The 57,671-nt window shown below is 72.9% G+C and carries 39 protein-coding genes (2 of these 39 only partly in view); 17 read left to right on the top strand and 22 right to left on the bottom strand.

Annotated features, from left to right (window positions below; translation table 11 throughout):
• Both WME96_RS14845 and WME96_RS14840 read right to left on the bottom strand, forming a co-directional pair.
• Positions 1–835: the 5' end (the start) of a hypothetical protein gene (locus tag WME96_RS14845; RefSeq protein ID WP_437290764.1), read on the bottom strand. Its footprint begins 3,269 nt before the window's first position; only the first 835 of its 4,104 coding nucleotides appear in the window; it begins with the start codon at positions 833–835; its stop codon lies beyond the left edge, outside the window.
• A 209-nt stretch (positions 836–1,044) separates the two neighbouring features.
• Complete coding sequence (locus WME96_RS14840; RefSeq protein WP_437290763.1) at positions 1,045–1,812, bottom strand: sensor histidine kinase; 768 nt, start codon at positions 1,810–1,812, stop codon at positions 1,045–1,047.
• A gap of 319 nt (positions 1,813–2,131) precedes the next feature.
• Between WME96_RS14840 and WME96_RS14835 the strand changes: the two genes are divergently transcribed.
• The 3 genes from WME96_RS14835 (at position 2,132) to WME96_RS14825 (ending at position 4,563) form a co-directional block, all read left to right on the top strand.
• A complete protein-coding gene (locus WME96_RS14835) occupies positions 2,132–2,605 on the top strand; it encodes a response regulator (protein WP_437290762.1) in 474 nt (157 codons plus the stop codon).
• Between the two features lie 211 nt (positions 2,606–2,816).
• Positions 2,817–3,260, top strand: coding sequence for a response regulator (locus tag WME96_RS14830; RefSeq protein ID WP_433936104.1), 444 nt, complete (start codon positions 2,817–2,819; stop codon positions 3,258–3,260).
• A gap of 301 nt (positions 3,261–3,561) precedes the next feature.
• A complete protein-coding gene (locus tag WME96_RS14825; RefSeq protein ID WP_437290761.1) occupies positions 3,562–4,563 on the top strand; it encodes an ATP-binding protein in 1,002 nt (333 codons plus the stop codon).
• 51 nt (positions 4,564–4,614) lie between these two features.
• Here WME96_RS14825 and dapE read toward each other — a convergent pair whose 3' ends face one another.
• Genes dapE through ndk form a run of 4 tightly spaced genes read right to left on the bottom strand, consistent with a single transcriptional unit; the run spans position 4,615 to position 7,944 of the window.
• Entirely contained in the window at positions 4,615–5,718 is a 1,104-nt protein-coding gene (gene dapE, locus WME96_RS14820) for a succinyl-diaminopimelate desuccinylase (RefSeq protein WP_437290760.1), read from the bottom strand.
• A complete protein-coding gene (locus WME96_RS14815; protein WP_437290759.1) occupies positions 5,715–6,590 on the bottom strand; it encodes a 2,3,4,5-tetrahydropyridine-2,6-dicarboxylate N-succinyltransferase in 876 nt (291 codons plus the stop codon). The genes dapE and WME96_RS14815 overlap by 4 nt, the downstream gene beginning before the upstream one ends.
• Before the next feature lie 41 nt (positions 6,591–6,631).
• Positions 6,632–7,510, bottom strand: coding sequence for a hypothetical protein (locus WME96_RS14810; RefSeq protein WP_437290758.1), 879 nt, complete (start codon positions 7,508–7,510; stop codon positions 6,632–6,634).
• Positions 7,510–7,944: a nucleoside-diphosphate kinase gene (gene ndk, locus WME96_RS14805; RefSeq protein ID WP_061611865.1), complete on the bottom strand. Its 435-nt coding sequence runs from the start codon at positions 7,942–7,944 to the stop codon at positions 7,510–7,512. Before ndk ends, WME96_RS14810 begins: the two co-directional genes overlap by 1 nt.
• A 304-nt stretch (positions 7,945–8,248) precedes the next feature.
• Between ndk and WME96_RS14800 the strand changes: the two genes are divergently transcribed.
• The 7 genes from WME96_RS14800 (at position 8,249) to phoU (ending at position 15,250) form a co-directional block, all read left to right on the top strand.
• A complete protein-coding gene (locus tag WME96_RS14800) occupies positions 8,249–8,944 on the top strand; it encodes a response regulator (RefSeq protein ID WP_020735531.1) in 696 nt (231 codons plus the stop codon).
• A gap of 8 nt (positions 8,945–8,952) precedes the next feature.
• Positions 8,953–10,458 carry a HAMP domain-containing sensor histidine kinase gene (locus WME96_RS14795; protein ID WP_437290757.1) on the top strand — a complete coding sequence of 502 codons (1,506 nt, stop codon included), beginning with the start codon at positions 8,953–8,955 and terminating at the stop codon, positions 10,456–10,458.
• A gap of 94 nt (positions 10,459–10,552) precedes the next feature.
• Positions 10,553–11,662: a phosphate ABC transporter substrate-binding protein PstS gene (gene pstS, locus WME96_RS14790; RefSeq protein WP_437290756.1), complete on the top strand. Its 1,110-nt coding sequence runs from the start codon at positions 10,553–10,555 to the stop codon at positions 11,660–11,662.
• 100 nt (positions 11,663–11,762) lie between these two features.
• A complete protein-coding gene (gene pstC, locus WME96_RS14785) occupies positions 11,763–12,725 on the top strand; it encodes a phosphate ABC transporter permease subunit PstC (protein ID WP_437290755.1) in 963 nt (320 codons plus the stop codon).
• On the top strand, positions 12,722–13,633 hold the full coding sequence (gene pstA / locus WME96_RS14780) for a phosphate ABC transporter permease PstA (RefSeq protein WP_437290754.1): 912 nt from the start codon (positions 12,722–12,724) through the stop codon (positions 13,631–13,633). The genes pstC and pstA overlap by 4 nt, the downstream gene beginning before the upstream one ends.
• 10 nt (positions 13,634–13,643) lie before the next feature.
• The gene (gene pstB / locus WME96_RS14775; protein ID WP_437290753.1) at positions 13,644–14,504 is read left to right on the top strand and encodes a phosphate ABC transporter ATP-binding protein PstB; all 861 of its coding nucleotides are present in this window, start codon (positions 13,644–13,646) and stop codon (positions 14,502–14,504) included.
• Positions 14,505–14,521: 17 nt separating this feature from the next.
• Positions 14,522–15,250: a phosphate signaling complex protein PhoU gene (gene phoU, locus WME96_RS14770; RefSeq protein ID WP_061614694.1), complete on the top strand. Its 729-nt coding sequence runs from the start codon at positions 14,522–14,524 to the stop codon at positions 15,248–15,250.
• Here phoU and WME96_RS14765 read toward each other — a convergent pair.
• The 4 genes from WME96_RS14765 to WME96_RS14750 form a co-directional block, all read right to left on the bottom strand.
• Positions 15,247–15,744, bottom strand: coding sequence for a molybdenum cofactor biosynthesis protein MoaE (locus tag WME96_RS14765; RefSeq protein WP_437290752.1), 498 nt, complete (start codon positions 15,742–15,744; stop codon positions 15,247–15,249). The genes phoU and WME96_RS14765 overlap by 4 nt on opposite strands.
• Positions 15,741–16,256 carry a cyclic pyranopterin monophosphate synthase MoaC gene (moaC, locus tag WME96_RS14760; RefSeq protein ID WP_061614696.1) on the bottom strand — a complete coding sequence of 172 codons (516 nt, stop codon included), beginning with the start codon at positions 16,254–16,256 and terminating at the stop codon, positions 15,741–15,743. The genes WME96_RS14765 and moaC overlap by 4 nt, the downstream gene beginning before the upstream one ends.
• A gap of 102 nt (positions 16,257–16,358) precedes the next feature.
• Positions 16,359–17,477, bottom strand: coding sequence for a GTP 3',8-cyclase MoaA (gene moaA / locus WME96_RS14755; protein WP_437290751.1), 1,119 nt, complete (start codon positions 17,475–17,477; stop codon positions 16,359–16,361).
• 20 nt (positions 17,478–17,497) lie between these two features.
• Positions 17,498–17,749 carry a MoaD/ThiS family protein gene (locus WME96_RS14750; protein WP_061614698.1) on the bottom strand — a complete coding sequence of 84 codons (252 nt, stop codon included), beginning with the start codon at positions 17,747–17,749 and terminating at the stop codon, positions 17,498–17,500.
• Positions 17,750–17,875: 126 nt separating this feature from the next.
• On the opposite strand from WME96_RS14750, the gene WME96_RS14745 reads away from it, so the two are divergent.
• Positions 17,876–21,418 carry a protein kinase domain-containing protein gene (locus tag WME96_RS14745; RefSeq protein WP_437290750.1) on the top strand — a complete coding sequence of 1,181 codons (3,543 nt, stop codon included), beginning with the start codon at positions 17,876–17,878 and terminating at the stop codon, positions 21,416–21,418.
• A 59-nt stretch (positions 21,419–21,477) separates the two neighbouring features.
• Here the strand turns inward: WME96_RS14745 and WME96_RS14740 are convergent, their stop codons facing one another.
• Positions 21,478–22,170, bottom strand: a complete 693-nt coding sequence (locus WME96_RS14740; protein ID WP_061614700.1) for a hypothetical protein — start codon at positions 22,168–22,170, stop codon at positions 21,478–21,480.
• A 379-nt stretch (positions 22,171–22,549) separates the two neighbouring features.
• On the opposite strand from WME96_RS14740, the gene WME96_RS14735 reads away from it, so the two are divergent.
• Positions 22,550–24,553, top strand: coding sequence for a PAS domain S-box protein (locus WME96_RS14735; protein WP_437290749.1), 2,004 nt, complete (start codon positions 22,550–22,552; stop codon positions 24,551–24,553).
• Between the two features lie 53 nt (positions 24,554–24,606).
• Here the strand turns inward: WME96_RS14735 and WME96_RS14730 are convergent, their stop codons facing one another.
• The 3 genes from WME96_RS14730 to WME96_RS14720 form a co-directional block, all read right to left on the bottom strand.
• Positions 24,607–28,212, bottom strand: coding sequence for a protein kinase domain-containing protein (locus WME96_RS14730; protein ID WP_437290748.1), 3,606 nt, complete (start codon positions 28,210–28,212; stop codon positions 24,607–24,609).
• Positions 28,213–28,568: 356 nt separating this feature from the next.
• The gene (locus tag WME96_RS14725; RefSeq protein ID WP_437290747.1) at positions 28,569–29,441 is read right to left on the bottom strand and encodes a fibro-slime domain-containing protein; all 873 of its coding nucleotides are present in this window, start codon (positions 29,439–29,441) and stop codon (positions 28,569–28,571) included.
• Between the two features lie 232 nt (positions 29,442–29,673).
• Positions 29,674–30,471, bottom strand: coding sequence for a hypothetical protein (locus WME96_RS14720; protein WP_437290746.1), 798 nt, complete (start codon positions 30,469–30,471; stop codon positions 29,674–29,676).
• An 86-nt stretch (positions 30,472–30,557) separates the two neighbouring features.
• Between WME96_RS14720 and WME96_RS14715 the strand changes: the two genes are divergently transcribed.
• Positions 30,558–31,328, top strand: a complete 771-nt coding sequence (locus tag WME96_RS14715; RefSeq protein WP_437290745.1) for a hypothetical protein — start codon at positions 30,558–30,560, stop codon at positions 31,326–31,328.
• Between the two features lie 151 nt (positions 31,329–31,479).
• Here the strand turns inward: WME96_RS14715 and WME96_RS14710 are convergent, their stop codons facing one another.
• The 3 genes from WME96_RS14710 to WME96_RS14700 form a co-directional block, all read right to left on the bottom strand.
• Positions 31,480–33,399 (bottom strand): L,D-transpeptidase, encoded by a 1,920-nt coding sequence (locus tag WME96_RS14710; RefSeq protein ID WP_437290744.1) that lies wholly within the window; start codon positions 33,397–33,399, stop codon positions 31,480–31,482.
• Positions 33,400–33,476: 77 nt separating this feature from the next.
• Entirely contained in the window at positions 33,477–34,841 is a 1,365-nt protein-coding gene (locus tag WME96_RS14705; RefSeq protein ID WP_437290743.1) for a DUF1552 domain-containing protein, read from the bottom strand.
• A complete protein-coding gene (locus WME96_RS14700) occupies positions 34,838–36,535 on the bottom strand; it encodes a DUF1592 domain-containing protein (protein ID WP_437290742.1) in 1,698 nt (565 codons plus the stop codon). Before WME96_RS14700 ends, WME96_RS14705 begins: the two co-directional genes overlap by 4 nt.
• A gap of 315 nt (positions 36,536–36,850) precedes the next feature.
• Between WME96_RS14700 and WME96_RS14695 the strand changes: the two genes are divergently transcribed.
• The 3 genes from WME96_RS14695 (at position 36,851) to WME96_RS14685 (ending at position 41,406) form a co-directional block, all read left to right on the top strand.
• Positions 36,851–38,221 (top strand): hypothetical protein, encoded by a 1,371-nt coding sequence (locus WME96_RS14695; RefSeq protein ID WP_437290741.1) that lies wholly within the window; start codon positions 36,851–36,853, stop codon positions 38,219–38,221.
• A gap of 18 nt (positions 38,222–38,239) precedes the next feature.
• Positions 38,240–38,854, top strand: a complete 615-nt coding sequence (locus tag WME96_RS14690; protein ID WP_437290740.1) for a hypothetical protein — start codon at positions 38,240–38,242, stop codon at positions 38,852–38,854.
• A gap of 107 nt (positions 38,855–38,961) precedes the next feature.
• Positions 38,962–41,406, top strand: coding sequence for a hypothetical protein (locus WME96_RS14685; protein WP_437290739.1), 2,445 nt, complete (start codon positions 38,962–38,964; stop codon positions 41,404–41,406).
• 389 nt (positions 41,407–41,795) lie between these two features.
• Here the strand turns inward: WME96_RS14685 and WME96_RS14680 are convergent, their stop codons facing one another.
• From WME96_RS14680 to WME96_RS14670, 3 genes are all read right to left on the bottom strand, one after another.
• On the bottom strand, positions 41,796–43,370 hold the full coding sequence (locus tag WME96_RS14680; protein ID WP_437290738.1) for a hypothetical protein: 1,575 nt from the start codon (positions 43,368–43,370) through the stop codon (positions 41,796–41,798).
• 222 nt (positions 43,371–43,592) lie between these two features.
• The gene (locus WME96_RS14675) at positions 43,593–44,501 is read right to left on the bottom strand and encodes a hypothetical protein (RefSeq protein WP_437290737.1); all 909 of its coding nucleotides are present in this window, start codon (positions 44,499–44,501) and stop codon (positions 43,593–43,595) included.
• Entirely contained in the window at positions 44,498–46,024 is a 1,527-nt protein-coding gene (locus WME96_RS14670; protein ID WP_437290736.1) for a hypothetical protein, read from the bottom strand. Before WME96_RS14670 ends, WME96_RS14675 begins: the two co-directional genes overlap by 4 nt.
• A 327-nt stretch (positions 46,025–46,351) precedes the next feature.
• On the opposite strand from WME96_RS14670, the gene WME96_RS14665 reads away from it, so the two are divergent.
• Positions 46,352–50,242: a serine/threonine-protein kinase gene (locus WME96_RS14665; protein ID WP_437290735.1), complete on the top strand. Its 3,891-nt coding sequence runs from the start codon at positions 46,352–46,354 to the stop codon at positions 50,240–50,242.
• A 130-nt stretch (positions 50,243–50,372) separates the two neighbouring features.
• Here WME96_RS14665 and WME96_RS14660 read toward each other — a convergent pair whose 3' ends face one another.
• Positions 50,373–52,028, bottom strand: a complete 1,656-nt coding sequence (locus tag WME96_RS14660) for a serine/threonine protein kinase (RefSeq protein ID WP_437290734.1) — start codon at positions 52,026–52,028, stop codon at positions 50,373–50,375.
• Between the two features lie 191 nt (positions 52,029–52,219).
• Positions 52,220–57,671, bottom strand: partial view of a tetratricopeptide repeat protein gene (locus WME96_RS14655; protein ID WP_437290733.1) — the 3' end only. 6,086 nt of this gene lie beyond the right edge of the window; only the last 5,452 of its 11,538 coding nucleotides appear in the window; its start codon lies off the right edge, out of view; its stop codon occupies positions 52,220–52,222.

The raw sequence follows: 57,671 nt of genomic DNA, 5'->3' as shown, positions 1-57,671 counted from the left end.
CCGCCTCCGCGCGGTCATCGACCGCGGCGGGCGCGGCCGCATCGATCAGCGCGCGCGAGGCTGCGCCGACTCCGGAAGGCAGCGTCGCGTCGTCGTCTGCGGCCGGCGCTGCATCGGCTCCGGAAGGCGGCGCCGCGGCGACGTCTGCGGCCGGCGCTGCATCGACTCCGGCAGGCGGCGTCGCGTCGATGTCTGCGGACGGCGCTGCCTCCTGCGCACCAGCAGGCGCCGCCGCCTCGCCTCCGGCGGGCGACGCCGCATCGACGATGGCGGCGCTCCCGGCGGGTGAGGGTGGCGGCGGAGGCGCTCTGGGCGGGAGCGCTGCGGCCGCCGCAGCGCTGCTCTCGACCGCCTCCGTGAGGCTCGGCTCGGCGCGCGCGTCGAGCTGCTTCACGAGCCGCGACATGCGCCGATCGAGGGCGATCCCATGGTGCTCGGCGAGCGCCTGGCGGATGCGCACGAGCGGCGCCGCGAGCTGACGCAGGCTGACCCCCAGCGCGACGCTCAGCTTCTCCGCCACCGCCGGCGCCAGAGGCTCGGCCGTGGCGATGACCAGCGTCGCCTCGGGCTGCGGTGCCCCGATCGCCGCGGCCTCGAGATCCGTGCGCACGTCGAGCGGGAACACGCGGTGCTCGACCGCGAGATCGACCGGCACGACCCGGAGCACCTCGGGCGACGCGGGGCGCAGGCGGCCCACGGCGGGCGGCAGCCCGAGGCTCTCCGCGAGCAGCGCCGTGAGATCGCGCTCGCGCACCGCGCCCAGCTCCAGCACGTTCGTGGCGAGGTCACCGCCGTGGAGCACCTGGCGAGCGATCGCCTCCTCGACGACTCGCATCGAGGTAACCCCATGCTGCACGAGGAGAGAGCTCAGCGTCGGCATCGAGGCGCATTCATCCGTGTGCGGTGGAAGATGGAGCACGCCCGCGACGTGCGACCCAGTTCATCCTAGACGAAGTCTTCATCGGACACGATCCGCGCGTTGGGGCCCCGAAAGACCTCGGCCTGCCATCATCGCCGCCGACCGCGTGGCAACGGCCCCACGCCTCACACAGACTCCGGGGGAGCGTTCCCTTCAACGCCGCCGAGGGTACACGTGAAGCGCAGCCCGGTCGCAGCATGGTCCGCGCCCGTCGCCGATGCGCCGCCATCCCGGCGCTCGGACGAGGGCTCCACGGTCAGCCCGCCCCCATGCGCGTCGAGGATGCCTCGCGCGATCGCGAGCCCGAGGCCGAGCCGCTCGCGGCGGCGCGGCGCCACCGGGTCGGCGGGGATCGCCGCCCGCTCGCCGAACGGATCGAGCAACCGAGCGAGCGGCTCCGGAGGGACGGGGCCCGCCTCGTCGACGACGGTCACCACCGGCCCGACGCCGGCGCTCGCGACGCGGACCCGGATCGGCCGATCGCGCGACCGCAGGATGGCGAAGCCGAGCACGTACTCGAGCGCCACCCTGAGCAGCTCTGGATCCCCCTCCAGCGCGGCGTCGCCCTCGAGCTCAGCTTCGAAGGAGATGCGCACGCCGCGAGCGGCAGCCGCCCCCTCGAGGTGCGCGGCCGCGCGGCGGACGAGCTCGACGGCGTCACACCGGGCGATCGCCATCGGACGGCTCGCGTCCGCGCGGAGCCAGATGGAGTTGTCGAACTCGTCGAGCAGCCGCTTCAGCCGCTCGCCTGCGCCTCGCACGCGCTCCAGCATGTCGCGCGGCCCTGCGCCGAGGTCCTTCTGGTAACGCAAAAGATAATGGACCCCCGCGAGCATGGTCGCCAGCTCGCCCCGCAGGTCGTGGCCCACGCGCGCGAAGAACTCGTCATTCATCCACATAAACGCCTGCTCCGAATATGCAGCAGCGCGGAGCTTGAGCATCAGACGAGCAAGCCAACTGTCGTCGGGCTCACCCCGAAACGGCGGTCGCCGGCCGGCGAGGACGAACGGCGCAGAGCCCCCACCTGCGCTGGACAGTTGATGGTTGCGGATAAGCGACCTGGGCACAAGGTGTACCCTGGGTTCAAGTTCCGCCTCCACCATCGTGGGGGGACCTTTCCAGAAACGCCGGCGGAAGTCGTCGCCCTCCCTGCCGCGCATCCAAGCCCGAGCACCTGGGGAGCGCTGTCAGCCGAGCCGCGAGCGGGGGAGCATGTCCGAGGCAGAGCGCACAGAGTTCACCGAGCGGGGCGAAGAGCAGGGTGACGAGGATACCCAGGTGCTCGAGCGGCGGCGCCGGGTCCTCATCGTGGACGATGATCCCGACTTCCTCTTCATGGCGGAGGCGGCGCTCGCCGCGCACGGCTTCCTGGTGGAGCGGGCGGCGGGTGGCCTGCGCGGCGTGTTCCTCGCGACCCAGGACGTGCCGGATGTGATCCTGTGCGACCTGCGGATGCCCGGCATCGACGGCTTCGTCGTCGCCGAGGCGCTCCGCGCCGACCCGGCGACCCAGCACGTCGCCATCTTCGCGTGCACCGGCCGGCGCGATCTCGAGGCCCGCGCCGCCCTCAACGCCTCGGCCTTCGACGGCGTGCTCGTGAAGCCGGTCGACTGGGATAGCGCCGCTCGTTTGCTCCACGAGATCATCGGACTTCGCCGACCCTACGGGCCTACCCAGGGCGAGTAGGGATTACCCTTAGACCCCCTCAGGGCAAGTGCAGGGCTGTCCCTGCGCGGGAGGGGAAATGCCCGGCATCAGGCCGGCAATAAGGTATACAAACCTCACGTGACCCGAGCGGATCGCTCCCCTAGGTGGAGTGCGTCAGGCTGGCCGAACGACGCCGGCGCCGCTCGCGATCGATCGGCCGGCGCGCTGACGAATGGAAAGGTTCACTGGGATGGAAGTGAAGTGTGACGACAACGCGTTCTCGCCGCTGGTCCTGGTCGTGGACGACTTCCAGGACAACCGGGAGATGTTCGCGGAGTACCTGTCCTTCTCCGGCTTCCGCGTCGCCGAGGCGGCGACCGGACGGGAAGCGCTCGATCGCGCCTTCGAGCTGATCCCGGACCTCATCCTGATGGATCTGTCGCTCCCGGAGATCGACGGATGGGAGGCCACGCGCCACCTCAAGAACGACCCGCGCACGAAGCGGATCCCGATCGTCGCCCTCACTGGTCATACGCTCGCGGGGCACTCGCGCGAGGCCAAGGACGCGGGCTGCGACGCCTTCCTGACGAAGCCGTGTCTGCCGGACACGCTCGTGCTCGAGATTCGCCGCCTCCTGTCCCGAACCGAAGGCGAGGCGCGCGGAGCGCCGTCGCAGCCCGAGAGGGCGACCTGACGGGTCGATGATCGCTGGTCGAAGCACCGACGAAGTCTGCGCGGCGCACACGAACCTCCGACGCCGACGAAGCTGACGTGACGTGAAGACGGAGCCGACCAGGCAGACGACGCCGACGAGGGAGGCCACACAGACAGGACAGGCAAGAACTGGCGAGATCCACGCGACCGCGTGACCAGCGAGACCGCGAAACACCCACGTGTGCTCCCGCGTTGCCAGGACTTGACTGAGGCACCACCTGACTATTCCGAGCACAGTCTTTCTGGCTAACTGATCGCTTGAGAGACAAGAGGGAACAAGGATGGCGGGGGTGACCAGAAAAAAAACCGGGAAGAACGCGACGGACGGCGCGGATTCAGCGCACGGGCGCACGCTCCGCGGCCGCGCCTCGGCGGTGCCCCTGCGCGCGCCGAAGAGGGGCTCGACGTCCGCCGCGGCGAGCGGGCCTCGATCGGCAGGACCGGCTACCCTGCGCGCCAGGGTGCCCAGGCGATCGAAGGTGGACTCGGAGCGACACGCTTCACGGGGCGACGCGGCAGAGCGCGAGCGGATCGAGGAGCAGTGCCAGCGGCTGGAGCGCCGCGCGGAGGCGGCGGAGCGCATGCTCCGCGAGACCGTGTCCACCATCTCTCATGACCTCAGGAACTCGCTGAGCGTCATCGTCGTGAGCGCTCGCATGCTGCTGCGGTCGATCCCTCAGGACGGCCCGGGGCGTAGGCAGCTCGAGGCGATCACCCGCGCGGCGGACGAGATCAACCAGCTCGCGCAGGACCTCGTGGACGCGATGAGCATCGAGAGCGGTTCGCTGAAGATCGGCAAGGGCGCGCACGAGGTCGAGCCCATCCTCGACCGGGCGATCGAGCTCGTCGCGCCGACGGTCGCGCTGAAGCCGCTCGAGATCGCGAAGGAGCTGCCGCACGACGTGCCTCCCATCGCGTGCGACCGCGACCGCATCGTCCAGGTGCTCGCCAACCTGCTCGGCAACGCCCTGCGCTTCACGCCGAAGGGCGGGCGCATCACGGTGCGCGCAGAGATATCAGGCACCGACGCGCGGTTCTCGATCTCCGACACCGGCCCCGGGATCCCGTCGGAGCTGCAGCCGCTGCTCTTCGCGCGCCACGCGCCGGCCCGGAGGCCCATGGGTCAGGGGATGGGCCTCGCGGCGTTCGTCACGAAGGGCATCGTGGAGGCCCACGGCGGCACGATCTGGGTCGAGAGCTCGCCCGGCCACGGCAGCACGTTCTTCTTCACCATCCCGGCCGCCGGGCTCTCGGTGCGCTCCGCCGAGGCAGAGCGCGCGTAGCCGCGCGGCGGGCGCTGGAGAGCCGCCCGCGCCGGCGAGGGGCGCGCGCCGTCAGGCCGGCTTGAAGGCCGAGAGCCAGCGGCGAAGGATCGCGCGGCCCTCATACAGCTTTCGCAGCGACGCCCACTCGTTGCGCTGGTGCGCCTGGGCGTTCTCGCCGGGGCCGAAGTTCACCGCGGGCACGCCGAGCTCCGCGAAGCGCGCCACGTCGGTCCACGCCTGCTTCGGCTCGACCGCGGCGACGCCGGCCTCGCGCAGCGCCACGACGAGCGGGTGCGACGCGTGCGGCAGCGCCGAGGGGCTGAGATCGCGCCAGGCGATCTCGGCGCGGCCGGCCACGAGCGCCTCGATCGTTCGCTGCGCCTCCTGGATCGACGTCCCTGGGGGGAAGCGGTGGTTCAGGTTCATCGTGAACTCGTCGGGCACGACGTTCCGCCCGCGCCCGCCCTGCGCCATCGTCGCCGTCGTCACCGCCCGGTAGACGAAGCCGTCGATCTCGACCTCGCGCGGCGCGAGGGCGGCGAGCTCGACCAGGAACGGGCCCGCCTTGTAGATGGCGTTCTCCCCCTGCCACGGCCGCGCGCTGTGCGCCGTACGCCCCCGGAACGTCAGCCCCGCGTGGAGCGAGCCGCTCGCGCCGAGGCTCAGCTTGTTGTCGCTCGGCTCGAGGCACACCGCGAGGTCGAGCGCGCGGAGACCCGGCTCGCGCTCGATCACCAGCGCGAGCTCGTTCTCGAGATACGGGCCCTCCTCCCGGGCGTAGAAAACGAGCGTCAGATCGACCCCGGCGATGTCCTGCCGCTCGCCCTCGGCGAGGTCGAGCATCAGCGCGAGGCCCGACTTCATGTCGCTCGCGCCGGGGCCGTAGAGGCGATCCCCCTCGATGCGCGGCGGCCCGTCGTGGGAGGTGCGCACCACGTCGAGGTGCCCGGCCAGCGCGATCTTCGGGCCGCCGGTGCCCTGCGTCACCTGCACCACCAGCGAGTCGCCGTGGCGGCGCACCGGCGCGGCGAGCCGAGCCCGCCCGAGCCGCTCCGCCACCTCCGAGCACAGCGCCTGCTCCTCGCCGATGGGCGACGGGACGGAGCACAGCCAGAGCAGCGTGTCCGCGAGGGCCGCCTCGGCCGCCGCGTCCTGGTCGGGCAGCGTGTTCACACCGGCACCGCGAAGTCGCGCAGCGCCGCGTTCAGCGACACCTTGCGGTCCGTCGCCTCGCTCCGCTTGCCGATGATGAGCGCGCACGGGATCGAGAACTCCCCCGCAGGGAAGCGCTTCGGCCGCATCCCCGGGATCACCACGCTGCGCGCCGGCACCCGGCCGCGGTGCTCGACGACCTCGGGCCCCGTGACGTCGAGGATCGCCGTCGACGCGGTGAGCACCACGCCGGCGCCGAGCACCGCCTCCTCCTCGACCACGACGCCCTCGACGACGATGACCCGGGAGCCCACGAAGACGCCGTCCTCGATGATCACCGGCCGAGCGCCGGGCGGCTCGAGCACGCCGCCGATGCCGACGCCCCCGGCGAGGTGGACCCCTCGCCCGATCTGCGCGCAGCTCCCGACCGTCGCCCACGTGTCGACCATCGACCCCGAGCCGACCCACGCGCCGATGTTCACGTAGCCGGGCATCACGATCGCGCCCTGCTCGAGGAACGCGCCGTAGCGCACCGCCCCCGGCGGCACCACGCGCACGCCCGCCTTGTCGAGCCCCCGCTTGAGCGGGATCTTGTCGTAGAACTCGAGGGGGCCGGCCTCCATCACGCTCATGCCGCGGAGCGCGAAGTAGAGAAGGATCGCCTCCTTGATCCACGCGTGCGTCACCCACCGGTGCGGCGCGTCCTCGCCCGCGGGCGCCGCGCCCTCGCCGCCCGCCTGCGGGCTGGCGTCGCGCTCGGCGACGCGGAGCAGGCCTTGATCGAGGCACTCGATCGTGCGGAGGACCGCGGCCTCGTGCGCGGGCGAGCGCAGGAGCTCGCGGTCGCGGAACGCCGCCTCAACGAGGGACTTCAAGGATTCGTCGGTGACCATGGCGCCGCCTTTAGCACGGCCGCGCCACCACCGGCACCGCGTCAGAACGTCATCGTGACGACGCGGCCGCCGGCAGCCTCGGCGAGCTCGATGCGCGCGCGCCGCGCGACGACGCGAGCCACGGCGACGGCGCGCTCGCCGCCGTCGCGCACCACCACGTCGAGCGCGACCGACGTCGCCGCCTCGCGCGGGCTCCGCTCCGCGATGCGCACCGTCGAGCGCCCGTCCGGGAGGCGAGACACGGCGAGGTGAGGGCTCGCGACGCCGGCGGCGCCGACCATGCCGACGGCGAGCTCCATGAGCCCGCTCACCGCGCGCACGTCGCCCTCCACCTCGTTGGCGCGGCCGTCCGACGAGGCGACCGAGATGGCGATGACGGGCCGCCCCTCGGCCGGCGTCGCGCTCCAGTTTCGGAGCACGTCGATGAGGTCGAGCGGCGTCGGTCGCAGCTCGAGGGTCGCCATCACGAGCTCCGACAGGCGCAGCGAGCCGCTCAGCTCGCGGGCCGCCCTTCGGACCGACGACTCGAGCGCGAGCCGCTGCCGCGCGTCGATGCCGCGCTCGGAGCCGCCGCGCTCCCCGCGGCCGCGCGCCTGGGCCCGCCCCGGCGCGGCGCCCGCCGAGGCGCGCGACAGCTCGTCGGTGAGGCGCGCGACCTCGACGCTGGCGTGGCCGAGCGCCGCGCACGCGGCGTCGGCCGCCGCGGCGTCGCCCGCCTCGACGAAGCCGTCGCGGACCGCGGCGGAGAGGCTGTCGAGCGCGGCGAGGAGCGCCGCGCACCCCTCGCACACCTCGGTCAGCGCGAGGGCGACCCCGCGCGGCCCGACGCGGCGCGAGCCGAGCAGGTGCGCGAAGCTCTCGATGCCTGCAGCGCCGTCGCGCGCCGCGCCGAGCGCAGCCGCGAGCCGCTCGCCGAGCATCAGGCCGTCGCGCTCGGAGCGACCTCGTAACCCGCGAAGAAGTAGGCGATCTCCCGCGCAGCGGTCGACGTCTTGTCCGAGCCGTGGACCGCGTTCTCGCCCACGCTCGCCCCGAACAGCTTGCGGATCGTCCCCTCCGCCGCCTTCGCCGGGTCGGTCGCGCCGATGACCTCGCGGTACTTCGCGACCGCGTCCTCGCGCTCGAGCGCCATCACCAGGATGGGGCTGCGCGACATGAACTCCACGAGCTCGCCGAAGAAGCCGCGCCCGCGGTGCTCGGCGTAGAAGCCCTCCGCCTCCGCGCGGGTGAGGTGGATCCGCTTCATCGCTTTGACCGTGAAGCCCTCCTGCTCGAGGCGGGCGATGATCGCGCCGGCCGTGTTCTTTTCCATCGCATCAGGCTTGATGATTGAGAGGGTTCGCTCGAGGGCCATGGGCGGCCCAGTTAGGCGAAAACTCTGAGATTTGCAAGCGCCACGCGCGCCGCCGCCAGGGCGACGGCCGCGTCGCTGCGCTCCCGGCGCGCCGCCGCCATCCCGTCGTTTCCGTTCGTCCGCAGCCGCGCGCCGCCGGCGGCTCCCTGCGCCCGCCCTCGACTCGCCCGCTCTCCTCTCCCGCGCGCCTCTCCTCGCCCTCTCTCTTTGCCTGCTGCTCGATGAAATACCGTCTCGCGGCGGCGACGCGCGGCACGCGCGATCGCCATCAAGCTGACACAATGCGCTGCTACACCCATCGGCCATGCCGAGCCACGTGCTCATCGTCGAGGACGAGCGCGACCTTCAGCGCGTCCTTACTTATAACTTTCGTCAGGCTGGGTTTGATGTGGTCTCCGCCGGGAGCGGCGAGACGGCGCTCCGGGCCGTCAAGGAGGAGCGGTTCGACCTCGTCCTGCTCGACCTGATGCTCCCGGACATGTCGGGCACCGAGATCTGCCGCCGCCTCAAGCAGAACCCGCAGACCTCGGCGGTCCCCGTCATCATGGTCACGGCCAAGGGCGAGGAGATCGACCGGATCGTCGGCTTCGAGCTCGGCGCCGACGACTACGTGGTCAAGCCGTTCAGCGTGCGGGAGCTCATCCTGCGCGCCCGGGCGATCCTGAAGCGGTCGGAGAGCCCCACGTCCGCCCCGGAGAAGTTCGACTTCGGGATCCTGCGGGTCGATCGGGCCGCGCACCGGGCCTGGGTGCAGGAGAACGAGATCGCGCTGACGGCGCTCGAGTTCCGCCTGCTCATGATGCTCTACGATCGCCGCGGCCGCGTGCTCTCGCGCGACCTCCTGCTGGACGAGGTGTGGGGGTCGCACGTCGACGTCACCGCGCGCAACGTCGACACCCACGTGAAGCGCGTCCGCGAGAAGCTCGGGGCCGCCGGCGACTACATCGAGACCGTGCGCGGCGTCGGCTACCGGTTCCGCGCCGAGCCCGAGGCCGCGTAGGGAGCGCCATGCGCGCGCTGCGGCGGCTCGGCATCGGCGCGAAGCTCGTGGCGGCGACGGTGCTCGTCCTCGTCGTCGCGGGCGTCCCGATCGAGCGCCTCGCCGCGCGCGACATGGAGGCGGCGCTGGTCGCGGAGCACAGCCCGCGCGCCGCCGTAGACGCGGCCGTATGGCGCTCGCGGCGCACCCTGCTGATCGGCATGGGCGCCGTGATCGTCGTCGCCATCTCGGTCGGCGCCGCCACCACGTTCTTCATCACGCGCCCGATCCGGAGGCTGACCCGCTTCGCGCTCGCCATGTCCGAGGGCGACCTGTCGACGCGCGCGCCCCTGCGCGGCTCGGGCGAGCTCCGCCAGCTCGCGCACGCGCTGAACCACCTCACGAGCGAGCTCTCCCGATCCATCGCCGAGGCCCGGACGGAGCGCGACCTGCTCGCGGGCATCCTCGACGGCATGAGCGAGGGCGTGCTCGTGCTCGATCGCGACGGGCGCATCCTCCTCGCCAACCGGGCGCTGCGCGCGATGGCCCCGCTCGGCGAGGACGCGCTCGGCCGATCGGTGATCGAGGCGATCCGCAACGCGCGGCTGACCGAGGCGATCCAGCTCGCCGGCAGGCGGGACGAGCCGGTCGACGTCGAGGTGGAGCTCGGGCGGACGCTGCCCAGGCGGCTGCTCGTGCGCGTTTCGCGCCGGAAGAGCCCGGCGGCGCTCGGACGTGACGCGCGCGACGCACGCGAAGGGCACGACGCGCGCGGCGCGGACCACGACGGGGGCTCGGCCGAGCCGGGGCTCATCGCGGTGTTCCACGACGTCACCGATCTTCGCCGGCTGGAGACGATCCGGACCGACTTCGTCGCCAACGTGTCCCACGAGCTGCGGACCCCGGTCACCGCGATCAGCACCGCCGCCGAGACGCTGCAGCTCGGCGCGCTCCAGGACCCCCACGAGGCGGCCGAGTTCGTCGACGTGATCGACCGGCACGCGAAGCGCCTCCGCCACCTCGTCGACGACCTGCTCGATCTCTCGAAGATCGAGGCGAAGAACTTCCGCATCTCGCTGTCGGAGCTCGACGTCGCCCCCGCCATCGAGCACGTGACGCACCTGCTCGGCGAGTCGGCGCGCCGGCGCCGGGTCACCGTGACGGTCGACGCCGCCGCCCTCCCGCCCGCGCGGTGCGATCGCCGCGCGCTCGAGCAGGTGCTCATGAACCTGCTCGACAACGCCATCAAGTACGCCGGCGAAGGTGCCCACGTCCAGGTGAAGGCGCGGTCGGTCGACCAGCAGGTGACGATCGCGGTGGCCGACGACGGCCCCGGCATCCCTCCTCACCACCTGGGCCGCATCTTCGAGCGGTTCTACCGCGTGGACGCCGGCCGCTCGCGCGACCTCGGCGGCACAGGGCTCGGCCTCGCCATCGTCAAGCACCTGGTCGAGCTGATGAACGGCTCGATCGAGGTCGAGAGCGCCATCGGCCGCGGCACCCAGTTCACCGTCCGCCTCGCGCGCGCTGCGTGACCTTGCAAACTTGCAAAGCCGGGAAAGAGCGGTGCTCTCTGTTCCACCCTGCTGTCACGCGGCTGTCACAGAGCTCGACTACGCCTGAGGCTGCATGACTCGAACTCTGCTCACCCTCGCGATGTTGACCGTGACCGCGGCGTGCGGTCGCTCCGATGCCCCGCAGGACACCGGCTCTCTCCCCGGCTCGAACAAGAGCGCCGGACCGCAGCCGACCGCCGATGGGGAGATCACGCTGACGGGCGCGGGCGCGACGTTCCCGTACCCGCTTTACACGAAGTGGATCTCCGAGTTCCAGAAGGCGAACTCGAAGGTCAAGATCAACTACCAGTCGATCGGCTCCGGGGGCGGGATCCGGCAGATCACCGAGCGGACCGTCGACTTCGGCGCCACCGACGCGCCGATGACCGAGGAGCAGCTCGCGAAGGCGGCCGGCATCCTCCACCTGCCGACGTGCCTCGGCGCGGTCGTGCTGACCTATAACCTCGAGGGCATCCCGTCGGGCCTGAAGCTCACGCCGGACGCCGCCGCGCACATCTTCCTCGGCAAGATCAAGAAGTGGAACGACCCGGCCATCCAGAAGGAGAACCCGGACGTGAAGCTCCCCGAGAAGGACATCGCGACGGTCCACCGCTCGGACGGCAGCGGCACCACCAAGATCTTCGTCGACTACCTGAGCGCGGTCAGCCCGGAGTGGAAGAGCGGCCCCGGGACCGGGACCAGCGTCAACTGGCCGGGTGGCCTCGGCGCGAAGGGCAACGACGGGGTCTCGGCCCTCATCTCCAGCACGCCCGCCTCCATCGGCTACATCGAGCTCGCGTACGCGATGCAGAACAAGCTCACGTTCGCGTCGCTCAGGAACAAGAGCGGGAAGTTCGTTTCCCCGTCGCTCGAGAGCACGACCGCCGCGGGCGCCGGCGCCGCCGCCAGGATGCCCGACGATCTGCGGATCTCGCTCGTGGACGCCGAAGGGGAGGACGCGTATCCCATCGCCGGCTTCACCTACATCCTCGCGTACCAGGAGCAGAAGGATCTCGCGAAGGGGAAGGTGCTGGCCCGGTTCATGAAATGGGCGATGCAGGACGGCCAGAAGTTCACCAACGATCTCCACTATGCGCCGCTGCCCACGGCCGTCGTGGAGAAGGTCAACGCGAAGCTCGCCGCGCTGGTGGGCCCCGACGGCAAGCCGCTGCTCGCCCCGTAGTAACCCCGAAGGAAGGCCCGCGCGCGGCGCGAGCGGCGGTTCCGCCGGGCGTCGCCGCCGCGGTGCGCGCAGGTAGGTCATGAGCACGGTAGAAGTCCCGATGCAACAAGCTGCCCCGTCGATGACAGGAGGCGACGCGGTGGGCGGGGCGCGCGGCGCAGACCGAGCGTTCCGCGCGATCCTGACGGTGTTCGGCCTGACGGTGCTCGCGGTGCCCCTGCTGATGGTGCTGGAGCTCGTCCGGTCATCGCGGCTCTCGATCGACAAGTTCGGCCTCGGGTTCCTCACCGGGATGGTGTGGGACCCCGCGCGCGAGCAGTTCGGCGCGCTGCCGTTCATCTACGGCACGGTCGTCACGTCGCTGATCGCCATCGCGCTCGCGGTCCCCGTCTCGCTCGGGCTCGCGATCTTCCTCTCGGATCTGGCGCCCCACCGGATCCGCAAGCCGCTCGGCTTCCTGGTCGAGCTGCTCGCGGCGATCCCGAGCGTCGTCTACGGGTTCTGGGGCATCGCGGTGCTTCGACCCTGGCTCCGGGACACCGTCGAGCCGGTCCTCATCAAGTACTTCGGCTACTTGCCCCTCTTCGAGGGCCCGCCGCTCGGCTTCGGCATGTTCGCCGCGGGCGTCATCCTCGCGATCATGATCGTCCCCACGATCACGTCGGTGTCACGGGAGGTGATGCAGGCGGTCCCGCAGCTCCACCGCGAGGCGGCGGTCGGCCTGGGCGCGTCCGCGTGGGACACCATCCGCTACGCGGTCCTGCCGTCCGCGCGCTCGGGCATCATCGGGGCCATCATCCTCGGGCTGAACCGGGCGCTCGGCGAGACCATGGCGGTCACGATGCTGATCGGCAACGTCCCGAAGGTGAGCGCCTCGATCTTCCACCCCGGGTACTCGATGTCGAGCGTCATCGCCAACGAGTTCGTCGAGGCGACCAGCGACATGTACGTGTCGGCGCTCTCCGAGATCGCGCTGCTCCTCTTCGGGGTGGCCCTCCTCCTCAACCTCTTCGCGCGGTGGCTGGTGAGCTCGACGAAGAGCAAGCTGGAGCGACGCGCATGAGCAGCACGACCTCTCCCCCCGTCGTCAGGCCGTCCAGCGCCCCCCGGCGCACGCTGCTCGCGCCCGCCCCCGGCGAGCGCCTGCGCCGCGCCCGCGGCTACTTCTTCGAAGGGCTCTGCGCCGCGAGCGCCGTCGTCGTCCTGGTCCCGCTGCTCCTCATCTTCATTTACGTCGTCAGCAAGGGCCTCAGCGGGCTGTCCCTCGACTTCTTCACCCAGCTCCCGAAGCCGGTCGGCGACGAGCGGAGCGGCATGGGCAACGCGGTCGTCGGCACGCTCCTCCTGATCGCCATCGGCTCCGGCATCGGGCTCCCGACAGGCATCCTCGCCGGCATCTACCTGGCCGAGATCGGCCGGGGCAAGCTCGCGAGCGCCATCCGGTTCATCGCGGACGTGCTCGGCGGCGTCCCGTCGATCACCATCGGCGTGTTCATCTACGCGCTCGTCGTGGTCACGATGAAGCGGTTCTCCGCGCTCGCCGGCGGCATCGCGCTCGCGATCGTGATGCTCCCGACGGTGACCCGCACGACGGAGGAGCTGCTCAAGCTCGTGCCCGCGCACCTCCGCGAGGCGTCGCTCGCCCTCGGCGTCCCGGAGTGGCGCACGAGCCTCCTCGTCGTGCTCCGCACGGCCTCTCCCGGCATCGGCACCGGCGTGATGCTCGCCGTGGCCCGCATCGCCGGCGAGACCGCGCCGGTGCTCCTCACCGCGCTCGGCTCCCAGTACTGGAGCTTCGCCGTCGATCGCCCGATCGCCTCGCTCCCCGTGCAGATCTGGCGCAACGCGACATCGCCCTACGCGAAGTGGCAGCAGGAGGCCTGGACTGGCGCGCTCGTGCTGATCGCCATCGTGTTCTTCCTGAATTTGCTCGCCCGCATCGTCACGTCCCGGAGCGTCAAAGCGCGTTAAAAGGCACTCGATGAGCTCGTTTGACTCGCCGCACAATGCACAGATCAGTCAGCGCCGCAGAGGGCTCGACGCCAACGGCATCGACGGCCATTCCGTCGAGCCCGAGCCCCAGGCGCCGCCAGCGAAGATCAGCGTCACGCGGCTGAATGCCTATTTCCACAAATTCCACGCCATCCACGACATCACGTTGGACATCCCGGATGGCCACGTCACGGCGGTGATCGGGCCGTCCGGTTGTGGCAAGTCGACCTTCCTGCGCTGCCTCAACCGGATGCACGAGCAGGTGCCCGGGGCCACGGCGAAGGGCTCCGTCATGATCGACGGCGTGAACATCTACGACAAGGCGGTCGACCCGGTGCGGCTGCGGCGCCGCGTCGGCATGGTGTTCCAGAAGCCCAACCCGTTTCCCACCATGTCGATCCGCGAGAACGTCCTCGCCGGCCACAAGCTGAACGGCAACTCCGTGAAGGACCCTACAGGCCTCGTCGAGAAGTGCCTGCGCCAGGTCGCGCTCTGGGACGAGGTGAAGGACAAGCTCGACCAGTCCGGCCTCTCGCTCTCCGGCGGCCAGCAGCAGCGACTCTGCATCGCGCGCGTGCTCGCCGTCGAGCCCGAGGTCATCCTGCTCGACGAGCCGTGCTCAGCGCTCGACCCGATCGCGACCGCGCGCGTCGAAGAGCTCATCGACGAGCTGAAGCAGCGGTATACTTGCGTGCTCGTCACACACAACATGCAGCAGGCCGCGCGGTGCTCTGACTACACGGCTTTCTTCTACATGGGGGATCTGGTGGAGTTCGACAGGACGCAGACCATCTTCACCAACCCCAAGGAAAGCAAGACCGAAGATTACGTCACCGGTAAGTTCGGCTGAGGGGAACGGGGAGATTCATGCCGACGTCGCACACGAGCAAGGTCTACGAGCACGAGCTACGGACGCTGCGAGAGAAGCTGCTGCTGATGGGCAGCCTGGTCGAGGAGATGATCCAGAAGGGCTCGACCGCGCTCGCGACGCGCGACACGGGCCTCGCCAAGGCGACGATCCGGCTCGACCGCCGGATCAACAGCCTGGAGTGCGAGGTCGACGAGCTGTGCATGAGGATCCTCGCGACGCGCCAGCCCGTCGCCTCCGACCTGCGCTTCGTCACCACGGCGCTCAAGATCGTCACCGACCTGGAGCGCATCGGCGATCTCGTGGTGAACGTCTGCGAGCGGGTGCAAGAGCTCAACGAGGAGCCGCCGCTCGCGCCGGCGGCGGAGCTGCAGGGCCTCTCCGACGAGGCGATCGAGGTGGTGCACGAGGCGCTCGACGCGCTGGTCGCCCGCGACTGCGATCGCGCGAAGGAGCTCCTCACGCGCGACGACGTGATCGACGAGCACTACGCCCGCATCTTCCAGGAGGTGCTCCACACGATGAGCCGCGACCCGAGCACCGTGTACCGGGCCACGCGCATCCAGTCGATCGCGAAGTACCTGGAGCGCATCGCCGATCACGCGATGAACATCGCGGAGTCGGTGGTGTTCCTCGTGAAGGGGACGGACATCCGGCACAACAACCGCCTGAAGGAGAACGATCCGCTCTCCACGCGGCCGCCGCCGCCAGGCCTGCGGATGCGCTAGGCGCCCACGCCGCCCGGCGGCGCGGCGCCGCCGCCGTGGCCGTGCGCGTGCCCGTGATGCTCCTCGTGCTCGCCGCCGCAGCGGGCGTCCTCCCAGCCGACCCAGTAAGGCCCGTCCGGGCCGTGCTCGCGCTTCCAGATCGGCAGGCGCGCCTTGATGCGATCGATGAGCAGGCGGCACGCGCGGAAGGCCTCGCCCCGGTGCGGCGCGCTCGCGGCGCAGGCCACGGCGACGTCGCCGATCTGGAGCGCGCCGATCCGGTGCGTCGCGGCGACGCGCACGCCGGGGATCTCCGCGGCGAGCTCCGCCAGGATCCGCTCGAGCTCGGCCTCGGCCATCGCGCCGTAGGCCTCGTACTCAAGCAGCGTGACGGACCGGCCGTCGTTCACGTCGCGAACGACGCCGAGGAACGTGGCGATGCCGCCCGCGCCGGGGTGGGACACGGCGGCGATCAGCTCGTCGAGGCGGAGCGGCTCGGTGCGGATCCGGCTCACGGCGCGCTCCTCTGGAAATGGCCGGAGCGGCCCCCGCTCTTCTCGAGGAGCTTGATCTCCGAGATCACCATCTCGCGGTCGATGCCCTTCAGCATGTCGTAGATCGTCAGGCAGGCGGCGCTCACCGCGACCATCGCCTCCATCTCGACGCCGGTGCGATCGAGCGCCTCCGCGGCGGCGGTCACGCGGATCGCGGCGGAGGGCTCGTCCACGTCGAGCTGGACCGCGACGTGCGTGAGCGCGATGCCGTGGCAGAGCGGGATGAGCTCCGGCGTGCGCTTCGCCGCCATGATCCCCGCGATCCTCGCCGCGGCCAGCACGTCGCCCTTGGGCGCGTCGTCGCGCGCGACCCTCGCGATGGTCTCGGGGCGCATGCGCACGGCGCCCGACGCGACCGCGCGGCGGTGCGTGACGGGCTTGCCTTCGACAGGCACCATGCGGGCCTCGCCGCTCGGGGAGAGGTGGGTCGAGAGCGCCTGGCCCTCGCCGGGGTGTTCGGGGGTTCGCGACATCGATCCGGAATCTGACACGGCGAGCCGCGGGACCGGAAGCCGAACCGTGCCCCGGAGCCGCGCCGGTCAGCCGGCGCGCAAGACACCGCCTCAGCCGCCGACTCAGCCGCCGATCGCGCGGATCGACACCGAGGACGCCGTCTCCTCGGTGCACCCCTTCCAGACCGTGCCGTCCGGCTTGAGGCGCCACGCCTCGTCGAGGCGCTGGCGGATCGCCGCCCGATCGCCGGCCCTCGCCTCGCGCGAGGCGTCGACCCCGTCGTCGGTGGCGAGGCACGGCCGGAGCACGCCCGTCGACGAGACGCGCAGGCGGTCGCAGCTCTCGCAGAACGTGTCGCTCGTGCCCGAGATGAACCCCACGCGGAGCGACGGGTCGCGGCGGGCCCGGACGTACCGGGCCGGGCCGAGCCCCGGATCGGTGACCGCCTCCTCCGGCAGGAGGTGCTCGGCCAGCCGCGCCCGCATCTCGGCCGCCGTGACGAGGTGATCGCCGACGAGCCTGGCCCCCTCGGCGATCGGCATCACCTCGAGGAAGCGCGGGATCATCCGCCGCTCCCAGGCCCACAGCGCGAGGCGCTCGATCTCGTCGTCGTTCACCCCGCGGAGGACGACCGTGTTCAGCTTGATGGAGGAGAAGCCCGCCGCGACCGCCGCGTCGAGGCCCTCCAGCACGCGGGCGAGGTCACCGCCGCGCGTCACCTCGCGGAAACGCTGCGGATCGAGGGTGTCGATCGAGACGTTCAGGCGGTGCAGCCCGGCGTCGCGCAGCGGCCCGGCCAGCCGCGCGAGCTGCGACGCGTTCGTCGTGAGGGCCAGATCGTCGAAGCCGAGCGAGGCGAGGCACGCGACGATGGAGACGATGTCGGGGTGGAGCAGCGGCTCGCCGCCGGTCAGGCGGACCCGCCGGACGCCGGCGTCGCGCAGGGCCTCGAACATGGTGCGCCAGGCGGGCGTCATGAGCCGGCCGTCGGCGTAGCCGTCATGGCGCGACGGGCGGCAGTAGGTGCAGGCGAAGTCGCACCGGTCCGTGACGGAGACGCGCACGCTCCGCGGCGGGGGCGCCGCGCGAGCGCCGGGCGCCTCGGCGGCGCCGTCGCGGTACGGGATCATGACGGCGCGGCGCCCCGCCTCGCCCCCCGCGAGGAGCGGCAGCGAGCGCCGCCGCAGGGCCGATGCATCCGCTGATGTGGGCGCCGGATCGAGGCCAGTCGAAGAAGGCATGTCGTCCCTCGCGGGTCTCCCTAGCCGCCCGCCACAGGTGGGATGAGCGCCACCTCATCGCCGAAACCTACAGGATCGCTCGGCGTCGCATACACGCCGTTCACCGCGACCCGGATCGAGCCTTTGTAGGGGATGAGCCCAGGATATCGGGCGCAGACGTGGTCGAGGAGCTCCGCCGCCGTGCAGGGGCCGGCGAGCGGCAGCGCGACTTCTCCGGCGCCGAGGACATCTCTCGCGCCGGCGAACGCGAGCACGCGAACGGCAGCATCCATGGCCGGAAGCTAGCATCGCTGCGCTGCCGCGACACGACGAACTGGGGCCGAGCGCCCCCGAGCCACCCCGGCGAGATGAGCCTACCGGGCACGGCCGGCACGGCTATCATCGGACCGCTCTCCGCCATGTCCGAAGAAGGCTTTTTACCGGGCACCATCCTGGCCGGTCGCTATCAGGTCCGTCGCGAGCTGGGTCGCGGCGGCATGGGCGTCGTCTATCTCTGCCGCGATCTCGTGATCGACGAGCGCGTCGCGGTGAAGCTGCTCGATCGGCCGGGCACGGCCGCGCGCCCCGAGGACGCCTGGTGGTTCCAGGAGGAGGCCCGCGCGCTCGCCGGGCTCTCGCACCCGGCGCTCGTGAAGGCCCGCGACTTCGGGGCGCTCACCAACGGAACGCCGTACCTCGTGATGGACGCCGTCCCGGGGCGCTCGCTCCACGAGTGGCTCTACCTCGCGCGGCTCGAGAACCCCCTGCCCTGGCCGATCATCTGGAGCGCCATCGACCAGGTCCTCGGCGCGCTGGCGCACGCGCACGCGCGCGGCGTGATCCACGGCGATCTGAAGCCGTCGAACGTCCTCGTCGACCTGCAGCACGGCGGCGAGCCGCCGATCGTGCACGTGCTCGACCTCGGGCTCGCCTGGCTCATCCAGGACCGGATCGATCACCGGCTCGACGGCTCCCGGGAGAGCGAGCCGACGGTGCGCTGGGGCGCCGGCACCCCGGGCTGGATGGCGCCCGAGCAGATCCGCTTCGCGGCGCCCCACGTCGGGCCGCCGACGGATCTCTACGCGCTCGGCTGCATCCTCTACGCGCTGCTCGCCGGCGGCGAGGTCTACGACGGCACGAACGAGGAGCTCCTCCAGCAGCACCGGAGCGCGCCGATCCCGGATCTGCCGCTGCCGCCCGAGGTGCCCGCCGACGTCGCGAAGTTCGCGAAGCGGCTGCTCGCGAAGCGGCCGTGGCACCGGTTCGATTTCGCGGGCGACGCGCGGCGGGTCTGGAAGCGGTTCGAGCCGCGCAGCGACGTGAACGTGGCCGCCACGCCGCTGCCGATCGCGCTCCTGACGAGCGGCCGGCTGCCCCCCAGCCGCAAGGAGCTGCTCACGCCCGAGCTGATCGAGCCTCCAGACGACGATCCGCCGCCGTCCGTGACCACCACGGGCCTGCTCGCCCTCCGGCCGAGCCCGTTCGTGGCGCGCACCGGCGAGCGGGCGCGCCTCATGGAGGTCGTGGCCGAGATGGTCGACGCGCCGAAGGCGATGCACCGGTTCGTGCTGCTCGCGGGCGAGGCCGGCGTCGGCAAGAGCCGGCTGGCCGAGTGGCTCTGCGAGGAGGTCCACGAGCGCGCGCTCATGGTGCCGCTCCGCGCGCGCTACCGGCGGATCGCGGCGCCGCTCGACGGCGTGCTCGGCGCGGTGACCCAGCACTACCGGCTGGAGCGGGCGGAGCGGGAGATCGTCGAGAAGGTGCTGATGAACCTCTGGGAGGTCCCGCCCGAGGACGAGGTCGGCAAGACGTGGGTCGCCGCGACCGCCGAGTGGATCAAGCCGTCGCCCCCCGGCAGCGAGGCGGTCGGCCCGACGGGGAAGCGCTTCCGCTTGGATCGCCCGGAGCTCCGCTGGCTGATCATCCGCAAGACGCTGGAGCGGATCGGCCGCGATCGGCCGGTGCTGCTGTGGCTCGACGACCTGCACTACGCCTCGTCGACGACGTTCGAGGGGCTCCTCACGCTCCACCGCGACGCGCCGAACCTCGGCCTGCTCGTCGTGGCGACCGTCCGGAGCGAGGCGGTCGAGTGCGATCCGGCGGCGGCGCGGCGGCTGGAGGGCGCGCTCGCGGCGTACGGCGGCGAGCGGCTCGACGTCGCCCCGCTGAACCCGACGCAGACGCACGCGCTGCTCCGCGAGACGCTGCCGCTCGACGACGCGGCGGCCGAGGCGGCGACGGCGCGGAGCAAGGGCAACCCGCTCTTCGCGCTGCAGCTCCTGCACGCGTGGGCGGGCGGCGGCCACCTCCAGCTCCGCGCGGGCAAGTACTTCGTGCCGCGCGGGTCGATGGCGGTGCAGGCGTCGACCACCGCCGACCTCTGGGAGGAGCGGCTCGCGGCGCTGCCCGCCGAGCTCCGGTGCGGCGCGCGCGCCGCGGCGGCGCTCGGCGGCGACATCCGGCGCGAGATCCTGCGCGCGCTGCTCGAGGCGCTCGACGTGCCCGCGGACCGCGCGATCGCGGCGATGCAGCGCGCGCAGATCCTCCTCGCCGTGGGCGACCGGCTGCGCTGGCCGCACGCGCTGCTCCAGGAGCACCTCCTCTCGCAGCTCTTCCTCGAGCCGGACGCGGCGCGCGTCTTCCGCGCGGCCGCCGACGCGCTCGGGGCGCACCCGGCGGCGTCGAGCCGCCGCATCCTCCGGCACCGGGTGGTCAACCTGCTGCGCGCCGGCGACACCGACGAGGCGGCGGACCTCATGCACGCGCACGTGGCGGCGCACTGGCAGAGCTCGCGCGACATCTCGGCGACGCTGCGCGATCTCGCGGTGCTCGACGGCAAGCTGCCGGGCAGCGACTCGCGCCCGGGGCTCCGGGGCGGCGTGGAGACGCGGCCCATCCTGACCGGGACGCGGCTCGGGACGCAGCTCCGCTTCCGGTCGGAGGCGCTGCGGCTGGCCGGCCGGCTCGACGAGGCGCGGCGCGACGCGGAGGAGGCGCGGCGCATCTTCGAGCACGCGGGCGATCGGGAGAACCAGGCGCACTGCCTGCGCCTGCTCGGGCACATCGCGTCGGACGTCGGCGCGGAGGCGCAGGGGCGGCGGCTCGTGGCGCGCGCGCACGCGATCTTCGACGAGATCGGCCACCGCCACGGGCAGGCGCAGTGCGAGGTGCTGCTCGGGGAGATCGACTACCAGCTCGGCGAGCACACCCGCGCGCGGGCGGTGCTCGCGTCGGGCGAGGCGCGGTTCCTGGAGGTCGGCGATCGGCTCGGCCGGGCGCAGTGCCTGCTCCTCCAGAGCATGGTCGAGCAGGCCGGGGCGCTGTCCGAGGCGGCGCGGGCGCTGCTCACGACGGCGCGGGCCGACTTCGACGCGATCGGCTACCGGCTCGGGCTCGCGCAGTGCGACCTGACGCTGTCGCACGTGGATCACCGCCTCGGGCACTTCGAGGCGGCGCGCGCGGGCGCGCTCGCGGCGCGGCAGAGCTTCCGCGATCTCGCGAACCCGCGCGGCGAGGCGGGGTGCGAGCGGCTCCTCTCGATGGTGGCGCTCGACGCGGGCGCGCCGGAGCTCGCCGAGGACCACGCGCTCGCGGCCGGCAGGATCTACGAGACGCTGGCGGACCCCTGGGGGCTCGTCGAGGCGCGGCTGCTCTTCGCGCAGATCGCGCTGCACCGCGGGGACGCGGAGCAGGCGCGGGAGCACCTCGTGGCGTGCGAGGCGGTGGCGCTCGCCGAGGCCGAGCCGCGGCAGCACCGGCACCTGACGCTCGCGTGGCTCGCGTACCACGAGGGGCGGTTCCACGAGGCGGCGCGGGAGCTCGACGCGGCGCGGGCGTCCTTCAAGGACAGCCGGACGGGGGACCACACGCCGCAGCTGCTGGAGCGGTTCGCGCGGATGGGGTGGCCCAAGCCGGCGGGGGCGCGGATCAACGGGTGGATGAGGACGCTGGCGCTGGCCTGAACCGGCCGGCGTGGAGGGGATGCGCGGTGCGCGGGCGCGCCTCGGTCGGGGGGCGAGGTCTACAGCGGTAGCCAGAAGTCGGGGCCGAAGAGGCGGCGCGCGGCCTCGATCGTGCGGAGCGCGCGGGGGAGGTCGAGCTTCGCCTGGTGCTCGGCGAGCTGGACGACGTAGGGGATCCAGAGCGGGCGGCAGACGACGAGCGCGGCGAGGTGGAACTCGGCCTCGTCGGTCTGACCGAGGCCCGTCGCGACACGCGCGAGGATGGTGTGCACCGGGACCGGCGAGCCGAGCGGCGCGATCGCCGTCGCGCAACGACGCACGCCCTCGGCAGCCTGCTCGCTGGGGTGACGGCGGAACTCCTGGAACGCCTCCTCGAGCTCGTGCTCGTCGCTCACCTGCTCCGGCAAGTGCTGCGCGACAAGCTTCTTCCAGTGCTCGACGAAAGGCAGCTGCGCGAGCGCGCTCGACCGGTCGGCGTGCGCGACGAGCAGATCGGCCTCCTTCCAGTCGCCAGCCTCGCGCGCGAACTCGAGCCCGGAGACGACGCGCGCCTCCTCGTGGAGGCCAGGCTCCTTCGTCAGGAGCCACCGCTGCCAGTACAGCGCGCCCCGGAAGGCCACGCGCGCGAGCGGCTCCTTGCCGTCGGCGCGCATCTGCAACGCGACGTCGATGAGCGCGCTCTTGTGCCGCTGCACGTCCTCGACCACGAGGCTCGCCGGCCACGCACAGAGGCCGCACGCCTCGGAGATCATCGCGCGCCCCTCACGCCGCGCGCTGGCCCCCCGCCAGCAGGCCGTGCAGAAGGAAACCTCCCCGACACACACCCACGCTACCACGACGCGCGGCGTGAGGGGCGCGCGACAGGGTCGTCGGGGCAGACGGACGGCAGACGGACAGAGGCGGAAGATAGATGGCAGGCGGCCAACAGCGCATGACCAGCGCGCGACGACCGGCGCGCGGGCGAGCTGCGCGGCGCATCGATCTCGATCTCTCACGGGGGTTCCTGCACAATGCGCCGTTGCGGCAGCGACCGAGCGGTGGGGACGGCGGCCGCTCGAGGTGCCGATTGGCGATCGAGGTCGAGAGGACAATCCAGCAGCGTGGCGCTCCTGACAGCGGGCGGCGTCGGCCATGAGCCACCGTGATCTCCACCGCGCCGCGTTCGAGGCGGCCGAGGACGCGCTCCTGCTCCTCGAGGACGGCCGCGTGATCGACGCCAACCCGAGCGCGACGCGGCTGTTCTCGGGGCCCGCGCAGGGCCTCCTCGGGCGCGAGCTCGCGGATCTGTCACCGCTCCTCCAGCCCGATGGCCAGGCCTCCGCAGAAGGGCTGAAGCAGAAGATCGAGGCGGCGAGCCGCGGCGAGCCGCAGCGGTTCCGCTGGCTCTACCGGCGCCCGGGCGGGGGCTTCGTCCAGGCCGATACGCAGCTCGCGCGGCTCGCCCTCGCCGACGGCGCCGGGCCCGTCCTGCGCGCCGTCGTTCGCGAGGAGGACAAGGAGCAGCGGCGGCTCTACGCGCTCGCCGTCGACATGCTCGGCACGGCCACGCTCGACGGGCGCTTCAAGGAGCTCAGCCCCTCGTGGGAGCGCACGCTCGGCTTCAGCCGTCAGGAGCTGATGGGCCGGCCGTACGTCGACTTCATCCACCCCGAGGACAGGGCGCGCACCCTCTCCGAGACCGATACGTTCTCGACGGGCGCGCAGACGCTGACCTACGAGAACCGCTTCCTCTGCAAGGACGGCTCGTACCGGTGGCTCGAGTGGAACGCGATGCTCGCGCTCGACGAGGGGCTCGTCTACTTCGTCGCCCGCGACGTGACGCGGCGCAAGAGCGCCGAGCTGGCGCTCCGCGAGTCCGAGGAGAAGCTGCGCGCCCTGTACGAGGGCATCCCGCACATCCTGATCGTGGCCGACAACGACGCGAGGATCGTCTCCGTGAACCGGCTGTATCCGGCGGTCCGGAAGGAGGAGGTCCTCGGCAGGACCGTCTACGATTTCACGGCGCCGGAGTACCACGACACGGTGAGGCAGGCGCTCCAGACCGCGCTCCAGACCGGCGAGCGGGCGCGCTACGAGGTGGTCGGGCTCGGGGCGAACGGCGAGCGGGCGTGGTACGCGAACCACGTCAGCACGATCCCGGGCGCCGGCGACGCCACGAACCTGCTCATCGTCGCGGAGAACATCACCGATCGCCGGCGCGCCGAGGAGCAGCGACGGGAGAGCGAGGCGCGGTTCCACGCGGCCGTCGAGGCCAGCATGGACGCCTTCCTCACGATGATCTGCCGGCGCGACGGGCGCGAGGAGGTCGCCGATCTCGTGATCACGGGGCTCAACGCGCGCGCCGCGGCGATGCTCTCGATGCCGCGCGAGGAGCTCCTCGGCCAGCGCCTGTCGGAGCTCGGTCACTCGCCGGAGGCCGGCGTCCTCCTCGACAGGTGCCTGCGCGTCGTCCGGAAGGGGGCACCGCTCGAGGAGGAAGTCCTCCTGCCCGCGCCGCCCGGTCAGCCGTCGCGCCCGGGCGCCTGGGTGCACCATCAGATCGTGCCGATCCAGAACGGCGTGGCCGTGACGATGCGGGACACGACCGATCGCAAGCGGCTCGAGGACCAGCTCCGCCAGTCGATCGAGCGCCTCGAGGCGTACGCGGAGGAGCTCGAGGGCAAGAACCGGATGCTCGCCGAGGAGAACGCCGAGCGCGAGCGGACCGCGAGCGTCCTGCGCCAGCAGCAGGAGGCGATCCGCGCGCTCTCGACGCCGATCATCCAGGCGTGGGAGGGCGTCCTCGTGCTGCCGATCATCGGCGCGCTCGACAGCGGCCGGGCCACGCAGATCATGGAGAAGCTGCTCGGGGAGATCGTCCGCACGCAGGCCCACTTCGCCGTGCTCGATCTGACCGGCGTGGAGGACGTGGACGCGCCGACGGTCGACCACCTGCTCCAGGTCGCCCGCGCCGCGAGCCTGCTCGGCAGCCGCTGCCTCATCTCGGGCATCTCCCCGAGGGTCGCGCAGGCGATCGTCGAGCTCGGCAGCGACGCGCGGACGTTCGAGACCTTCGCCGAGCTGGAGGACGCCCTGCGCCACGCGCTGCTCGTGTCAGGCGCCCGGCTGCCGAGGCTGCGGCACGGCAAGCGCTGACGCGCGGAGCGCGAGGGCGCGCGCGGAGCGCCGAGCATCGACGCGGCCCGGCGCTACGCCTCGTCGGCCTCGAACTCCTCGCGCAGCTCGCGGGCCCGCGCCGCGTGGCGGGTCGCCTCGGCGCCCTCGCCGATCGCGGCGGCGTACGTCGCGGCGCGGGCGTACGCCGCCGCCGCGGCCCGCAGATCGCCGCCCCGATCGTAATGGTGGGCGAGCAGCGCGGCGCCCTCGTCGCCCGGCGCCCGGAGCTCCAGCCAGTCGGCGACGAGCAGGTGGATGCGCCGGCGGATCTTGAGGCTCAGCATCTCGTAGGCGACCTCGCACGTCGCCTGCTCCGCGAAGACGTACTCGCGCTCGCCCGGGAACGTCGCGGGGGAGCGCAGCCGGATGAGCTGGCGCTCGCACAGGCGCGCGAGCAGCTCGCCGGTGGACGCGCCGCCGCCGTGGCGCACCGAGAACGGCGGATCGAGATCCTGGAGCTCCGCGAGGATGCGCTCGCTCGACATCGGCGAGCGCGCCTGCGGGGCGTCGTTCCGGAGCCGCTCGACCGCGCCCTCCCAGAAGGTCCGACCGACGACCGCGGCCTGCGCGAGGAGCCCGCGCGCGTCGGCGTCGAGCCGGTCGAGGCGCGCCTGGACGACGCCGTGCACCGTCGGCGGCAAGCTCAGCGTGCCCAGCGCGTCCTCGCGCACGCGCCACGCGCCCCCCTCGGCCTCGATGGCGCCCGCGTCCACGAGGTGCTGGAGCATCTCCTCGACGGTGCGCGGGTTGCCCTCGGCGCGCTCGGCGAGCGCGCGCACGAGGTCGGGGCTCAGCTCGGAGACGGCGCGGAGCCGGTCGCGGATCATCTCCTCCGTGTGCCGCCGCGCGAGCGGGAGCGCGTCGACGCGGACGTAGGCCTCCTTCGCGATGCCCCAGTCCGGGCGGCGCTCGTAGAGCTCGGGGCGCGCGGCGCACACCACGCAGAGCGGCAGCCCCTCGGCGTGCGCCACGAGCTCCTCGAGCAGATCGAGCGTCGCGTCGTCGGCCCACTGGAGGTCGTCGCAGACGATCACCATCGGCGTCCGCTCGAGCGCGAACGTGACCAGGTGCGCGAGCGCGGACGCGATCCGGCGCTTCGCCAGGACGCTGCCGCGCGCCGCGGTGTCGAGGAGCCCGGCGGGCGCTGGCCGCGCGCCGAGGATGGCCGCCAGCCGGGCGAGGATGTCCTCGAGATCGCTCGATCCGAGCGGCCTCGCAAGCGATGGCGACGGATCGAGCTCGTCGTCGTCCTCGTACTGCACGGCGCCGGCGCCCCTGCGCCCGCTCACGGTCGAGCTGATCGGCCCGCGCAGGGGGACGGACGTCGCGCGGGTGACGACGGGCGACGCGCCCCCGAGCGCGGCCCGGGCCCCCGCGCCGGCGGCCTCGCGCTCGGCGCGGGCGCGGGAGCGCGCGGCGCGCAGCCGCAGCCAGCGCAGCCCGCGGCGCAGCTTCCGCAGGATGACCTGGGCCGGATCGGCCTCGTGGATCCCGAACCACCGGCGCAGCAGCGTGCCGGCCAGCCCGTAGCTCGTCTCCTGCGCGAGCGCCGAACACTGCGCCGGCAGGACGAACGGCTCCCCGGGCAGCGCGGAGGCGAGGCCGTGCTCGGGGCTGGACCCGCCGCGCGCTGCCCCGCCGCGCTCCGCCCCGCCCCCGAGTTCCGCGACGAGCTCGGCGAGCATCCGCGTCCGGCCCACGCCGGGCGCGCCGACCAGCGTGACGAGCCGCGGCCGCCGCTCGTGGAAGGCGGTCTCGACGAGATCGCACAGGCGCTGCATCTCCGCGCCGCGCCCGACGAGGCGCGTCGCGAGCCCGTGAAAATCGGGCGGCGCGAACGCGAGGTGGAGCGGGCCTTCGCCGAGCACGCGGTACATCGGCGGCACCGCGCCGCGCGCGGGGGGCTCGGGCGCGGCGCGGCCCGCGACGGCGATCCCCTCGAAGGGCTCCATCCTGAAGCGCCCGAGGACGAGGCGGTGGGTGTCGCGGCCGATCACGATCGCGCCGCGCGGCGCGAGCTGCTGGAGGCGCGCGGCGCCGTCGACCGCGTCGCCGACGACGGCGAGGTCCTGGCGCGCCGAGCCCCCGCTGCCGACGAAGGCCCGGCCGGTCGTGATCCCGATCCGCACCGAGAGGCGGACCGAGCGCGCCGCGCGCGGCAGCGTGAGCTTCGGGATCGCGGCCTGCGCCCCGAGCGCCGCGACGATCGCGCGCTCGGCGTCGTTGTCGGTCGAGCGGGGGACGCCGAAGACGGCCATGACGCGCCCGCCGATGGGCCGCTCGACGACGCCGTGCATCTGCTCGACGTGCTCCGCGAGCACCTGGTAGCAGCGGTCGACGACGTCCTTCACGTCCTCGGGATCGAGCCGCGACGAGAGCGCGGTCACCTCGGACAGATCGGCGAAGAGGACGGTGCAGATCCGGTGCTCTCCGCCCTCGAACGGCACGACGGCCCGCCCCCTCGGCGCGCTGCGATCGGGGCTCACGGTCCCCCTCACCCCGCTGCTCTCCGGCGCCCACCGCGGCGGCGACGGCGGCGGCAGCGACGGTGGCCGCCGCGACGGCGGCCGCCGCGACGACGGCGGCAGCGACAGCGACGGCGGCGGGGGTAACGGCGGGACGTGGACGGCGGCGAAGTCGAGCAGCCCGTCGGGATCGTCGTCGCTCGCGCCCGGGCTGAAGGCGGGCGCGCGCAGGGTGTCGCGCGCGACAACGACGACGCTCGCGCGCTGGGCGGCCTCCAGGGCGGACCACATCTCGCCGAGGTTGTGGAACCGCTGCGACGGGTGGATCGCGAGCGCGCGGCCGAGGACCGCCTCGACGTCGACGCTCGCGTTCACCCCGCGGGCGCGGAGGCTCGGCCGGATCGCCTCATCGCTCGACGCGACGAAGAGCTGGATGACGTCGGCGCCGCAGAGCGCAGGCTGACCGCTGGCGACCTCGATCAGGATGAGCGCCATCGCGTAGACGTCGGTCCAGGGCCCGGTGGCGCCGAACCGTGGGCTGAACTGCTCCGGCGCGCCGTACTGCGGCGTGAAGGCGCGGAACGTTCGTCCCGTCTGGACGAGCGCCTCGGCGAACTTCGGTGTCTCGGAGAAGACCTTGGCGAGCCCGAAGTCGAGCACCTTCATGCGATCGCCGAGCAGGAACAGGTTGGCCGGCTTGACGTCGCGGTGCGAGACGTTCCCGTCGTGCGCGACGGCGAGCGCGGAGGCGACGGGCGCGAGGAGCTTGATCGCCTCGCCGAGGCTCCGCGGCGGGACGTTCTCGGCGCGGCGGCGCTTGAGGTCCTGCTCGAGCGTCTCGCCCTCGAGCCACTCCATGACGATATACGGGGTCCAGGGCCCCCTCGGCGCGGCGGCGGCGCCGATGTCGAGCGCCTGGACGATGCCCATCGTCCGGCGCGAGAGCTGGTGGAGCAGGCGCGCCTCCTCGCGGAACTTCGCGAGGAACCCGTCCTGCTGGTCGGGGCTCAGGCCCGTGGGGATCTTGAGGCATTTGACGGCGACGGGCGCGTCGAAGCCGAGGTGCCGGGCCCGGTAGACGACACCGAAGGCTCCCTCGCCCGCCAGCGCCTCGACGGCGAACTGGCCGTCGATGATCGACCCTACCCAGCCGAACGGGTCGCTGGCCTGCATCGTTGCCTAGGCTACCTGTTGCGATGAACCACGAGCAAGGTGGCAGCGGCGGCCGTCGAGGGGATGTGCGGGGCCGGGGCGCGCGTGGGGCCCCGCCGAACTCGCAAGGGCCGCTCGTGCCTCCCTCGCTGCGCGAGGGAGGCACGAGCGGCAAAGATGTGCTCGGACAGCGGCCCGTCCCCACGCGCGCCCCGGCCCCGCACATCCCCTCGACGGCCGCTCCAGGGGGGAAAGGGGGGCCGGCGCGAGCCGCTGGGGGATACGGCGCGGGCGGGGCGGGGAGCCGAGGAACGCGGACGGTGGGAAATGAAGGGCGCTGTGGGGCCAGGTCGCGCCGGGTCAGCGGACGACCGAGCTCAGTTGACGACCGGGGTGAAGCAACCGATGGACGTGTCGATGCGGAAGTTCGACTCGATCGTGCGGCGCTCGGCGAAGAAGAAGTCGAGCGCGTACTTGTTGCCCGGCGTGATGCCGAGCTCCTGCGCGCGCGCGTCGAGATCGATCGTCGCGCTCTCCGGCTTGTGAATACCGCCCAGATCGATCGCGAGGTGGCCGTTGATGAAGGTGAAGAGGTCGTCGTCGCCCGAGAAGGTGAACACCTCGCCACCCTTGTATTCAAACGTGGTGTGGAGCTCGAGCGTGAAGTGATAGTTGTGGCTCCGGTCCTCGTTGCCAAACCCCATGTCGTCGATCGGGAAGAAGTCGGAGTTGTCGTACGTGGACGTGCCGTTCCCGTTGTCCGTGAGCGAGATGGATATCTGGATGGCGGTGTTCACGTCGGGCACGTCGCGGAACCACTGATCGAAGGCCTCCTTGCCGCTCGTGGTCAACGTGCCCTCGGCGCCGCCCGCATAGACCGGCTTGCCGTCCGCGCCGAGCTGAGCCTCCACGATGCCCCGGTCCTCCCCGGGCCGGCCCTCGAAATCCGGGTGCGTATCCTTGAAGTCGCGCACGATCGCGATGAGATCGCTGCCGCAGGCGTCGCCGCCCGTGCTCGGGTCGCCGCCCGAGCTCGCGCTACCCCCGATGTCGCCGATGGGGCCCTGCCCGAAGTCGCCGCCGCTCGTCGTCCCGTCGCCGCCGCTCGTCGTCCCGTCGCCGCCGCTCGTCGTCCCTGCGCCGTCCGAGGCAGCGTCACCAGCGTCGCCGGTCCCCCCTGCACACGCGGTCGCCGCCACGAGGGCGACGAGCGCCGATACCGCCATCATGGTCCGTCGATAAGCCGTCATGTCTTGCCCCTTTTCCCGAGCGGTAGAAGCCATCGAATCCGCATGGAACGACGTCGGAGACCCACGTCGCCAGCTTCCGCCCCTGTGCGCGGGGGTGGGTGGAGCGGGTCAATTTTTTTTCAACAAAGTGGCCGGCGTCCCCGGCCGCAAAAATACCGCTGGATCACCCATCCCCGGTGAGCTGCTCGGCGGAGGATCCTGCGCTGGATCGCCGAGCGCCCTCGGCGCCAGCTCATCGCGCGGGAACGCCGAAGAAGTAGTACCCCTTACCCATGAGCGGGAAGCGGTAGGTGCCGTACTCCCACGTGAACGCGTCGCCGAGCGGGGCGACCATCTCCCGCAGCTCGGCCTCGGAGTAGACGCGCAGCGTGCTCACCACGCCATCCCACACGCTGGCCGCGGCGGCGATCGGCGTCGCCCACGTGAGCCACGCCTTGGCGGCCCGGGAGCGGCGCGTGAGCAGCGGGTTCGCGGCGAGCGCCGCGACGCCGACCGGGACCATCGGCAAGAACCCCAGCGGGGTCCGCTCGAACCCCTCGGACAGGAAGATGCCGGACGAGCCGCGCACCGCGTCGGCCAGGATCGCCCGCGCGAGATCGGGAGAGAAGTGGTGGAAGGCGTTGATCATCAGCCGCGCGCGGCCCTCGGCGAGCGCCGGCGGGATGCGCGTCGCGTCCACCGGCGAGGGCTCGAAGGCGACGAACGACGGGTGCCGCGCGGCGGCGGCCGCCCACGCCTCCGGCTGCGGCAGGAGATCCGTGAGCACGAACCGCGGCGGCGTCGCGCCCGCGCGCAGGAGCTCGCCGATGAGCACCTCCGACGGCCCGGCCGCGCCCGCGCCGAGCTCGATCACCTCGGTCGCCCCCGAGGCGGCGAGGAAGCGCCAGAACGGCTCGATCAGGCCGCGCAGCATGCCGCCCCACCGGATCGTCCGGCTCAGCGACTCGATGATGAGCTCGCGCAGCGGACCGGGAGACCACGGCGAGTCGTTCCACTCGAACAGCGACAGGCGGGGGAGGGAGCGCGGCATCGGTTGACCGTCAGTTGGCGTCAGTTGGCGTCAGTCAGCGTCAGCTTACCGTCGACCGCCATGCGCGGCGGCGCCATCCTGAACCCATGAATTTCCTGCTTCATCGCCACCTCGCGGCACGCGACCTCGGATCGGTCGCCGCCGGCGCGGGGGCGATGCTCCCGGATCTCTGGCGCATGGCCGACCGGCGCGTGAGGCCCTCGCGGGCAGCCGATCGCCCCGCCGCCCTGCCGCCGCGCGTCGCCGAGGTGCTGGCCGGCATCGACCACCACGTCGCCCTCGACCGCTGGTTCCACGCCGCGCCCGTCTTCGTCGAGGGCGAGCGCCGCCTCGCCGACGCGCTGCGCGGCGCCTCGCTTGGCGCGCCGCGGCTCGCGCTGTTCGCCCACGTGCTCTGGGAGATGTGCCTCGACGGCGCCCTCCTGCGCCGCACCGGGCTCGCGCCCGCCCTCGACGCCCTCCGCGCCGGACTCGCCGCCATCGACGGCCCCCCCGGCGAGGCCGCCGCCTCCATCCACCACTTCCTGCGGCGCGCCCCCTCCCCCGCCGACGCGCCCTCCGACGCCCCGTCCGTCGCCGGCGCGTCCTCCCCGCCCGCCGCGCTCGCCGACCGCGCCGCCTTCGAAGCGCGTCTCCGTCGCATCTGCGACGAGCTCGCCCGCGGCCCCTGGATCGCCGGCTACCAGGACGGCGCCGGCCTCGCGCTGCGCCTCGCCGGCGTGCGCTCGCGCTTCGGCATGCCCCCCTTCACGCCGGAGCAGCACGACCGCCTCGCCGCCCTCCTCGACGCCCTCGCCGCCGCCGCAGACGACGCGCTCGACGACATCCTCCGCACAGCTCCACCCCGCGCCTTCTGAAGCGCCCTCTCTCTCCTCCAGACGGCGATCGCGGCGGTCGCCCGCACAGGAGACGGGCCCAGATCGGCGTTTTCGGCGCACAGGCGTACTCTTGTACGCCGAGCACCGAAAACGTCGAGATGGGCCCGTATCCGAAGCGGGCGCCCGCCTCTCACTCGTGCACGATGATGGTCGTTCCTTCGCCCATCTCCTCGCCCGTGTTGATGGCGTGCCATCCCGGCGGGACGCGGGGCTCGGTCCACAGGAACACCCGGTGGGCGTCGATGGGCGACATGTTGATGCAGCCGTGGCTGCGCGGCGTGCCGAAGACGTCGTGCCAGTACGCGGCGTGGAGCGCGTAGCCGCTCGCGAAGTACTGGATGTACGGCACGTCCTTCAGGGCGTACGTCCCCTCGCCGCGGCGCCGCGTGACGCCGTACTCGCCGTCGCCCTTGCGGGGGGCCTTCGCGCCCGCCTCGGGCTTCGCCGCCGCGCTCGCGCCGGGCTTCTTCGCGGCACGCTCCTTCGAGGAACCGCCCTTGTCCGGCTTCGCGCCGCGCGAGGCCGAGGGCGCTTCCGCCGTCGTCTCCGCGCGGCCGCCGACGCTCGACGACTCGTTCGAGTCCATGGTCGCCGTGATGTGCTTGTTGCGGATCCGGAAGATGCCCCGCACCGTCGCGGTCGTGGTCTTCGGGTCCGCCACTCCCGCCTGGCCCGTCGACACCAGCGTGGCATAGACCGGGCGCTTGCCCTCCCAGAGGACCAGCGTCTGGTGCTGGATCGAGACCTCGATCCACTTCTCGCCCTTCTCCGCGACCTCGGGCCACGACGACGGGGCGACCGCCAGCCCCACGTCGAGCTGGCTCACGTACCGCTGATCCTTCGTGCGGTAGTACTTCACCCCCTCGAGCCGGCGCATCCTCCCGCTCAGCGGGACGACGTCGCGGAAGGGCAGCTCCTTGCCCGGCGTCGCCTTGTCGCCCTGGATCTGCACGTCGCGCGCGCCCCGCGCCCGGACGAAGGCGAGCGGCAGCGTGAGCTGATCGTTCAGCTCGACGCCGTGCCAGGGAGAGCCCGTGTCGGGCTTGATCTTCGTCGCAGGCGCGAGCCGCAGATCCGTGGTGATCGCGAAGCGCCGGTTCAGCGACTCGGGCCCGGTCGGGAACGAGCCGATCAGCGACAGGCCGGTGAAGCGCCGCGCCCGGTCCGCGAACACCGCGTAGTCCGGGACCTTGAAGTCGCTGATGTTGCGGATGCTCCGCTTCCCGCCCTCCAGCCAGAACGGGATCGGGTCGTTCTCCCCTGCCCCGCCGAGCAGGGCGCCCTCGCCGAGCTCGAGCGAGTTCTTCGCGAGGCCGAGCTCGCCGAGCTGCTTCCCGGGCAGCGGCGCGCCGCGCTCGTCGATCGGCACGTCGTTCGCGCCGAGGATGACCCGCTGCACGGTCGCCTTGTTCTCCTCGAACCACGCGAGGTGCTCGTCGAGCTTGAACTCGGACTTGCGCTGCTCCTCGGCCGTGGGGACGCGCAGGTAGAGGGGCAGCACGGCGCGGACGAACGCATACCGGTACGGGAGCGCGGTCCTCAGGTTCGGCCCCGGGCCCGCGGCCTTGAGGATCGGGTCGTCGAGATCGAGGGTCGCGTCCTCGCCCACGCAGAGGAAGCCACGGGGCTCGATCGCGTACCAGCCGCCCGGACAGCCGGCGGTGCCGGCGGGCTCCGCGGAGCGCGGCACCCTCGATCCGACGCGCAGGTAGCCGAGCTTCTTCGACGTGTCGCGCGGCTCCTTGTAGACGGTCGCCACGAAGGCGGTCACGCCGAGCAGCGGCTTGTCGCTCGGCGGCTCCGCCGCGGCGCCCGCCGGCGCCTCCTGCTGCGCCGCGCCGGTCGCGAGCGCCGCGACGGTCGCCGCCCCGCCCGCGTCGTCGGCGACCGCCCCGGCGTCCGCCGGCGCGTCCGCGGGCTTCTGGCACGCCCACGCCCCGCAAGCCGCCGCGGAGAGCGCCGCGAGACGCGCGACACGAAGAACCATGCGCGCTGCGCGCACCGAGCGCAGCGCACGACGAGGCTTCCCGGAGGACAGCAGGCCGCCCATGCGGGCGTACTTGCCAAAATCGGCGCGCGACGAAAAGCCCAAAACACCCGCGGCCAGCTCGCGGCCGCGCCCGCCGCTCAGGCCAGGAGGCCCGGCAGCAGCCCCGTGCAGTACGCGGGGTTGCCGAAGGTCGACACCTCCACGCCCATCGCGTTGCACAGCGTGACGAGCAGGTTGTTGTGGGGGTCGCCGGCGTAGCGCAGGTACCTCCCGGTCCGCAGGGCCCCGCCGGCGCCCCCCGCGATCACGTACGGCATGTCGCGCCGCGAGTGGCTCTGCCCCTCCGAGATGTCGGTGCACCAGAGCACGATCGTGTTGTCGAGGAGCGTGCCCGCGCCCTCCGGGACGGCGTCGAGCTTCCCGAGCAGGTACGCGAGCTGCTCCGCCTGCCAGCGGCCGATGTCGATGAGCTGCCGCTGCTTGTCCTCGTCGGCCAGGTTCGAGTGCGAGAGCGCGTGGTGCGTCTCCGACTGCCCCAGCCAGGTGAACACCTTCCCCGCCTGCGTCGCGCTCCACTGGATCGACGCGACCCGCGTGAGATCGCACGCGAGCGCCGTCGCGAGCAGATCGATCTGCAGCCGCCCGATCGCGGGGAAGTTGTCGTTCGCGTACACGTCGAGCGGCTCGCCCAGCGCCGGCAGCGCGCACGCGCCGCCGAGGAGCCCCGGCGCCTCGAGCCGCGCCTCGATCTCGTTCAGCGCGTCCAGGTGGTGCTCCAGCTTCTGCCGGTCCTCGCCCCCGAGCTTCTGCGCCAGGGCGCCGTAGTCCTCCATGACGTCGCCGAGCACCCGCCGGCGCAGCGCGCGCCGCCGCGCGAGGTCCGCCGGATCGGCGCTGAGATCGGTGAAGAGCCGGTCGAACGCCGCGCGCGGGTCGTCCTCGGGCGGGACGGGCTGGCCCGGGCCGAGGTACGAGACGCGCGACGAGACGTTGGCGTACTGGACCTGGACGCCGAGCTCGAGCGACGAGAGCTTCGTGCGCTGCCCGAGCTGCGCGGCGAGGAACTGGTCGACGGAGATGCCCCCGCCCCAGCCGACCCGCGCGGCGGGGTTGCAGGCGTAGGGGAACAGCGTCCCCTCCTGGAGCTCCGTGCCGGTGAGCGCCTGGCCGATGCCCTGCTGGTGGGCGTCGCCCGGCCCGTTGTAGGCGGACTCCATGTCGACGCCCTCGACGACGAGCAGCTTGTCCCGGTAGGGCGCGAGCGGCGCGAGGATCTCGCCGAGCTCGAACGAGGCCTCGGTGCCGGTGGGCTGCCAGGCCTTCTTGACCGTGCCGAGCCCCGTGAAGAAGACGACGAAGCGCTTCGGGAACTCGACGGCGCTCGCCGAGCCGGACATGGCGTCGAGGAACGGGAGCGCGACGGCGAGCCCGCCGACGCCGCGCAGGAACGTGCGGCGATCGAGCCGCCGCCTCGACGGCCGGTGCCGCGCGGCGCCGCTCACGGCGCGCCCCCGGCGCCCGGCGCCCGCCGGTAGCGGAACGCGTCGGTCTGGGTGAGCGCCACGAGCAGCGCCTTGATGTTGTACCCGCTGTCGGCGAACGCCCGCTGGATCTGGCTCATGCTGCACTCGTCCTCCGCCTGCTCGGCGCGGCCGTAGCCGAAGCGGAACCACTGCGTCGCGACGCACTGGCGCACCTCGTCGCTCTCGCCGAGCAGGTGCGCGAGCTCCACCGCCCCGTCGAAGCGCCCGTCCGTGCCGCGGCTCCCGGTGATCTCGCCGCTCGCGTCGACCGGCACCTCCTGGTCGGTCGCGCGATAGAGGCCGATGCCGTCGTAGTGCTCGAACCCGAACCCGATCGGATCCATCAGCTGGTGGCAGCCCGCGCAGCCCGGGTCCTGCGCGTGCTGCTCGAACCGCCGGCGGGTCGGGATGCCCGACCGCACCGCGGGCGGCTGGATGTCCACGTTCGCCGGCGGGGGCGGCAGCGTCTGGCAGAGCAGCCGCTCGCGGACAAACTTGCCGCGGTGGATGGGCGAGGACTGATCCGGCTTCGCGAGCACCGACAGGAGGCTCGCGTGCGTGAGGAAGCCCGCGCGCTCGGCCGGATCGAGCGGCACGACCGCGAGGTCGCCGGGCGCCGCCGCGCCGTCCGCCGGGGCCTCCTCCAGCCCGTAGAACGCGCGGAGCTCGGCGTTCATCAGCGAGTAGGGCGCCGTCAGCAGGGTCGCCACGTCGCCGGCCTCGTCCTCGAACACGACGTGATCGAGGAACGCCTCGGTCTCGGCCCGGAGGAGCGCCGGGAGCCCGTCGTGGAAGCGCGGGTAGACCGCCGTGTCCTTGACGATCGTGTCGATGTTCGTGAGCTGCAGCCACTGCGCGTGGAAGTTCGCGACCGCGGCGCGGGCGCGCGGGTCGTCGAGGAGGCGCCGCGCGTGCGCCGCGATCTGCTCCGCGGTGCGGAGCTCGCCCGCGTCCGCCGCGGCGAACAGCGCGTCGTCCGGCATGGAGCTCCAGAGCAGGTACGAGAGCCGTGAGGCGATCTCGTGGTCCGACAGCGGCACCACGGCGTCCCCGGCGGGGTCCGGCATGCCCAGCTCGACGCGGTAGAGGAAGTGCGGCGACTGGAGCATCGCCTGGATCACCACCTCGACGCCGGTCGAGAGGCCGTGCTCGTCGTTCCCCCAGGCGAAGAGCCGCTCGAAGCGCTCGATCTCCTGCGGCGTGAGCGGCCGGCGGAACGCGCGCTTGCCGAGCCGCTCGATGAGCTCCGCGGCGCACGCGTCGGGCCCCTGCACCCCGGGGTCGCACCCCGCGAGCAGCCGCGCGGGATCCCGCGCGGCCCGCGCCGCGATCGCCTCGGCGGCCTTCATGAGCTGCTCGGCGAGCAGCGGCGTGACGCCGAGCGCCGCCGCCTGGTTGTTGAACCCGAGCGCCTCCTCCTCGACGACGAAGGCGTCGGCCGGCGCGCTGTCGTCGCCGAGCAGGTCGCGGATCGTGTTGTTGTACTCGAAGCGCGTCATCCGCCGGAGCGGCGAGGCGCCCGGCTGGATCTCCGCGCAGCGCGGCGGCTCGTGCGTCGCGCCGTCGCCGGGCCTGCCGGAGCAGGCGGCCGCCGTCGCGAGGACCGCCGCGAGCCCGAGAGCGCCGCCGGGTCCGCGCTCCCCTCGGCGACGTCGTCCTCTTGACCGATCCATAGGCCCTCTCTCCAGCACGTCATCGCCACGATGCATCGCGTTGTGGCGCCGCGCATCGGGCGACCCCGTTGTTTACTCCACGGGAGGCAGTTACGGAAGGAGCCGCCGCGGCGAGACCCCGTGAATCCGGCTGTAACGTAGTCTCCTAGCGACACTGCATGTCGCGCGAAAGATCGCCCAGGGTGTCGAAAATACGCTGGATTCTGTGGGTTGGTCGCCTGTAGGCTCGCGCGCGTGCAAGCTCCGGTCGACGTCATTGCCGCTAGCGAGAGGCCCGTGCGCAAACCCACCAGGACCACAACGCTGTTCCTTTCTATGAGCCTCTGCGGGCGGATCCTGCTCGGGCTCTCGGCCGCGACCGCCGTGACGTTCGCGCTCGCTCCCGTCACGCTCGCCGCTCCCAAGGCGTCGAAGTCGATCGCGGTTCACATCGAGGGTCCCAACGCGGAGGCCATCCGCGAGGACATCGTCGCCTTGCTGCCGGAGACGCTGGGGGTCGTCGAGCCGGCTGCGTTCTCGAAGGCGCTGAAGGGCGCCGGCCAGACCAAGGCGGTCGGAGACGCGCTGGTGTCCAAGGCCCTGCGGAAGAAGCCCCTCGACCGCATCCGCAAGGCAGGCAAGGCCGCGAAGGCGGAAGGGGTCATCTACGGCGTCTCGCGCACGAACAAGAAGAAGAAGAAAGAGGTCCACCTCGTCTACGTCGACGAGAACGCCGGCGACCTCGCCGTGGACAGCGCGGTGCCGCTGACCGGCTCGCGCGACGACCGCAAGAAGGCGCTGGAAGAGCTGCTCGGCCCGACGCTGGCGCAGATCGCGCCGCCGCCGGCCGACGAGGACAAGGCGAGCAAGGGCGGCGAGGACGGCGACGGCGACGGCGGGGAGAACGCCGGCGACGGCGACGGCGACGGCGAGGAGAACGCCGGCGACGGCGAGGACGACGGCGCGCGCGACAGCGGCGGCAAGCGCAAGCGCAACGACGTCAACTCGGCGCTCTTCTCGGTCGAGCTCGGCGTCGAGTTCATCGGCCGCTGGTTCGACTACTCCGATCCGCGCACGAACAACCTCCGGCCCTACAGCGTCTTCGGGCAGCCCGCGCTGTCGATCGCGGGCGAGCTGTACCCGCTCGCGTCGACGGACATCGCGGTGCTCAAGGGCCTCGGGATCACCGCGAGCTACGCGCGGGCGCTCGGCCTCAACTCGGCGGTGGGCGACGGCGATCCGATCAGCACCACCTACCAGCGCATCAACCTGGGCCTCCGCGAGCGGCTGTCGATCGGCGAGGCGTCCCAGCTCGGGATCTCCGCCGGGCTCCGGTTCCTGACCTTCGAGATCGAGGCGCCGGCGGATCTCGCCAGGACGGTGCCCAATGTCTCCTACACCCTGTTCCGGGCCGGCCTCGACGGCCGCTTCCCGGTCGGCCCGGTCGCGCTGGCGCTGGGCGCCGAGTACCTCCTGCCGCTCTCGTCGGGCGCCGTCTACGAGCGGTTCACCGGGGCGAGCGTGCAGGGCATCGGCGCGATGGCCGGGGTGATGGTCCCCGTCGCGACCGGCATCGAGGCCCGCGTGCTCGTCGAGTACGCGCGGTTCTTCTCGTCGTTCCAGCCCGAGCAGGGCGACCCCTACATCGCGGGTGGGGCCATCGACCAATACCTGGGACTGCGGCTCGCCGGAGCCTATGTCTACTGACAGAGAGAGAGGTACCACGTGACGTTCCTGACTTCGCTTGACGGGCGCATCGCGCTCACCGCAGCCGCCCTGCTGACGGGCAGCGCGCTCCTCATCAGCTGCGCGGGGACCCTCGACGAGGACGAGTTCCCCCCGGGCGGCCAGCAAGGCGCCGGCGGTGACACCCAGGGGTCCGGCACCACCTCCCCCGCGGTGACCACCGGCGGCGACGGCGCCACCACCGCGGCCACCGGCGGCGACGCCGCCACGACCGCGGCCACCGGCGGCGACGCCACGACAGCGGCCACCGGCGGCGACGCCACGACAGCGGCCACCGGCGGCGACCCCGCGCCGACGGGATGCGCCGAGGCGCCGGCGATGGTCACGGCGAAGTGCGCCAACGCGGGCTGCCACGATGCGAACTCGAAGCAGGCGGGCCTCTCGCTGGCGTCGGGGTGGGAGACAAGCATCCGGGGCCAGGCGTCCGCGTGCGGCGGCATGGTGCTCGTGCCCGGCGATCCGGACGCCAGCTCGGTCTACGGGAAGGTCACGCCCAACCCGCCGTGCAACAACCGGATGCCGCTCGGCGCCGCGCCGCTCAGCGACGCCGAGATAACGTGTCTCCACGACTTCATCGCGGCGCTCGCCCCCTGAGGAAGTGAAAGAGCGCCTGGCCGCCACGGCGGCGCGGGCGGGGCGATCGTCTCCTGGATGAGACCGCCTCGTTGGCGCCCCCGCGGCCAGACGCTACCCTCGCCGCGATGCTGCGCCGGCGCTCGTTCTGGATCGCCGCGGCCGCCGTCGCCTACACGGCCTTCGCCGCGCTCCGCGCGTCCGGCGGCCACGGGCCCGCGTGGCTCGCCCTGCTCGGGCTGCCGGCGCTCCTCGCCCTCGGCTTCCGCTGGGTCGAGCGGCCGCCGCGGGGCGAGGACCGGATCGAGCCGGCCGCCCGCCGCGCGGCCGCCGTCTGCCTCACCGGCGCCGCGATGCTCGCCGCCGCGCGCAGCGGCCCCAGCGGCCTCGCGCTGATCGCGCTCGGCAACCTCGGCGCGGCGGCCGCCGCGATGGCCGCGCTGGTCGGGCTCGCGCGCATCGCGGGCCTCGGCGGCCTGCTCGAGCCCCCGCCGAGCACGCGGCGCCTCGACGCCGCGGCGTTCGCCTCGCTCTTCTGGACGGTGGCGGTCGCGCTGCCCGCGGTCTCGGCGGTGGCGCCCGCGCGCGCGGCGGACCTCGATCCGCTGCTCGTTCACTACGCGACGTCCGCCGCGTCGCTCGGCTCGCTCACGGTGACGCTCGTCGCGCTCGCGCGCGTCCGCATCGCGCGGCGCCTCGAGCTCGGCGTCGCCGACCGGGTGGAGGCGGCGCTGCTGCTCTCGGCGACGGCGCTCGCGGTCGGCGTCGCGGCGGCGTTCGTCGGGGTCGCGAGCCCGGAGGCGATCCTGCCCGTCACGAGCGCGATCGCGGCGGTGTGCGTCGCGCTCTGCGTCGTGGCCGCCGACGCCGCGAAGGTCTCGCGCGCGCTGCGCCTCACGCTCGCCATCGCGGCGCTCGCGACGCCGCCGGCGCTCCTCGCGGTCTACGCGGTGCACGAGGCGCCGCGCGGCGATCTCGGGCTCCGCGGCGCGCCGCAGTCCTCGATCGGCGTCGCCGTGTTCGGCGCGTGCGCGATCTGCGCGCTCGCGGGGCTCGCGGCGCCGGCCCTCGCGCGCCGGTTCGCGCCCGAGGGGGCGCGCTGGCTCGGCGCCTTCGACGCCGCGACGCGCGCGGCCATGAACCCGGAGCCGGAGGCGGCGCTGGAGACGGCGCTCTCCGCGCTGCGCGAGGCGTCGGACGCGGGCACGGCCGGGCAGGCCCCGCCGGCGCTGTACCTGCTCTCGCCGCCCGAGCGGGTGACGGTCGATCGCGCGGGGTACGCGCACAGCGAGCCGGCGCAGGTGCCGGCGCGCCTCATCGAGCTCGCCCAGGTCGAGCCGGAGCGCGTGCTGCGGGTCGAGGCCGCGGAGGCGGTCGAGGTCCGGCGGCCGGAGGTGCGCCCGCTGCTCGCCTGGCTCGCCGAGCGCGACGTCGGCGTGGTGGCCCTGGTGAACGACGCGGAGGGCCCGATCGGGGCGCTCGCGATCCCGCGGGGCCGGCGCGCGTCGCCGATGACGCTGGAGGAGGTGAGCGGCCTGCGCGCCGTCGCCGACCGGCTCGGGGCGGTGATCGCGGTGTCGGCGATGCTGTCCGGGTCGCGCGGCCGGGAGGTCGCCGCCCGGCGCGAGGCCGAGGAGCGCGCGCGCGAGGTGAGCCGGCTGGAGCGCGCCGTGGCGCAGAGCGCGGGTCGGTTCCGGGCGATCGCGGGGCTGCTCGCGCGCCCGGCGCGGGCGGCGGCCTACAGCCCCGCGGCGCGCGCGGCGCTCGAGCAGCTCGAGCGGCTCGGCGCGGCCGGCGGCCCGGTCACGCTGCTCACGGCGCCCGGTATCGACGCGGTCGCGTGGGGCGCGGTCGTGCACCTGAGCTCCGCGCGGGCGGCGGGCCCGCTGGCGATCGTCGACGGCGCGGCGCCCGCGCCCGAGGCGTTCGCGCAGGCGTTCGCGCGGGCCCGGGGCGGCTCGCCCGAGCGCGACGGCGAGGCGCCGGCCGCTGGAGCCGAGGACACGCCGCGCGCGCTCGCGCTCTGGCGCGATCCGGACAGCTCGCCGATCGAGGCGGCGCGGGGGGGCACGCTGCTCATCCTCGACGCCCAGGCGCTGTCGGCCGAGGTGCAGAGCTACCTCGGCGCGGCGCTGCCGGACGACGTGGGGCTCGTCGTGGCGGTGCCCCAGACGGTCGACGCGCTGGTGGCGACGGGCCAGATGAGCGAGCGGCTCGCGGACCGTCTGGGCGATCGGGCGGTCGCGCTGCCGTCGCTCGCGTCGCGCGCCGAGGATCTCCGGGCGCTCGCGCTGGACCACCTCGCGCGCATCGGCGTCCGCCTGCGCGGCCGGCCGTTCGGCCTCGATCTGCGCGCGCTGCAGGCCGTGCTCGACCACCCGTGGCCGGGCAACGACGCGGAGATGGGCGCGGTCCTGCTGCGCGCCGCGCTCATGGCCGAGGGCGACGTGGTCGGCGAGAAGGAGCTCGCTGCGATCGGCTTCGCCCCGCAGGCGGCGCCCTCCGATCGTCCCGAGGCCGTGGGGAGCGAGGCGCGCCGCGCCCGCCGGCGGCGCGCGGGCAAGGCGGGGTAGTACCGCGGGGCAGAAGTCCTGCCAGGGATCTGCCTCGCGAGGGGAGAGATTCAACGCAAAGGCGCAAAGGCGCAAAGGCGCCAAAATGCATGTATTTGTTCTTCATTTTGCGCCTTGGCGTCTTTGCGCCTTTGCGTTGAAATCTCCATCCGGATCCGTGGCCGGACTCCTGGAGGGCGGAACCCGCCGGCGGACGGCGGCGCCGCGCCCGGTGGGGGGACGCCCGCCGGCGTGCAGCCCACCGTGGGGGGACGCCCGCCGGCGTGCAGCCCACCGTGGGGGGACGCCCGCCGGCGTGCAGCCCACCGTGGGGGGACGCCCGCCGGCGTGCAGCCCACCGTGGGGGGACGCCCGCCGGCGTGCAGCCCACCGTGGGGGGACCACCGCGGTCAGTAGAAGCGGTAGCCGAGGCTCGCCGGCGCGACGAGCACGAAGCCGTCGAGCCCCTTCATGAACGTCGGCGAGACGGTCAGGAGGAGCGCGCCCGACGTCCAGCTCGAGCTCGGCAGGTCCGCGAGCACGAGCGACACGTCGACGCTCCCGCCGAACGCGAACGTCTCGACCAGCGCGGTCTCGGGCAAGCTGCCCTCGCGCGCGGTCACCTCGACCTCGGTCCGACCGTAGTTGAGATCGACCATCTCGGAGGGGATCTCTCCCTTCACGCCGGTGACCTTCGCGTTCTGCCCCACCGCGCCGGCGAGCCCCGTGAGGCCGACCCAGAGGCGCCCGAAGCGCATCGAGAGGGAAGGTCCGCCGACGGCGAGGTAGCCGCCGCCGAACCGGTAGCCGCCGAGCGCGCGGACGCCGAGGTGCAGCTCCTCGGAGAGCGCGAGCCCGACGAAGGCCTGACCGCCGGCGAACGGCCCGATCGCCGGGTCGAAGCCGGCGTGGCAGACGTCCTCGTTGCAGGGCGCGATGAGCTCGCCCTCGGGAACGTTGTAGCTGTACGAATACGAGCTCAGGTTGCCGAAGCTGCCCGCGTCGATCAGCCCGATCAGCGCGCCGCCGGCCGCGCCGGCCTCGATCACGAAGGTCCCGGAATGCCGCGGCGATGCACCTGGCGTCGGCGCCGGCTCCTCGGCCGCAGCGGCCTCGGCGGACGCTGCGGCCCCCTCCGGCCCCGCTGCGGCCGTCTCCGGCACCTCCGCGCCCTTTCCGGCGCCCGCTGCGCCCTTTCCGGGCCCCGTTGCCGCCGCGCCCTTCCCGGCCCCTCCTGCGCCCTTCCCGGCCCCTCCTGCGTCCTTCCCCGCCCCCGTCGCGCCCTTGTCTGGCGCCGCGGCGACCGGCGCCGGCTCCTTCGCGGGCGCCTCGGCGGCCGGCGCCGGCGCCGGCTCCGGCGCGGCCGAGGCGTCCCTGGCCAGCGCCGGGACCGTGACGGCCTTCCGCTCGCCCCGCTTGATCGCAACCGTCTGCTCCCAGCGCTTCCTGCCGGGAGCGCTCGCGCTCACCTTGTGCTGGCCAGGGTCGATCGGCCTGGCCTGGCCCCACGCCGCGCTGTCGACGGGCGTCCCGTCGAGCGTCACCTCGAGCCCCTCGACAGCGGCGGCCCGCGGCACGTTCAGCGTGAGCCGCGGCAGCCGCAGCTCGAGCTTCGCTCCCCTCGCCTTCGCGTCGGCCTCGAGGCGCTTGTTGCCCTCCTTGCGCGCCGCGGCGCCGAGGTCGATGTACTCGACCCAGGCGGTCGCGATCTTGCCCTGCTTCTCATGGCAGGTGGCGAGCGCGAGGAGCGTGGCCGACCTCGGGCTCAGCCGGTAGCTCTCCTCGATCTTGGGGCAAGCCTCCGCGAGCTTGCCCTTCTTCATGAGCTGCTTGCCCTCGTCCAGCAGCGCCTCCGCCTGTGCGAACGCGACCCCGGGGCTCACCGCCAGCGCGAGCGCGAGCGCGAGGCCAGCGGCGCGCGCGCTCGCGCGCAGAGAGCGCCGGACCGCGTCCAGGGAGCGACCGCCGAGACGGAAGGATCGCAAGGGGAAAGAGGGCGTCTTCTCGGCGTGTTCAGCGTCTTGCCGGTTCAAACGGTTCGTCGCTCCAGAGCGATGCTCGTGACGTGAAGTCGAAGGTACGACGGGCGAGACGGCGGTCTCGCTCGATGGGGACGGAGCGTATCACGCCCCGTTTGCGCCGATCAAAGTCGCGCGGCGCGGCGCGCGGCACACCGACCCACCGGCCCACCACCGGCGCGCGCGCGCTCACGCGGCGCCGGAGCGCTCGTCGAGCAGCTTGATCCCCGCGGCGACCTCGCTGGCGAACGACTCGGCGATCACCCTCGCCTGACCGAACCGGGGCGGGACCTCCCTGGCGGCGCGCGCGAGCGCGGCGACGGCGAGGTCGTGGGGCTGGCGCACGAGGAGGCGGTACGCGAGGCTCCGGCCAGGGGGGGTGGCGACGACCGCGAGCGTCGAGGCCGACCACGCGAACGGCGGGCTCTTCCGCGTGGCGGTCGCGAGATCCGTGAGCGGCGTGCGCGTCAGCCAGAGGGAGAGCGCGTCGGCGAAGTCCGGCGGCGCGAGCCCCGGGATGCCGTGGCCCATGTCGGCCAGGCCGACGCGCCGGGTCTCGACCTCGACGTTGCGGAGCTGCCGCCAGCGGAGCAGCCGCGCGGGCGGGCGCTGGCCCCGGAAGCTCGCGCGGCCCGTCCACCAGGCGACGTGCGCGTCCGTGCGAAAGCAGTCGAGCACGCGCGCGAACGTCGCGTGCCGCGAGAGCGCGGTCGCGACGTCCGCCGGCGCGGGCACGAGCTCGCAGAGATCGCGCACGCTCGCGAGCAGGCGGGGGTACCGGCTGCGCGTCAGGGCGCCGGCGAGCTCGTGGTTCGTGAGCTGGAGCAGATCGTTCAGCGCGGCGAGGAGCGCCCAGTCGGCGGCGACGAGCTCCGGGAGCGCGTCGATCGGCGCGACGAGGCGCGCGACGCGGACGCGCGCGAGGTCGATGCGCGAGCCGAGGTCGCGGTCGATCGCGCTCGCGCCGTGGCCGAGGAGGAGCGCGAGCCGGACCCCGAAGGGGCGCACCAGGTGGAGGGGGCCGCCGAGGACGAGCGGGGCGAGCACGCTCGCCTGGAGCTCGACGACGCGCTCGGCGATGGCGTCGGGGTGGGTCATGCCCTGCCGGCGCCCGGCGGGAGCGCCTTCGGCTCGGCGGGCGCGTCGGGCGGCGCGAGGTCGCGCAGCGGCCGGATGCCGACGCCGCCGAGGACGACCTCGGGCAGCTCGGTGGCCAGCGCGGCCGTGAGGCCCGTGGACAGCGCGGCCACCGGCGACCATTGCTGCGCCTCGAGGAGCGCCGCCTCGAGCGGGACGAACGCCTCCTCGGGCACGCCGACCGCGCCCCCGTCGCGCCCGATGAACAGCGCCTGGCCGTCGGGGGCGCCGAGCGCGCGGAACAGCACGGCCGGCGCGACCGCGGGGACGGCGTCGTAGCCGGCCGGGATGTAGAGGCCCGGGTGGACCTCGCGGAAGAACTCGCCGACCGGGATGCCCTCGATGCCGGTCGGGTGGCGGAGGAACGCGCCGGCGGCGGTGAACGCGATGCGGGCGCGGCGCAGGGTGTCGGGGCCGAGCGCGTAGGCGACGTGCCGGAGGAGCTGCATCTCCTCCGGCCGGATCCACGAGGCCGTGACCGACCGCCACGGCTCGGAGCTCGGGACGAGGCGGAGCGACAGCACGACCGACGCGGGGCGCTGGGCGTCCGCCGTCGCCCGCGCCACCGCGGGCTCGCGGCTGAGCTCGACGCGCGCGAACGCGGAGACGTCCCCCATCGACGGCAGCTTCGCGATCTCCAGCGCCTCGCGGCCCCTGCCGCGGAACAGCACGAGGCCCGCCTCGCTGAACACCGGGCAGGCGCGGAGGTTGACCGGGTGCCGGAAGCCGATCTCCACCGCGGCGCCGGGAGCGACCGGGACGAAGTAGCCGAGGCCCGGCGTGCCCGTGAGGAGCGGGACCATCCGGCCGGGGATCGCCGGCACGCGGAAGAGGTACCGGAGGACCGGGGCGTCGTCGAAGCTCGACTCCGGCGGCCACTCGCAGAGGCCCACCTCGGCCTCGACGCTGCTCCGGGAGAAGTAGCGGATCAGCGCCGGACCGAGCCCCGACTCGGCCAGGATCCAGCGCGGGCCGGGCTCGCGCCCGGCGGCCGGATCGAGGTGCGGCTCGAGCCGGAGCAGCAGCCCGCGCACGTCGAGGCGCCGCTCGACCTCGTACGTCTGCGAGAAGGCGTTGTGGTAGAGCGAGAGCGCGGCGTCGCTCGGCAGGATCTGCGGGACGTCGTACCCGAACGGCGCGGCCGCGTCGCGGTACTGGACGAAGTGCCGGCTCGTGCCCGTGAAGCAGTAGCCGCCTGCCAGACGGGCGATCTCCGCCACGCGGTCGAGCCGGTCGCTGCTCTCGGCCGCGAACAGGAGGGTGACCTCCCGGGCGCCCAGCTTCGATCGGACGATCTCGACGACGAGCGACCGGAGGATGTCCCCGAGCGAGCCCTGCCTCGTGTAAAGCGCGAGGAAGGCGACGAGCCGATCGATCGACGGCAGCAGGACGAGCCCCTTGGCCCCGAGCGCGACGCCCTTGGCATCGAGCCCGAGTCCGGGCGTGCGCAGCCGGGTCTGGTGAACGGCGACGCGATCGAGCATCGAAATGGCTCCCGGCGTTAGCGCAGAGCGCGACCGTAAGAGGAGCCGCCGGATCCGTCAAGGGAAGCCCGGCGAGCTCGATCGACCGGCGACGCAGGGCGCGCGGCGCGACCGCGCCGCCGACCGCGGGCGCGGCAGGACCAGGCGGGGCGCGGGCGTGTATGTCGCGACCGCGACACTGGAACTGCCATGAACGACGGCGTAGTCTCCTCTCCGATGCGCCCTGTCGGAACACCGCAGGCCCACCCGGCCCGGCGCCCCGAGATCGCCTGTCCGCCGCGCCCGAGCGCCCTCGACGCCCCTCCCGTGGCCCCCCTCGGCTAGCGCATGGACACCGTGCGCATCGAGCCAGCGAGACCGCTCGTCGCGGGTCGGTTCCACATCGAGCGCGAGGTCGGCCGGGGCGGCGTCGGCACCGTACACCGCGCGTTCGACGTGCAGACCGAGCGGTACGTCGCGCTGAAGATCATCACGACGGTCGGCGTCGACGCCGAGGGTCAGGCCCGGCTCTCGCGCGAGGGGCAGATCCTCTCCGAGCTCGATCACCCGGGGATCGTGCGGGTCGTGGCGTTCGGGACGGTGGAGTCGACCGCATCGGACGCGGAGGGGCGCCGCATCGAGGAGGGCGCGACGTTCATCGCGATGGAGTGGCTCGACGGGGAGGACCTGGCCACGCGCCAGCGGCGCTCTCCGCTCTCGCTGCGCGAGGGGCTCGAGGTCGGCCGGCAGGTGGCGAGCGCGCTCGCGGCCGCGCACGACGCGGGCGTCGTCCACCGCGACATCAAGCCGTCGAACATCCTCCTGCTCCGCGGGCCGCCGGAGGGGCCGATCCGGATCAAGCTCGTCGACTTCGGGGTGGCGGCGTCGAAGGAGGTGGTGCTCACGACCGACGCGGGCGGCCTCGTCGGCACGCCGGCGTACATCTCGCCGGAGCAGGCGCGCGGCGACGCGACGGTGGACGCGCGCAGCGACCTCTACTCGCTGGGCGCGACGCTGTTCGAGCTCGTCGCCGGCCGGCCGCCGCACATGGGGGCGACCTCGATCGCGACCCTCGTGCGCCTGGCGACGACGCCCGCGCCGCGCCTCTCGGAGTTCCTGCTCGACGTCGTCCCCGCGCTCGACGACCTGATCCACGCCCTGCTGCTCGCCGACCGGGAGCTCCGGCCGAGCTCGGCGCGCGAGGTGGCGGAGCGGCTCGCGGCGCTCGTCGACGAGCCGCACCTGCCCACCCCGTCGCCGCTGCGCGTGAGCGACAACCCGCCGGGGGTGATGGGCACGCGGCTCGTGACCACGATCGTGGCGCTGCACGTGGCCACCGGCGAGGAGCGGCAGCGGGAGCTCGAGGCGCTGCGGCGCCGCGGGGCCGACGCGCTGCCGCTCGGCGCCGACTCCATCGCCGCCCACCTCGGCGTGCGCCAGGCCCACGGCGACGAGGCGTCCCGCGCCCTCGAGCTCGGCCTCGCGCTCGGCGAGCGCGGCGGCCGCGTGGGCGTCGCCTCCGGCCGCATGCGCGTCGACAGGACGCGCTCGGCCGGCGAGGTCGTCGACCGCGCGGTCGCCCTGGCGCGCGAGGCCGGCCTCGGGCGGGTCCTCGCGGACGCGACCACGGTGGAGCTGTCCCGCGGGCGCTACCTGTGCGAGCCCCAGGAGGGCGGCGCCGTGCGGGTGCTCTCGCGCGCGCCGAAGCGGCCCGACGCGCAGACGCCCTTCGTGGGGCGGGACGCCGAGCTCATCACGACGGTCGCCGCGTTCGATCGCTGCGTGGAGGAGCGGACGCCGGTCGTGGTGAGCATCTCGGGGCCGCCGGGGATCGGCAAGAGCCGGCTCGCGCGGGAGTTCGTCGCCCGCATCTCGGATCGCGCCGATCCGCCGCGGCTCGTGCAGCTCCGCTGCGAGTCGTTCGGGCGGGCGCAGGCGCTCGGCGTGGCGACCGACGGGCTGCGCGTCCTCATGGGCCTGCCGAAGGGCGCGTCGCTGGAGCAGGCCGACGACGCGGTGCGCGCGCGGCGGCTGCACCACGGCGACGGCGGGCTCCTCGCGCGCCTGCTCGCGAACCAGCCGTTCCCCGACGGCATCGACCTGCGCGGCGCGCGCGACGCGCTGTACCTGTCGATGACCGACATCGCGGTCGGCGCCGCGTCGATCGAGCCGTGCGCGCTGCTCGTCGAGGACGCGCAGTGGGCCGACCCGGAGAGCGTCGCGTGGCTCGATCACCTCCTCGGGCGCGCCTCGGGCAGGCCGCTCTTCATCATGCTCATGGTGCGCCCGGCGTTCTGGCGCGACCAGGGCCAGCGCTTCACCGGCCGCGACCACGTGCGCGTGGAGCTGCGCCCGATCGCGCGCCGGGCCACGCGCGAGATCGCGCGCGCCGTCTTCAGCGCCTCGGCCGCCGCGCGGCCGGTCGACGACGCGACGCTCGACCGCGTCGCGCAGCAGGCGGCCGGCTCGCCGCTGTTCGCCGAGGAGCTCGCGCGGGTCATCGCCTCCGGCAAGGACGCGGCCACGGCGCCCACCATCGAGGCGGCGATCCAGGTGAGCCTCGACGCGCTCGACGACGGCACCCGCGAGGCGGTCGTGCGCATGAGCGTCTTCGGCCTGTCCGTGTGGGACGTGGGCCTCGCCGAGGTCGGCGTGGTCGAGCCGAGGACGGCGCTGAAGAAGCTCATCGCCGCGGAGCTGCTCGTCGAGCAGCCCGCGTCGCGGTTCCCGGCCGCGCGCGAGTACCTGTTCAAGCACGCGCTCGTCCGCGACGTCGCGTACGCCTCGGCCGGCGAGGAGCTCCGCAAGGGGCTGCACGCCGCGGCCGCGCGCTGGCTCGATCGGATGGGCGAGGACAGCGCGACGGTGGCGCAGCACTTCGACCTCGGCGGCGAGCACGAGGAGGCCGCGATCCGCTGGGAGGCCGCCGCGCGGCGCGCGCTCGCGACGAACTCGCTCCGCGACGCGGTCACCATGGCCGATCGCGCGCTCGTGTTCGCGCCCGACAAGCCGACGGCGTTCGCGCGCGCGGTGCTCCTCGAGGACGCGTACTCGCGGCTCGACGCGCGCTCGCCCGAGCGCGACTCGGCGATCCGGGCGATGTGGGAGAACGTCTACGACGAGCCGAGCGAGCTCCGCACGCTCACCGCGCGCGCCCGCTACGACCAGGCGTGCGGCTCCGGGATGGACCTGGAGGAGCGCCTGACGGCGCTGCGCGACCGCGCGCGGGCGATCGATCTCGTCGAGGAGGAGGCGCAGTGCTCGGCCACGCTGGCGCAGGTCCACGCGTTCGCCGGGCAGCTCGCGATGGCCGAGCAGGAGGCGGCGCACCTGCTCGATCTCGCGGCCCGGCGGGGGCTCGTGTGGGCCGCGGTCGACGCCTGGCAGACGCGCGCGGTCGCCCACCAGACGCGCGGCGAGCCCGCGGCGGCGCTGGAGGCGCGGCGGAACGCGGCGCGGGCCGCGCGCCGCGCGGGGCTGCAGGAGCGCGAGGCGATGCTGACGATGAACGTCGGCTTCGCGCTCACGACCATCGGCGCGCGGGCGGAGGCGCTCCAGGAGATCGAGGGGGGCATCGCCCGGGCGCAGGCGATCGGCAGCTCCGGGGCGGTGCGGCACGGGCAGATGATCCTGCTCTGCTGGGCGGCGACGTTCGGCCCCGAGCCGCGGCTCGACGCCGTGCTCGCGGAGCCGCGCGCGAGCGCGGACGAGGCCGCGGGGAGCATGTGGGTCGTGCGCGACCGGGTGACGCTCGGCATCCTCTTCTACCGGGGCTGCGAGCTCCTGCGCTTCGAGTCGTCGGGGCTCGCGCGGGCGCGCTCGCTGCTGAAGAAGGCGACGGAGGCCTACCGGGTGACGGAGAACCGCGACGTGCTGCCCGTGGCGCTCGGGTTCTGCGCCGAGGCGGAGCGCCGCTTCGGCGACGCCGAGCAGGCGCGCGAGATCGCGCGGGAGGCGGCGGCCCTCGTCGAGGCGGGCGCGCCGAGCCTGCTCAACGAGGCGCCGATCTACCTGGCGCTCCACGACGCGTGCGTGGACATGGGCGATCTGGAGGGCGCGCGGGCGGCGATGGAGCGCGCGATGCCCCCGCTCCTGCGCCGGCTGAAGGGCCTCGAGGGGACGCTCTACGCGAGCTCGTTCCTGCTCAACCTGCCGCAGAACTCGGCGCTGCTCGCCGCCGCCGAGGCGTACGGCTGCGTGCCGCCGCAGCTCGAGGCGATGCTGAACAGCAGGCCGTAGCGGGCGCGGGCGGCCCGCATGGAGGCCGGCAGCGCGCGGCGCGCTGGGCCGCCGCGCGCGCCGTCAGCGGCGCGCCCGGGGGCCCGCGGCGCGCGTCCGCGGCAGCCACGAGGGCCCGCGGCCCTGCCTGTCACTTCCGGGGCGAAGAGCCGCCCGACCTGGGCGTCGGCGCCTGCGCCACCGGACGCAGGTTGATGGTCAGCACCTCGTCGCGCGTGAACACCACGAAGCGCGCCTCCGGCGTGTACCCGTCGGCCGCGACCCGGATGCGGTGCCCGGTGCCATCCCGGCTGAACCGCGCGAAGAACGGGTTGCTGGGGAGCTCGACGTCGTCGAGGTAGATCTTCGCGTCCAGCGGCGTGGCGATGATCCGGAGCTCGATGAGGTTGGCGACGGGAGCAGGCGTCGGGCCGGGTCCGGGGCCCGGGCTCGGGCCCGTCGTATCGACCGGAGAAACCTGATCCGGAGAAGGCCCCGGCGGGGGCCACTTCATCGTCATCACCGCCCACGCGGCCCCGCCGATCAGCAGGACGGAGAGCACCGCGATCGCGGCAGTCCACAGCGCCTTCCGCCGGGTCGACTGCGTGTTGGCCACCATGATCGTCGGGATCGTCTGGCGGTTCGAGATGCTGTCTTCGCGCGCGCCGTCGTCGCCCAGCGTGTGGTCCGGCACCTGATGGGCGTACGGCTGCGACATCTGAGACATCTGCGACATCTGCGCGGCCATCTGCGACATCGGCATGCGCTGGGACCACGGCGCGGCGCCGCGCTCCTCGAGCACCGGCAGGACCTCGAACTCCTCCGGGCCGTCGGCCGTGTCGGCGTGGAGGCGACCGAGCTGATCGCTGATCGCGGACCGCACCTCCGCGCGGCGGTTCGCGAACGTCTCCCCGATCAGGCGGCCGATCTCCGCCGACGAGGGGCGCCGCCCCATGGTCGCGAGGTAGGCCTCGACGTCCTCGCGCATCTGGGCCGCGGTCGCGTACCGGTCCTCAGGCGCCATCGCGAGCGCGCGCGAGCAGATGCGATCGAGCGCCTCGGGCGCCGCCGGCCAGCGCTCGCGGAGCTGCGGGATCTCGCCGAACGTGAGCCGCTGGAGGATCTGCACGTCGGAGAGATCCCCCCAGAAGCGCTCGCCCACGACGAGCTCCCAGAAGATCAGGCCCATCGAGAAGACGTCCGCGCGGCGATCCACCATCGTCGCGAGGGCCTGCTCCGGCGCCATGTACCGGATCTTCCCCTTGACGACGCCGGTGCTGGTGTCCGCGTCGCGCGTCGCCCACTTCGCGATGCCGAAGTCGACGACCTTCGCCTGCCCGTCGTAGGTGACGAAGATGTTGTGGGGGCTGATGTCGCGATGGACCACGTGGAGCGGCTGCCCGTTGAAGTCCATGAGGTCGTGCGCGTAGTGCAGCCCGGCGAGCGCGTCGGAGAGGATCGCCAGGTAGATCGCGCGGTGCCGTGAGGGGTCGAGCTTCCGGCAGATCCGGTCGAGCGAGTGCCCCTCCAGGTACTCCATGACGATGTAGTACTGGTCGTCGATCTGGCCGCACTCGTACGTCTGCACGACGTTCGGGTGGTTCAGCCGCGCGGCGAGCCTCGCCTCGTCGAGGAACATCGCGTTGACCTCGGGCTCGGTCGCGATGCCCGGCTTCAGCCGCTTGATCACGACAAGCTTCTCGAACCCGAGCGGGCCGCGATGCGCAGCGAGGAAGACCTCGGCCATCCCACCCTGCCCCAGCTTTGCGATCAGCCTGTATCTCCCGAAGCCTCTCGCGGACTGCACGGGGAGCCGGACGATCATCGATGACGAGGTCACAGCACCCGATCGTTCGTAAGGATTGCTGACTCGTCAAGCAGACTCATGGAGATGTGCATCCCGACCGACACCCGGGGCCGAGAGCGCACGGCTCCCGGCCCCGGGTGCTCCGATGGTTGAGGAAAATTCCGCTACCTTGGGCCGTTCTCCGCGCGCGCTCAGCCCTCGCCGATGGCGATGCCGAGCGCCTGACGCAGCGCGAAATACTGATCGCTTGTCGAGAAGGTGATGAGCTCCTTGAGCTTGTCCTGGGGCGGGAGATCCCCGGGCTGCTGCGGCTCGGCGGCGATGATCTTCTTGGCGATCTCGAGATCGCCCGAGAGGAGCAGGCCCGCGCGCGCCGCCGTGATGTCGACGCACTGGACCCAGCGCTTGATGTTCGCCTTCGCGCCCTCCGCGAGGAACTTCTTGACCACCATCCGGAGCCCCTCGAGCTGCATGGGCTGCATGAAGCCGCGGAGCGTCTGCGCGGTGGCCGTGATCTGCTTCTCGATGTCCTGCGGCACCGGCGTGTCGGGCGCGACGAGCTTGATCCCCGCGAAGAGGAGCACCGTCAGCTCGGTGACCGTCGGGAACAGCGTCTTGATGTAGTGCTCGCCGCGGTACATCGCGAGGTGCTTGCCCACGATGAACGTGAGCTCCTGCGGCGAGAACCCGGTCAAGACGGTCTGCCCCGCGACGGACGCCGGCTGCTCGTTCGCCACCGCCACGAGCGCGCCGGGCACGTCGCTGCGCACGTAGAGCCGCGGCGCCGTGATGCCGAGGACGTTGGCCGCCCAGCCGAAGGTCCGGGCGAACGTCACCGTCGAGGTCGCCGGATCTTGCAGGAACCGCTGGTCGAGGACCGGCAGCTCCCTGCGCTGCTTCAGCGTCTCGATCTTCGCCCTGAGCGCGGCGCCCGCGATCATCTCGAAGATCTTGCCGACGTAGAGGTTCTCCTCCTCGTGGAACAGGTTCCTGATCCACTGCTCGTTGTCGAGCCGGCTCTTCGCCTGGATGAGCCCCTGCGGGCGGTAGTCCTCGAAGTACTGCTGCTCGTCCGGATCGGCCTTGCGGAGGAACGCCAGCGCCGCCGCGATGCACCAGGCCTGGTCGTACTGCTTGCCGTCCACGTACAGGCGGTAGAGCCGCTTGTACGGGTCGATCTTCATCGGATCGAGCTTGACCATCGCCTGGAACTCGCCGGTGGCCAGATCGAACTGCTCCGCCTGCTCGTAGAGCTCCGCCAGGATGAGGTGCTCCGTCGCGTCATCGGGCTTGAGCCGCGACGCCATGCGGAACGTCTCGACCGCGGCCGTCCTGTCGCCGAGCCGGTCGCGGTAGATGAGCCCGAGCGCGTGCCAGAGGCTGTACTCGAGGTCCGTGTTCCCCTTGCCGGCGACCCGGTGCAGCATCTTGCGGTACGCCCGCTCGAGCTGCTTCCACTCCTTCTGCGCCGTGAGGATCTTGTTGATGCGCTCGAAGGCCTCGAGGGAGTGCGGGTTCAGGTCCAGCGTGTCGTTGAACAGCTCCACCGCGCGCGCCGGATCCTCCAGCTTGTCGCGGTAGATCTGCGCCATCGTGTAGAGGTAGCGGCTCTTGCGATCCGGCTGCGACTCGAGCTCGGCGATCTGCTGGAGGCACTCCACCATCCGCTCCCACTGCCCCGTGCGCTGGTAGAGCTGGAGCAGCTTGTGGAGCAGCACGTGGTTCTGCGGCTCCAGCTCGAGCGCCTCCTCGAGGGCCTCCACGCCCTTCGGGATGTTGTTCTCCTTCTCGACCCAGATGTCGCCGATCTCGTTCAACATCCTGAACCGCTCGAGGCCGTCCATGACGTTGTCGAGGATCTGCCGCTTGTACTGGCAGACCAGCTTCCAGTCCTTGAGCCCCTCGTAGACGGAGACCATCGCCTCGAGCGTCGGCCGGTGCGAGGGCTCGGCCCCGAGCGCCTTCTCGAAGTTGTTGACCGCCTGCTTCGACTGCCCCTGCGCCTGCTTGATGCAGCCGAGCTTGTAGTAGACCGTGGCGCGCTCCTCGGTCTCGGCCTCGTCCAGGCTGGTGAGCACCTTCTGGTAGTTCGTCAGCGCGCTCGCCCAGTCGCTGAGCTTGAAGCTGACGTCCGCCAGGCCCCGGATCGTCTCCTGGTCGGTCAGGTCGAGGTTGTGCGCGGCCGTGTAGGCCTTGAGCGCCGCCTCGTCCTTCCCGAGCCGCTCGAGGACCCGCCCGAAGGTCCGCTGCAGCCGGTGCTGCTCTGACCGGTCGCGCTTGCCGCTCTTCCGGACGAGCATCTCCGCGAGCGGCTCGGCCTGGGCCCACCGCTCCGTGGAGACGTACTCGCTCAGGAGCGGCATCGCGGCGTCCTCGTTGTCGGGGTCGCTCTGGAGCGCCATCTCGTACGCCTGCACCGCGAGCGCGTGCTCGCCGAGCATGTCGTCGCGGAGCTTGCCGAGCTCGACGAGCAGCCGCGCCTTGGCGCGGGGCGCGTCGGTGTTCATCTGCTCCTGCTCGAGGTAGCGCGCCGCGCGGTCCCAGTCGGCCGCGTCGATCGCGATGACCCGCAGCGCCGCCAGCGTCGGCACGTGGGACGGGTCGAGATCGAGCGCCATCTCGAACCGCTCCTGCGCCAGCCCCCGCTCGCCGAGCTTCTCGTCGAGCTGCCGGCCGATGCGGTAGTACATCTCGACGCGCTGCTTGCCGTCGGCCGTGAGGTCGGCGACGCGCGTCATGTACTCGATGGCCTTCGACGAGTTGTCCTGCTTCTCGTAGAGCTTGGCCAGCGCCTCCAGGGCCGGGATGTGCGTGTCCTGGATGTCGACGATGTTCAGGTAGGCGTCGATCGCGCGGTCGAGATCCTCGATCTCCTCCGCGTAGACCTTCGCCGTCTGGGACCAGAGCTCGATCTTCTTCTGCCGATCCTCGGCGGCGTTGATGTGGCGGTCGTACGTGTTGATGAGATCGTGCCACTGGCGGAGCCGGCGGTAGCAGCGCTCGAGGGCCTCGAGCGCCGGCTCGTGCGACGGGTCGATCTCGACCACCTGCTCGAGCCGCGCGGCCGACAGATCGGGCTTCAGGAACTGTTCCTCCTGGAGGGTCGCGATCTTCATCAGCACGTCGATGCGCTCGCGCTCCGTGGTGACCACGTCGAGCTGCATCTCGAGGACGCGCACGAGATCCGGCCACTGGTGCGTGCTCGTGTACACGCGCTCGAGCCCCCGCATGGCGAGGAGGTTCGAGGCGTCGATGTCCAGCACCTCGCGGTAGACCGCGCCGGCCTTGTCGATCAGGCCGAGCTTGGTCTCGTAGAGGCCGGCGGTGCGCAGCTTCACGGACGCGACCACGTCGGGCTCGGTGACGGCGCGCGCCTTGCGGAGCAGGACGTCGACGAGATCGTTCGACTGATCGCGGTCCGTGTAGATCCGCTCCAGCGCCTCGAGGGCCGGCAGGTGGAGCGGATCGACGTCGAGGGCGCGCCGGTAGAAGCTGAGCCCCTGCTCGACCTCGCCCATGTGCTTCTCGAGCACCTCGCCGAGCTCGGTCAGGATCTCCTTCCGGTCGACGTCGGTGACCGCGACGTTGAGGGCGCTGGTCAGCATCTGGCCCTGCTGCTGCCACTGGCCGGTCTTCTTGAGGTAGTTGGCCATCTGGCGCAGCACGGCCACGTTGTTCGGGTCGTACGCGAGGATCTGCTGGTAGTACGGCTGGGCGTACTCGGGGTGGCCGAGGTCCTCCGCGTACCACTTGGCGAGCCGCAGGCAGAGCGTGATCTTCTGGAGCGGCGCCGTCTGCTGCTGCAGCCAGCCGTTCACCGTCTGCACGAGCTCGGGCCAGCGGTTCGTCGCCTGCGCCATGCGCTCGAGGTAGCGGACCGTGTCCATGTCGGAGAAGTCCATCTCGAACGCCGTGAGCAGCGCGTCGAAGGCCTGGGGCTTGTCCTCGAGCTGCTCCTCGAAGACGCGGGCCACCTTGCGGAGGATCTCGGTCTTCTCGTGCACCTCCTCGCGCGAGTCGAGCCGCGCGAGGTAGAGCTCGATGAGCGGCTCGCTGCGCCGGGCCGCGTCGTGGAGCTGCTCGAGCGCCGCGAAGGCCTGGTCGTGCGTCGGCTCGAGCTCCAGGACCTTCTCGTACGCGAGCGTGCCCTTGTCCCTCTCCTCGACCTGGTGCTCCCAGATCTGCGCCACCTCGAGGTACTCGCGCACCTTGTCGGCCGGCGACTCGTAGGCCGCCGCCCGGCCCATCTTGACGTCGATGACCTCGACCCAGCGCCCCTCCGCCCGGAGCAGGTTCTCCAGGGCGGCCATCGCCTCGAAGTCCTTCGGGTCGACCTCGAGCAGCTTCCGCCAGGCGTCGATCGCGTCGTACGACTGCCCGAGGACGTGCTGGTAGGTCGTCCCGAGCTCGCGGTAGAGCGCGATCACGTTCTCGGCCGGCAGGACGTCCCGCGCGCGATCCACCGTCTGGTGGAGCGCGCCCACGATCTGCTCGGGCTCGTTGCGCAGCCGCCAGATCGCCGCGATGGCGTAGAGCGCCTCGAGGTTCGCGTAGTCGATGTCGAGCACGCGCTGGTAGTCGTCGAGCGAGGAGTCGTCGCGGCCGAGCTGCTCGTGGAACAGCTTGGCGCGGCGGAGCAGCACCGCGACGCGCGACTCGTCGTCGATCGCGATGTCGTAGTGCCGCTCGAGGACGTCGCAGAGCTCGGCCCACTGCCCGACCCGCTCGTACAGGTTCGACAGCGCCGCGAGCGCCTCCGGATCCTCACCGCGGAGGTCGAGGACGCGCTTCCACGTCTCGACCGCGCCCTGGACGTCGTTCAGCCGATCGGCGAGCAGGTGCGCCATCTTGGCGCGGATGTCCGCCTCCTGGCTGTCGCCCATCGCGTTCTCGAGCTCGCGCTCCAGCACGACCTTGAGCTGGGTCCAGGCCCCCTTGGTCGTGTAGATGCGCTCGAGCGCGCTGATCGCCTGCTCGTTCGTCGTCTCGAGCTCGTCGAAGATCCGCCGGAAGGCGCGGATGGAGTCGTCGAGCTGGCCGAGCCGCTCCTCGTACGTCTGGCCGAGCCGGAGGTAGAGGTCGACGAGCTCCGGGCGGTCCTCGGTCGCGCGCACCCGCTGCTCGAGCACGCTCGCGAGCTCGGGGTACTGCTCGAGCTGCGTGTAGATCCGGTCGAGGTTGGAGAGCGCCTCCGCCTCGAGCGGCTCGATGCCGAGCACGTACCGGTACGTCTCCTCCGCCTTCGCGACGTCGCTGAGGTCGGTCTCGAAGACGCGCGCCAGCCGCTTGCCGATGCTGGTCTGCACCTCCTTGTCGGCGTGGATGCCCAGCACGTCGGCGTACGCGTTCGCGAGCAGCTCCCAGCCGCCGTCGACCGAGCCGGCGAGCCGCTCGACCTCCTCGAGCGTCTTCTCGTCGCGCGGGTACTCCTTGAGCGCCCGGATGTAGACGCTGAGGGCCCCGTCCACCGAGATGAGCCGCTCCTCCTGGAGCTCGCCCAGCCGGTAGTACATCGCCAGCCGGTCGGACTCCTGGGTGAGGTGCGCGAGCTCCGCCTCGAGCACGCCGCCGAGCTTCTCCCACTCGGCCGCGGCCTGGTAGAGCGGCTCCAGGATCGCGCCGATCTCGATCTGCTTGATCCCG

Source organism: Sorangium sp. So ce406 (genome assembly GCF_051474675.1).
GTDB lineage: Bacteria > Myxococcota_A > Polyangia > Polyangiales > Polyangiaceae > Sorangium > Sorangium cellulosum_G.
Note: the sequence above shows the minus strand (reverse complement) of the source record. Positions and strands in the feature narration are given on the sequence as shown.

What these genes read in the sequence shown, in the direction of transcription:
- WME96_RS14840 (WP_437290763.1), bottom strand. Translation starts at nt 1,812, where the DNA reads ATGAATGACGAGTTCTTCGCGCGCGTGGGCCACGACCTGCGGGGCGAG.
- WME96_RS14835 (WP_437290762.1), top strand. Translation starts at nt 2,132, where the DNA reads ATGTCCGAGGCAGAGCGCACAGAGTTCACCGAGCGGGGCGAAGAGCAG.
- WME96_RS14830 (WP_433936104.1), top strand. Translation starts at nt 2,817, where the DNA reads ATGGAAGTGAAGTGTGACGACAACGCGTTCTCGCCGCTGGTCCTGGTC.
- WME96_RS14825 (WP_437290761.1), top strand. Translation starts at nt 3,562, where the DNA reads ATGGCGGGGGTGACCAGAAAAAAAACCGGGAAGAACGCGACGGACGGC.
- WME96_RS14815 (WP_437290759.1), bottom strand. Translation starts at nt 6,590, where the DNA reads ATGGTCACCGACGAATCCTTGAAGTCCCTCGTTGAGGCGGCGTTCCGC.
- WME96_RS14810 (WP_437290758.1), bottom strand. Translation starts at nt 7,510, where the DNA reads ATGCTCGGCGAGCGGCTCGCGGCTGCGCTCGGCGCGGCGCGCGACGGC.
- ndk (WP_061611865.1), bottom strand. Translation starts at nt 7,944, where the DNA reads ATGGCCCTCGAGCGAACCCTCTCAATCATCAAGCCTGATGCGATGGAA.
- WME96_RS14800 (WP_020735531.1), top strand. Translation starts at nt 8,249, where the DNA reads ATGCCGAGCCACGTGCTCATCGTCGAGGACGAGCGCGACCTTCAGCGC.
- WME96_RS14795 (WP_437290757.1), top strand. Translation starts at nt 8,953, where the DNA reads ATGCGCGCGCTGCGGCGGCTCGGCATCGGCGCGAAGCTCGTGGCGGCG.
- pstS (WP_437290756.1), top strand. Translation starts at nt 10,553, where the DNA reads ATGACTCGAACTCTGCTCACCCTCGCGATGTTGACCGTGACCGCGGCG.
- pstC (WP_437290755.1), top strand. Translation starts at nt 11,763, where the DNA reads ATGCAACAAGCTGCCCCGTCGATGACAGGAGGCGACGCGGTGGGCGGG.
- pstA (WP_437290754.1), top strand. Translation starts at nt 12,722, where the DNA reads ATGAGCAGCACGACCTCTCCCCCCGTCGTCAGGCCGTCCAGCGCCCCC.
- pstB (WP_437290753.1), top strand. Translation starts at nt 13,644, where the DNA reads ATGAGCTCGTTTGACTCGCCGCACAATGCACAGATCAGTCAGCGCCGC.
- phoU (WP_061614694.1), top strand. Translation starts at nt 14,522, where the DNA reads ATGCCGACGTCGCACACGAGCAAGGTCTACGAGCACGAGCTACGGACG.
- moaC (WP_061614696.1), bottom strand. Translation starts at nt 16,256, where the DNA reads ATGTCGCGAACCCCCGAACACCCCGGCGAGGGCCAGGCGCTCTCGACC.
- moaA (WP_437290751.1), bottom strand. Translation starts at nt 17,477, where the DNA reads ATGCCTTCTTCGACTGGCCTCGATCCGGCGCCCACATCAGCGGATGCA.
- WME96_RS14750 (WP_061614698.1), bottom strand. Translation starts at nt 17,749, where the DNA reads ATGGATGCTGCCGTTCGCGTGCTCGCGTTCGCCGGCGCGAGAGATGTC.
- WME96_RS14745 (WP_437290750.1), top strand. Translation starts at nt 17,876, where the DNA reads ATGTCCGAAGAAGGCTTTTTACCGGGCACCATCCTGGCCGGTCGCTAT.
- WME96_RS14740 (WP_061614700.1), bottom strand. Translation starts at nt 22,170, where the DNA reads ATGATCTCCGAGGCGTGCGGCCTCTGTGCGTGGCCGGCGAGCCTCGTG.
- WME96_RS14735 (WP_437290749.1), top strand. Translation starts at nt 22,550, where the DNA reads ATGAGCCACCGTGATCTCCACCGCGCCGCGTTCGAGGCGGCCGAGGAC.
- WME96_RS14730 (WP_437290748.1), bottom strand. Translation starts at nt 28,212, where the DNA reads ATGCAGGCCAGCGACCCGTTCGGCTGGGTAGGGTCGATCATCGACGGC.
- WME96_RS14725 (WP_437290747.1), bottom strand. Translation starts at nt 29,441, where the DNA reads ATGACGGCTTATCGACGGACCATGATGGCGGTATCGGCGCTCGTCGCC.
- WME96_RS14720 (WP_437290746.1), bottom strand. Translation starts at nt 30,471, where the DNA reads ATGCCGCGCTCCCTCCCCCGCCTGTCGCTGTTCGAGTGGAACGACTCG.
- WME96_RS14715 (WP_437290745.1), top strand. Translation starts at nt 30,558, where the DNA reads ATGAATTTCCTGCTTCATCGCCACCTCGCGGCACGCGACCTCGGATCG.
- WME96_RS14710 (WP_437290744.1), bottom strand. Translation starts at nt 33,399, where the DNA reads ATGGGCGGCCTGCTGTCCTCCGGGAAGCCTCGTCGTGCGCTGCGCTCG.
- WME96_RS14700 (WP_437290742.1), bottom strand. Translation starts at nt 36,535, where the DNA reads ATGGATCGGTCAAGAGGACGACGTCGCCGAGGGGAGCGCGGACCCGGC.
- WME96_RS14695 (WP_437290741.1), top strand. Translation starts at nt 36,851, where the DNA reads ATGAGCCTCTGCGGGCGGATCCTGCTCGGGCTCTCGGCCGCGACCGCC.
- WME96_RS14685 (WP_437290739.1), top strand. Translation starts at nt 38,962, where the DNA reads ATGCTGCGCCGGCGCTCGTTCTGGATCGCCGCGGCCGCCGTCGCCTAC.
- WME96_RS14675 (WP_437290737.1), bottom strand. Translation starts at nt 44,501, where the DNA reads ATGACCCACCCCGACGCCATCGCCGAGCGCGTCGTCGAGCTCCAGGCG.
- WME96_RS14670 (WP_437290736.1), bottom strand. Translation starts at nt 46,024, where the DNA reads ATGCTCGATCGCGTCGCCGTTCACCAGACCCGGCTGCGCACGCCCGGA.
- WME96_RS14665 (WP_437290735.1), top strand. Translation starts at nt 46,352, where the DNA reads ATGGACACCGTGCGCATCGAGCCAGCGAGACCGCTCGTCGCGGGTCGG.